This is a genomic window from Actinoalloteichus hoggarensis, assembly GCF_002234535.1.
Taxonomy (GTDB): domain Bacteria; phylum Actinomycetota; class Actinomycetes; order Mycobacteriales; family Pseudonocardiaceae; genus Actinoalloteichus_A; species Actinoalloteichus_A hoggarensis.
Genome location: NZ_CP022521.1, coordinates 3,109,061 through 3,166,731, shown reverse-complemented (window position 1 = coordinate 3,166,731; position 57,671 = coordinate 3,109,061). Strand labels below are relative to the sequence as shown.

Sequence of the window (57,671 nt, the reverse complement as noted above, 5' to 3'; positions counted from 1 at the left end):
ACCGCCCGTGGGGCGGCCGTCGACGGCGGCTCCGCCGAGAAGGACGAGTTCCGATTCGTCCCGCCCCGGCGTTCAGGACGAGGCGGTTCGGAACGGACCGGAGACCCGCATGTCGTGGTGAGCCTCACCGTCCCCACGCCACGCATCGAACACCCGCGGCCCGGTCTTCCGCCATGGCCGCCCGATCAGGACGGTCCCGGCGGGGAATCGGGCCTACGGTCAGGAGTCCTCCAAGGAGTATGTGCCGTAGGCGGGGCGTCCCGCAGGGCGGTAGACGTGCACGGCGACCCCGGAGCCGGTGGTGGCGGAGTCGACCAGCCGCAGGGCGGTGGGCGGGCTGCCCTCGACGAACATCCGTCGCCCGGCGCCGAGGACGACGGGGCAGATCAGCAGTCGGTACTCGTCCACCAGATCCTGATCGAGCAGGCTGAGCACGAGGTCGCCGCTGCCGTGGATCTGCAGTTCGCCGCCGGAGCCGTCGGGATCATCGGCCTTGAGTCGAGCGACCTGTTCGGCGACGTCCCCGACGATCACGGTGGAGTCATACCACGTCGGTGTGGGCATGCCGCGGGAGACGACATGTTTGGGCAGCCGGTTCAGTCGCGTCGCGATCGGGTCGTCCTCATCGGTGATGTGGGGCCAGTACGCCGCGAAGATGTCGAAGGTGCGCCGCCCCAGCAGGAACCCGCTCGCCCGTTCGAACCAGTTCTTCTCCCAGGCCATCAGGTCGGTGTCGGCGTACGGCACCATCCAGCCGCCCTGGTCGAAACCGCCGTCACGGTCCTCGTCGGGGCCGCCGGGTCCCTGCATGACCCCGTCCAACGAGAGGAACATGGTCACCGTCAGTCGTCTCATGGTCCCGCTCCCCTAGTCCGTGCACCCGATCCCCCGACGCTCCCGACCGCTGTCGCGGGTGTCTCCTGCCTACTCGCTGCGCGGTCCGCCGCCACGCCGACACGACGGGCACGATCCCCTTCGAGTGAACTTCGGCATCTCACCCACCGCGTGGAGGAGCCCCGAGCCGTTGGGGCCCGTGTCCGGCCGACGGCGCGATCCGCGACGCAGGGCGGGCGCCGCGCGGACTCACGACCAGCGCGGGAACACCACCTCGGCTGGGCACGGGGACGCGACCCGCCGGCCGGTCGGATCACGCGGCGACGGTGGAGCGGAGTCCGGCGTCAGCCGCCGAGGGGCCGAAGGCAGACGTCCTCCACCGACGGGAAGCGGCGGTGCCCGGGCGGTCCGACGATCACTGCGGGCTCTCCACATAGGTGAGACGACCGGGCACCAGCTCGGCCGCGCCTGCGCTGATCGCCACCGCCCACTCGGTGAACTCCGCCAGTTCACCTTCCGCGACCGCGACCTCGAACCGTGCGCGATCGGTGTAGTCGGCGGCAAGCACCGGGTACGACGAATCACGCAGGGCGTGCTCAAGTCGTCCGGCGTGGGGGAAGTCCACCGCCACGGTGATCACCCTGCACGGACGCAGCTCCACCGTGCCCAGCAGATCAACCGTCTCCGCGACGGCTTGACCGTAAGCGCGGATCAGGCCGCCCGCGCCGAGCTGCACCCCGCCGAACCAGCGGGTCACCACGGCGACCACGTCACTGAGCTCACGACGACGCAGCACCTCCAGCATCGGCACCCCGGCCGTGCCGGCCGGTTCGCCGTCGTCACTGGACTTCTGCTTGTCCGAGGCGGCGCCGAGCACGTAGGCGGTGCAGTTGTGCGTGGCGTTCCAGTGCTCCTTGCGGCGAGCGGCGATCACCGTGCGGGCCCCATCCTCGCCATCGACCCGACTCAGCAGACAACGGAAACGAGAACGGCGGATCTCTATCTCGTGCTCACCGTTCCGGGCGATCGTCCGGTACCCCGTGAGCATGTTCCACCGCTTCCCTCGCGACCAGCATCGACGTACCCGATCCTGCCGGATCCGACGGGCACGCTCGACACCGGCCGACCGGGGAGACGACGAGATCCACGACGTCGGCGGCCACCCGGTGACCCGTACTCCACCCGCGGGTCACCACCAACAGCGGCGCCCGCCCGCTCGGGTCGGGTCGGGTCTGCTCGCCCCACCCCGAGAATCGAAGACCACGACCAGGGGTCCGGGCGAGCGCCGCGGCGCATCAGACAGCCGTCGATCCGTCCTCAGGGCCGTCGACATCGCACAACGCCCCGGCCGTCAACCGCAGCCACCGATTCACCCCGATCTCGGAAAGGAACCGCTCATCGTGGCTGACCACCACGAAAGCCCCCTCATACGTACCGAGTGCGCTCTGCAGCCGCGCCACGCTCACCAGATCGAGATTGTTCGTCGGCTCGTCCAACAGCAACAGCTGCGGCGCCGGTTCGGCGCAGAGGACACAACACAAGGTCGCACGCAGCCGTTCCCCGCCGGAGAGCGCTCCGACCGGCAGTCGAACCCGGTCGCCGCGGAACAGGAACCGCGCCAACAGCGTCAACCGCCTCCCCTCCGTCAGGCTGGGCGCGGCGGCGGCCAGGTTCTCCACCACCGTGCGATCCGGGTCCAGCAGATCCAAGCGCTGCGACAGGTACGCGATCCGCCCCACCGCCCGGGCGACCACACCACCAGAGGGCTCGACATCGCCGTGCACCATGCGCAGCACCGTGGACTTGCCCGCACCGTTGCTCCCGACCAGCGCGATCCGCTCCGGTCCTCGGATCGTCAGGTTCACACCCCGCCCCGCGAACAGCGGCCCGCCCCCGAAATCGGCCTGCATCCCGTCCCCGGCGAACACCGTCCGCCCGGCGGGCACCCGAGTCCCGGGCAGCTCCACCGCGATCGTCGCCTCGTCCCGCACCGCCCGCCCCGCCTCCTCCAAGCGGGCCTTGGCCTCACCGACCCGTGCCGCATGCGTCTCGTTCGCCCGCCCCGCCGACTCCTGCGCGCCCCGTTTCATCGCCCCGGCGACGATTCTCGGCAGGCCCGCGCTCCCGAGAGTGCGCGCGGCGTTGCCCGCTCGACGTGCCGCTCGTTCCCGTGCCTGCTGCATCTCCCGCTTCTCCCGCCGCAACTGCTGCTCGGCGTTGCGGACGTTCTTCTCCGCAACCTCCCGGGCCGCCCGCACCGCCGCCTCGTACTCCGCGTGATTCCCGCCGTAGAAGCGCACGTCGCCACGATGCAGTTCCGCGATGCGATCCATCCGGTCCAACAGTGCCCGGTCGTGACTGACCAGCAGCAGACACCCGTTCCAGTCCTCCAACACGGCGTAGAGCGACCGGCGGGCATCGCGATCCAGATTGTTCGTCGGCTCGTCCAACAACAGCACGTCCGGCCGCTTCAGCAGCTGAGCGGCCAACCCGAGCGAGACGATCTGCCCACCACTGAGCGTGTCGAGACGTCGCGTGAACGGCAGCTCTGCGAGACCGAGCCTGCCGAGCTGGGCACGGGTGCGCTCCTCGACATCCCAATCGCTGCCGACCGTGGTGAAGTGCGCCTCGTCGACGTCACCCGACTCGATCGCCGACAACGCCGCGAGCACCGGGGCGATCCCCAGCACCTCGGCCACCGTCAGATCACCCGACAACGGCAGGTTCTGCGGCAGATACCCCGGCACTCCGTCGACCGACACCGTGCCGCGGCTGGGTATGCGGTCACCCGCGATGAGCCTCAACAGCGTCGTCTTGCCGGCTCCGTTGGGCGCCACCAGGCCGGTGCGACCGGCACCCACGGTGAACGACAGGTCCTCGAACAGCACAGTGCCGTCGGGCCAGGAGAACGAGAGGTTCGAACAGACGATGAACGCATCAGACATGGCGGAGCCCTCAAGGGTGGCGGCGGGCGCACCGGAGCGCCCGGCGGAACGGGTTCACAGGACGACGGCACGGCCGACAGCGGGCACGCCGCGCGCACCTGCCGACGGTCGATCACTTCCGGTATCACCCGGAGATGTCGTCGTCACTCACCACGTCGGTCTCCCTGACTCACCATCACGCGACCGCCACCATAACAGCGCCATGCCCGCCGCCCGCGTCGTCGAACCGACCGCCCGTCGCCGCGGCCCCGTCGTGGACGTCACCGAACACACCGCCCTCCCGCCGCATGCAACGCCTTTCACCTGCGCCGGCCACTGCCCCAGGCCACCAGGGCCGACACGGCCCACCCCCACGCCCACCGGACTCGACCACCCGCCGAAACCGTCGAGGCCGCTCTCCACACCGGACGAACACACCGGCCGGACCCGGCTGAGGGCCGGCACCGCGGCAGGCCCGGACCTTCGCCGCCGAAGGATCGGCGGCCGTCACGTTCCACGACAGCAACCCGTGGTCTCGTTCCCCTTCTGCTTCGGCTCCGCCCCGCGCCGTGGCCTGCTGCGACATTCATGCCAGATCCGGGCGCACCGGCCCCCACGATCGCCGCACCGTCCAGGAACACCGCCTCCTGCCGATCTCCAACCACACGCCATCCACCCAGGTCGCAGTCCTCCGGACGGGACGTCGGCGGTTCGGATTCCACGGCACCCGTACGCATCCGGCGCCGACTCCCGGACCGGCGACCATCGACGGCCTCGCGACCGACACCGCGGTCCGGACCGCACTCTCCTACCGCCCCGACCGGCCCTGCCCTCCGCGGACACCGATCCCACACCGGTAAATCACTCGCCCCCAGACCGACGGTCCGGCACCCTCGACCCATGACACGGACCTTCGAGGGGCTCCTCGCCGAAGCCGAGGCCGCCGACGTCGAGGGCTGGGGCTTCTCCTGGCTCACCGGCCGCGCCACCGAGGAACGCGCTCCGTGGGGATACACCCGCCTGGTCGCCGACCGCGTACGACACGCCACCGCCCTGCTCGACCTGGAGACCGGCGGCGGGGAGGTCCTCGCCGAGATACCCGGGCTCCCCGCGACGACCTGGGCCACCGAATACTGGCCGCCCAACCTCGCCATCGCCCGCCGCAGGCTCGAACCGGCAGGCATCACGGTCGTCGACGGCGACCCGACCCGACTGCCCTTCGACGACAGCAGCTTCGATCTCGTGATCAGCCGCCACCCCGTCGCACCTCCCTGGGCGGAGGCGGCCCGAGTCCTCCGACCCGGTGGCACTCTCCTGTGCCAGGGCATCGGTCCGAACAGCATGATCGAGCTCGCCGAGGTCGTCGCCGGACCCCGCCCGCCCGGCACCAGACCCGACCCCGAGCAGACCGCCGAGATCGTCCGACAGACCGGCCTGATCGTCACTGACCTGCGCACCGCGGCACTACGCGCCGAGTTCTACGACATCGGCGCGGTCGTCTACTTCCTCCGTAAGGTCATCTGGACCGTCCCGGACTTCTCCGTGGCGAAGTACCGCACCGCGCTCGCCGCACTCCACGCCCGCCTCCGTACCGACGGGCCTTTCGTCGCCCACGCACAACGCTTCCTCCTCGAGGCCCGCCGACCCGACTGAGCCGGGCGCACCCCGCCGGGCCGTCCGATCGTGCCCTGGGCATGCTCGACGACGCGGCGGACGGCTCCGGACCAGGCATGAGCGACCGGGAGCGTCGGCGACGCCGAACACCTCCGACCTCGCGGACCAGCGGTGTGACGGCGGGGCTCGGCCGACCCGACGTCGGCCGAGCCTGGCTGCCGCGCGTGACGACGAGCTCACCACGCGCCCGGCGGGCGGTCGACCGGGCCCCGCACCTCTGCGGAACAGGCCGCCGAGACGCGGACGCCGCTCAGGTGCTCAGGAACTCAGGAACTCTTCGAGCAGTGCCGTGAGCGCCCCCGGCGCGTCGAACTGGACGAGATGACCGGCCTGCTCGATCGTCTCCACCCGCGCGTTCGGGATCAGCCCGGCCAGCGTGTGAGCCCGCTCGACGGGAAGCCAGGTGTCCTGCGCTCCCCAACCGACGAGGACCGGCAGATCCAACTCCCGATAGCGGCCCACCAGCTCCTCGGTCAACCGCTCGTCGGCCTGGGCGATCTGCCGATAGAACGCGGCCTGCCCCACCGCGCCGAGCCACGGTGCGGCCAGTTCGTCCACCACCGCGGCGGGCAGCACCCGATGGGCGGCCGAGGCGAGGTACCGACGCACCAGCGCCTCGTGCAACGAGCCGGGCAACTGCCCGAAGACCTCGGAGTTCTCCCGCACCAGCCGGAAGAAGTCGCTTCCCCACGGGCGGACGCACACCGCGTCGAGCAGCGCGAGACGCGCGAAACGGACACCGCTCACCAGCGCCGTCCGCAACGCGACCGCCCCGCCGATGTCATGGGCCACCACGGCGGGCTCGGACAGACCCCACTCTCGAAGCAGGGCGACGAAGACCTCCTGAGCCGCCGCGAAGGAGACGTCCTGACCGGCGCGCATCTCCGAGCGGCCGTAGCCGGGCAGGTCCCACAGGTAGACGGTGTGTCGGCGAGACAGGCCGGTGGCCACGTCATGCCAGACCCGTGAGGAGAACGGCGTCCCGTGCAGCAGCACCACCGGGCTGCCCCGGCCGCCGCGCGCCCAGCGGACGACACCCTGCCTGCTGGTGAAGCTCTCCGTCAGATCCCACATGCCCGACCACACCTCCAGTTACCGTCAAAACCGATTAGATGGTAACACTGGTCGTTACTCCCTGAAGCGATAAGCCGGTAACATGCCCCGGTGACCTACACCCGACCTCCCGCCCCACCACCACTCACCGCGATCGAGACGTTCTGCAACACCGCATGCCTGCTCCGAGACACCGACGACCTCGCAGACCACCCCACCGCCCAGACCTGGCTGCGAGCACACGGACACCACGACCTCGCCGACCACCTCACCGACGACGACCGACACGAACTGGTGCTCGTCCGCGAGGCGATCCGCAGCCACCTCGCCGACGACCACACCGCCGACGAAGCCCGCCACGTCCTCACCGACCGCGCCGCGTCCACCCTGCGACCGCCCCGATGGACCGACCACGGCACCGCCCGCCTCACCATCGCCGCCCGACGACCCACGACACGCCTGATCGGCGAACTACTCGCCGCCCTCGCCACCGAAGAGATCGCCGACCGCCGCACCCGCCTCAAGGCCTGCCGCGCACCAGACTGCCGGTGGATCTACTACGACCGCTCCCCCGGCGACAACAGTGTGTGGTGCAGCATGAACACCTGCGGCGCCCGCCACAAGATGCGCTCCTACCGCAGTCGACGCCCGAACAGCGCACCGCCCCCGCAGCCCTGATCGGGAACGACCGTGCTCGCCCACACCGGGCGAACCCGCACACCACACACCAGAACGAGCCGGCACACACGACCGGACGAACAAGCTCGAACCGAGACAGGGCCGCCCCTGCTCACCGAGGGCGGCCGAGGTCACCGTGCACGAGCTCCCGGTCACACCTGGAAGAGACCCACGCCGACTACGGGCCGGCCCGCGGTGCAGGACACGACCCCCACACCACCAGAGCACACCAGCCGACCGAAGGAAGACGTCGCCGATCGACCTCGTTTCGGCGGCCTTCCCTCCGACGGCCACAGCCCACCGCCTCCTGAACGCCATGCGAGCCCCGCCGATCAAGGCCGCCTCGGGCCGGCAGGCCGCCCCGCCCCCGCCCCCGAAGATCCACAGCCGACCTCAGCAGCTCAGCGACAACACACCGGCGACGGCACGACCTCGCCGATCGCCGTAGCGGCACGACGCCCGGTGACGGCACGACGGCCGACCTGGCAGAGGGCCGTGCCCGGTTCCCACACCAGGCCGGCCACTGCCTACGCCGCGACGAGATGACCGCCCAGTTCGCACCACGCCTGCGGCAACGCCCGATCAGGCCACCGACCCGGCTTCGGCACCGAACCGACCCGCGAACACCACCGACGCCATCCGCGCGCCCTCCGACCACGCGACCGGCCCGACATCGCTGCACCGCACCCGCGTCCCCTCCGGCAACACCCAGAACAACTCCCCGGTGCAGGCAGGCAGCTCGGGCGACCCGGTTCCGATCCAGTACCGCGCCTCGACCAACCGTCCCCGCTCGAAGACCGGGCAGACCACATACCCGTCCCTCACCGCCAGACCCTCGGCCCGACAGCGGTCCAGAGCATCACCCAGTTCGAGGAAGTAACCGTCGGCGTAGTCGGTGATCGAAGTCGCCGTCGCCGACATCACCGTCGGCCTGACCTCGGTCTGCCGGAAAAGCTGAGAGACCGTCTGTTCGACCTCCAACGCGAGTGCCAGTTCCTGGAACCGTTCCAACTCCGGCAGCAGAACCGGATGACCGATCACCAGCCGGTCGAACGCGAGCGTGCACACCGCTCCCGACGCGGCCACCACATGCACGCCGCCGTCGGAGTCGACGTCGCGCAACAGGCCCGCGGAGTCGGCGACCATCGAACCGCGCTCGTCCACTCCGACGACCACCAGCGCCGACAGCGTCTCGCGCCAGGTCTCGTCTTCGAACAGTCGGACCAGCGTCGACACCGGAATGGGCAGCGAACGGACCATCCAGCGCCGCACCGTGTCCCGGCACTCCCGCCGAAAGCGAACGGCCGGATCGTCGACCACCGGAGGCGGAACGACCGACGACAGCGTCGCACCGTCCGAGGCGACCAGCACCAGGTGTCCACGCTCGGCCCGACGCGCGCCACGGCGTCGCGCCCGCCGGTGGGCGGCGGTGATCGCAGTCCGCTGTTCGTCCCTCGTCATGTCCGCCGCCCCCATCTGAAGATCGTTGATCAAGTCGACGCGGACCTTATGGCAGCGCCCCGACAAGACGATCGGCGCCCGTCCGGTCACGCACCGGATTCAGCCGTCATCGTACGGTGGTCGGACGTGAGCCGCGGCGACGTTCATGACATCCCCCCGACTCTCCGTCTCGAGACTGACGTACCCCGCGGTCGTCCTCGTGTACCGGAGGATTTCGAACCGAGTCGGATCACACCGTCCGCCGCGTCTCGATGCCGCTCAAGCGGACGCGCCGCAGATCGCGGATCAGGCCGTCGCGTGCCGAGGTGTCGCCCTGTCCCGCCTGCTGGTGCCGCAGGCGACGACTCGCCACACGCCCGCCGACCGACCCACGCCAGTCGCGGCCACCTGGCCTGCGGCAGACTTCCGGACTCAACAGGACGCCGGGCGCGCAGGTCGACCACAGACCGTTCCATCGAAGACGCCTGTCACGCACGTCCGATCGACATGGGACGCCGAGGTCGACTCGCCGAGGGACCCACTGGACGGCCAGGCTCGCCTCGTCGATGGCGCGGTGACGAGAACCGGCCGACTCGAGGGCGAGGTGCCACGCCCCGTACAGCGCCTGTTCCGTGTTTCCGCGCTCCGAGCGTGGAAGGCGGAAGGCGGCCGACCGGTCGGGGCGAGACCGGCTCGCTTCGGCCACGGTGTGGTCCGATAGCGAGCCGAATCGAGCCGAATCGAGCTGTTCCGGGGGTTCTTGTCCGGGAGGTTGCCTTCTGTGCTTGTTTCGATGATTGAATTTGGTCAGCACTGAAAGGATAGATGTCTTCAATGTCGGGCCGGTCGAACGTCAGGGCCGCGGAACAAGGGCAGGACCAGATCCGCGGTGCGGTCCGGCATAGCGGGAGAACGCAGCCGAGGGACATCCGGCGGGCACCGGTCGCCCTCGAACCCGCCGTCACACCCCTGGCCCGACGCCGCGTCCGGTGACGGGTTCGTCGCCATGCCGTCGCCCACCCCACCGGCACACGGTCGCGACACTCGCCGCGCCTTCTCAGGGCGCCGGGACCGGCCCCGCTCAGGCGGGCCGAGACCAGGAGCCGCGACGGGGACCACGGCAGGTCACCGGCACTCGCCCGCCGGATCGACCGGGATACCCATGACCTCGGGTGACACGGCGTCGAACAGTGGTTCGGCGGGGTCCCGCGGCCCGACCGCACTCGCCCTCGTGAGGATCCCGCCGGAGAAGAGATTCGGTCGGACGGTCCATGTCACCCGCCGACGGGCCAGGACACCGCCCCCTTATAGTCGGAACCGACTAATAGGAAGCGGTGATGATGGCAACCCGACGAAAGATCGCCAACACGGTGGCGCTCGCCGTCCTGGGCCTGTTGCACGAACGGCCGATGCACCCCTACGAGATCGCGAGCACGCTGCGAGAACGCAACAAGGACAACAGTTTCAAGATCAATTCGGGCTCGCTGTACGACACGGTCGAGGCCTTGGCTCGACACGGATGGATCGAGCCGGTGCAGACGGTCCGCGCGGGCAGGCGGCCCGAGCGCACCGTCTACCGGTGCACCGACCTCGGACACGAGGAGTTCGTCGACTGGCTCGACGAACTCCTCCGTGAGCCCGTAGCCGAGTACCCCCGGTTCGTCGCCGCCGTCTCCTACCTTGGTGCCCTCGGCCCGGAGCGAGCCGCGGCGGCCCTGACCGAACGGGCCGGACATCTGATCCGGCGCATCGACGAGACTCGTGCCGCGCACGCCGAGACCATCGACGGCGGCGGGCTGCCCCGCCTCTTCATGATCGAGGTCGAGTTCCTGCTCCACGCCTGGGAGGCCGAGCTCGACTGGATCCGCGCCACCGTCGACGAGATCCGCGCGGGGAGCCTGTCCTGGCCGCCCGCCGTCCCCGGCGCGGACGAGACCACGACGCCGAGCTCCCCTGCAGAACCCGCCGACCCCGCCACCACCGGGTCACGGGTCGGTTCCGATCAGACAGGACCGGATTCATGACCACACCCGTGTTCACCACCGAGACGACGGCCCCTGAGGAGCCGAGCGCCGCACCGCCCCACCGTGCCGAGGTACTGATCGTGGGAGCCGGACCTGCCGGTCTGCTGCTCGCCTGCGAACTGCGACTCGCTGGCGTCGAGACCGTCCTGATCGAACGACACCACACTCGGCCGGACTTCTGCCGCGGCTTCACCCTCAACGCCCGAGCCCTGGATCTGCTCGCACGACGCGGTCTCGCCGAGCGCCTCGTCGCCGAAGGCTGGTCCGTGCCGTACGCGGCCTTCACCGGTCTGCCGGTGCGGCTGGACCTTCCCGGCACCGCCACGGACCATCCGTTCACCCTCGGCATCCCGCAGACCCGGGTCGAAGAGGTCCTCGAGGCGCGGGCCGAGGAACTGGGCACCGATCTCCGACGGGGACACGCGCTGCGCACCCTCGACGCCGACGCCGACGCCGACGCCGTCCTCGCCACCGTCGACACCGACCACGGCAGCTACCGAATCGAGGCGCGATATCTCGTCGGCTGCGACGGCGGACGCAGCATCGTCCGCAAACAGGCAGGCATCGACTTCCCCGGTACTCCCGCGACTCGGCACTGGTTGCTCGGCGACGTCGAACTGGACGAACCCGGCACGGTGGACTTCGGCACGACCAGCGGACCGGGCGGCGAGGTCTTCGTGATCCCCCGCCCCGACCACGTCCGCGTCATCATCGACGACCCGCGTCAGGGGACCGCGCGCGACGCCCCGGTGACGCTGGACCTGTTGAGCACCGCCGTGAGCACCGCGCTGGGCCGCCCCGTCGGTCTCGCTCGGCCACGCGGGCTCACCCGCTTCGGCGACGCCGCCCGCCAGGCCGCCCGCTATGTCGACGGCCGGGTACTCCTGGCAGGCGACGCCGCCCACGTTCATCCGCCCGCCGGGGCACTCGGCGTCAACATCGCCTTGGACGACGCCGTCAACCTCGGATGGAAGCTCGCCGCGACCGTGCGGGGCACCGCGCCCGCGGAGCTGCTCGACACCTATCACGCCGAACGGCACGCCGCGGGGGCGCGAGTGCTCGCGGCCACGCGAGCGCAGGTGCTTCTCGACGAACTCGGGGACGCGGCCAGGGACGCCGAGCGGTACGCGCCGTTGCTGGACCTGTTCACTCGAGTGGCGAGCCACCCGGCGGGCAACCGGGCTCTCACCGAGACCGTTCTCGGGCTGGACACCTCCTACGACATGCCGGGCGACGATGCCGACCCGCATCCCTGGGCGGGCCGCATGGTGCCGGATCTCCGCCTGCGCGGGGACGACGGTGAGCCGTTCCGACCGGCCGCACTGCTGGCCGAGGGACGCGGAGCACTCCTCGATCTGACCGGTGACGGCACGCTCGGGAGCCGAGCGACGGGATTCGCGGATCGGATCGAAACGGCCGCCGCGTCCTGCCCGGATCACCCCGAGCTGCGTGGGCTGCTGCTCCGGCCGGACGGGCACGCCGCGTGGGTGGAGACGACCACCGCCGCCACCGGCGATCTCGACACGGCCTTACGTCGGTGGTTCGGCGCGCCTGCTCACTCTGGCGGCTGAGTCCCGCGGCATCGATGCAGGCGGGCACCGGCGGACACGTCTCCGCCCGCCGCGGTCAGACACGTCCGGTGACAGGGGTGCGGCCGAACACCCACGGGTCGGCCTCGCACTGGGCGAGGAAGTCGGCGGGAAAGCCCCGTTCGAACTCCACGGCCGACTCCAGCGTGCGGAGGGCGTCGTCGGGCAGCACGACATCGACCGCGCCGAGGTTCTCGGTGAGCTGCTCGACGGAGCCCGCGCCGATGATCGGGTGGACGGCGGCATGGCGGGCCCGGATCCAGGCGAGCGCGATCTGCGCGGGGCGGGCACCCAGCCCGTCGGCGACCGTCAGCACCGCGCGGGCCATGGCATGGTCCCTGGCCGTCAGGTCGTCCGCGTCGATCCTGGTCTGGACGCCGGGCACGATCCCGTCGGGCGCGCTGAACTTCCCGGAGAGCACGCCGCCTGCCAACGGTCCCCAGGCGGCGACGCTCAGACCGAGTGTCTCGGCCATCGGCAGCAGTTCTCGTTCCGCATCCCGGCGGAGCAGGTTGTAGGGCACCTGCACCGCGGCGAACGGGGTCCACCCCCGCCATTCCGCGAGAAGGTCGGCCCGGCTGACCAGCCAGGCCGGGGCGTCGGAGATGCCGACGTAGAGGATCTTTCCCGCGCGGACGGCGTCGTCCAGCGCCCGCATCGTCTCCTCGATCGGCGTGTGCCGGTCCCAGAGATGCACCCAGTACAGATCCAGGTAGTCGGTACGCAGCCGCCGGAGACTCTGCTCGAGGGACAGGACGAGATTCTTCCGGTGACTCCCCGCGGCGTTCGGGTCCGCCTGATCACGCGAGATCGTGTACTTGCTCGCGAGCACGAAACGATCCCGACGGCCGATGAGGAGATCACCGAGCACGCTCTCGCTCTCACCGTAGGCCGACGCCGTGTCGATGACGTTGCCGCCCGCCTCCGCGTAGGCGTCGAGCATCGCCCGGTATCGCCGGGTCGCCTCGTCGCCGTGGTGTTCGTAGAACGACATCGCACCGAAGAACAGCTCGGACACTCGCAGTCCGGTTCGGCCCAGTAGTCGGTGACGCACGTGCGTTCCTCTCTCCTCGTGGTGACGTCCGCGGACGGACGCGGGTGTGCTCGCGGTTCGTGGTGAGGCGACGCGCCCTGCCCCGGGAATCAGCCGGGGATCAGTCCGGCGAGTCAGGCCACGGTCCGCGCCGACAGCTCGTCGGGGGTGGAGCAGGATCCGACGGCGTCGAAGGGGAACGGGGCCGCCAGCCTGCCGCCGACCTCGGCGCCGCCCTCGTGGAACGCCGCGGCGTGGCCGCGGATCTCGATGCCGCGCGGAGCCCACGGGTCGACGCCGGCGAGGTCGTCGACGACGAACGCCGCCGCCGGCCTGTGCGTGATGTCGCGGAACTTCTTGCTCTCGGCCATCCCGGAGCCCGCCACGCCGCCGATCGCCAGGCCGTCCGCCGCCGGGTCGTACCGGACGCCCCCCGGCCGCACCGACGGGCGGCCGGGGGAGCCGACCGTGGCGAGGCGACCCAGGGGTTGACTTCGCAGGTAGGCGATCTCGCGATCGGTGAACACGCTCATGGCACCGACCCTGCCCCAGCGGCGTGCGGGCAGAAAGACCGCGCCGAGACTGGTACCGCGAGGGACACGATCACCGCTGCGCGGAGTCGAGGCCGAATAGACTCTCCGCATGGGCGAGAACGAACTCGGCGCGTTCCTCCGGGCCCGGCGGGAGGCCGTCACCCCGGCCGAGGTAGGACTGGTCGGCGGCCCGCGACGCCGGACCCCGGGTCTGCGTCGTGGTGAACTCGCCACGATCGCCGGAATCAGCGTCGAGTACCTCACGCGACTGGAGCAGGGACGCGACCGTCGACCCTCCCCCGAGATCCTCGCCGCGCTCGCCGACTCGCTGCGCCTCACCTCCGACGAGCGTGTTCACGTTCATCGCCTGGTCAAGGCGGTGACCGGGGGCGCATGTCAGGGCAGCGCTCCCCCGGCCGGCGTGGCGCGGCCGACGGTCCTGGCGCTGCTCGATCGCCTCGGCACCACGCCGGCTCTGGTCCGCAACGGGCCGGGTGACCTGCTGGCCTGCACCGCCGGCTACCGGCGGCTGGCAGAGCCGCTCGGACTCCTGGACGCCGAACCCGCCAACCTCGCTCGTTTCGTGTTCACCGACGGCCGGGCACGGTCGGTCTTCCCCGAATGGGAGCGGATCGCCGACGCCCAGGCCGCCGATCTCCGCGCCGCGACCGCGCTGGGCGACTCCCACGCGGGCAGGCTCGCCGAGGAGTTGTCGATCGCCGCGGGTGTGCGGTTCAGCAGCCGGTTCCAGTCCTCGGCCGCGCTGCCCGCGCGGGTCGGGGTCGAACGCTGGGCCCATCCGGCCGTGGGCGAGCTGACGCTGGCCTACGAGAGTCTGGAACTCCCCGACGCCGAGGAGCAACGCCTGCTCGTCTATCTGCCCGCGGACGAGCAGACCACCGCGGCGCTGGAAGTCCTCACCCGGCCGGCGGCCGCGTCGTGACGCTCCCGACACCGTCCCGGCGATGCCACGCCGTCCCAGCGAGACGCCGAAGGACCACCCGTCGACCACGGCACAGCCGGTCACGAAACGGCTGATGTCGCGGCCGAGGCCGTGTCCGTCCTCGACGGTGCCGACGCACGGCGGGGCCGGCGGCCGCACACCCACCGCGAGGACGGACACGGACGGGGCGCGGCGCAGCTCGGCAATCCACTCTCTGTCCTGAACATGCGGGCGGAGGGCGCCGTCAGCGGCCGCCTCGGACTGTTCGTCGACCGGGCCGGCCACGCCGAATCCGGGATCGGCTGGACGCGTGTCCCGCCACACCCGGGGGCGGGGCCGGGCCGCCGTTCCGCCGCCGTGCGCGGCGTCCCTCGAAAGGGCTGCCCACCGGCCGAGGCGGCCCGCACGGTGCTCGACGCGACCGTGAGGACCGGGCGGGCACGGCGTCGGGCGCCCGTACGGACCGGGGCACCGCATCGCCGCGCACGTACCGGGCCGGCTCGGCTTCCGGAGAGACCACACCTCGACCGACGGGAACGGCGAGCCGACCTGGCTCACGCACAGCCCACGTTGAGACCGCCGGGCCCCGGGACACTCGTCGGGCCGCACGGCGGGGCGTCCGCCCGCGCCGCCCCGGTGTGCATCGGTCTCGCTCGGATCACGCGATCGTCGTGGGTGGGGCGGGCCTCGCCGTGACTCGGCGGAACGCCACGACCTGGCCGACACACAGCAGGAGGTTCGTCACCAGGAGCGCCGCCCACAGCCCGGTCAGGCCCGCCGACGCCGCGATAGGCAGGCACAGCAGCACGAGCAGCCCGTGACCGGCCGCCAGCACGATCATGCTCGGCACGGTACGGCGGAGTCCGATCAACGCGAATCCGAGCATCGCCTGCATGCCGTCGGCCGCCACCACCAGCAGAATCCACGGGAGCAGGCCCGCGACCATCGCCGTCACCACCACGTCGGCGCTGAACAACGGGATCAGCAGGTCACGGCAGGCCGCCAGGGCCGATGCCACGACCGTCAACGCCAGGACGCCGACTCGGACTCCCGCCCACGCGATCGGGCGACTCCGCGCCCCGCCTGCGGCGGCGTCTCTGGCGATGAGAGGCACCGTCGCCTGGCCGACGGCCACCGCCATGGTGAAGGCCAGGTTCACCAGGGACACCGCGATCCCGTGTGCGGCGGAGGCAGCGGTGCCGATGCGGGCGGCGGCGAAGGCCAGGACCCCCAGCGACGCGAACTTGATCAGTACCGTCGCCGAGAGCGGGATTCCGACCCGAAGCAGCGTCACCACTCCCCGCAGCGCCGGTCCCGTTCCGGTCGCGCGACTCCCCACGGTGGTCACCGCCCCCCGCAGTCCGACCATCGTCACCAGTGCGTTGCCAATCACCGCGATCAACACGGCCGCCCCTGCTCCGACAGCACCGAGGCCGGGCAGCCCGGCGAACCCGAATACCAGCGCGGGCGACAGCGTCACCGTGATCAGCGCGCCGGCGAGTCCGCCGTACAAGACCGGCCGGGTCCTGCCCAGTCCGACGAGGGCGGCCGAGGCCGACGAACCGACGGCGGTCACCAGCACGGCCACCGCGAGGATCAACGGCAGCGGCCCGAGGCGCGCGATCGTCGCGTCGGGCACGCCGCCCGCCCGCGCCAGCCCTCCGACGGCGGCGGTGGCGGCGGCCCCGAACAGGCCCACCAGCAGCGCCGAGAGCAGGCCGTCCCTGACCACCGTCGCGAGACCGCCCTGATCGGTGCCACGCGCCGCGACGAAGGGCATCACGCCTCGGGTGGCGCCGCTCACCGCGGCGGTGGCCGGCAGATACACCGCCATGGCGACGGTGAACGCGGCCAGCGCCGCGGTGTCGTGACGCCCCAGGACCGCGGTGTTGATCAGCGCCGCCACCGCCGTGACGATCAGCGACAACGACAGTGGCAGCGCGGCACGGACGATCCGGCGGGTGGTGCTCCCGCCGGACCCGGTGGTGGCCACCCGCGAGGCACGTAGGCCGGGTTCCTCGTCGGCGGTCCGCGGTCGCTCGCCGTGGAGGGCGCTCGCCGTCTCCACTCGGTACGGCGTACTCCCGGATCCGGGTGCGGGACCGCCCTCCTCGATGCGGTCAGGGCCGCCGTGGTGCGGGCTCGCCGTGTCGGCGCCCGGCCTGCTCGGAGAATCCATCCCCTCAGCCAACAGCGTCGAGCAGGCGACACGCTGGAACCACGCTCGACGCCGTCGGACGGAGAGCGGTACGAACCGACGGGCCGTCGCGATCCCCGGTGGCCCGAGCCCCGAAAGCCCGCGAGGATCGTCGGCGCCCGCTTCGGCGGGGTGACGCCTCCGCGGTGCTCGGCGGGTCGGCGGTGCTCAGGTCGGCGCCCGAAGCGCGACGTCTCGAGCGGCAGGCGCCGACCAGACTCGGCCGGACGACGGGTCGAGCGCCTGGCACTGTCGGTGGCCTCGGGCAGCATCAGCGGCCGTGTATCGGGAACGACGACCGCCTGCGTCGCTGTCCGGCCTGGTCCGCTGTGTCTGGCACGCTCAGGAGTCCACGACCAGACTGATCGTCCCGGACGGCTGTCTCGACGTCATCGTCACCGCCGATCGGGTCTTCGTGGCGGGCCCGGACACCCGCGCCTGGCGGTCCACGGTGCCGCCGGGCACGGCGATCACCGGGCTGCGGTTCGAGCCGGGCCAGGCCGCGCGGGTGTTGGGGGTGCCCGCCGACGCGCTGCGGAACTCGCGAGTCGATCTCGCCGAGTTGTGGGGGCGAACCGGGACGAGCCTCGCCGAGCGGCTGCGGGCGGAGCCTGCCGCACTGGCCCAGGTGTTCGCGAACCGTCCGATCGCGCCGCGTGATCCGGAGGTGACCGAGGTGGTGGCCAGGATCGACGCGGGCGCGACGCGGATCTCGACCGTGATCGCCGACGTGGCGCTGAGCGAACGGCAGCTCCGTCGTCGGTTCCGTGCCGCCGTCGGTTACGGGCCCGCCACCTACCTTCGCGTCAGCAGGCTCCGGCGGGCCGTCGCCGCGGCCGAGCACGGCGGGACGCTCGCCGAGATCGCGGGCGAGGCCGGTTACGCCGATCAACCGCACCTCTCCCGCGACTGCCGCGAGTTCACCGGTCTGAGCCCGGCGGTGTTCCTGGGTCACGGTTGACCGTTCTGTTCACGACGGCACCGCGGTGCGGGCGCGAGAATTCCGGCATGGCCACACCGACCGACGTCCGTCCCGTGACGCGCCGCGCCCTCGACTTCCTTCACGGCCATGCCCGGCTGGTGGAGCGCAGGTTGGCGCAGGCGTGGTTCGCCGCGCCAGACCCGGCGCACGCCCATGCCGTGCTGCACGCCGTGGAAGCCCACCGCAACGCCGACGGCGGGCTGGGCCACGGTCTGGAGCCCGACGTCCTGGCTCCCGATTCGCAGCCGCTCGCCGCCGACTTCGCCTTGGAGGCCGTGGAACAGGCTGTGCGGTCCCCGTCGGGTCGGCACGAGTCGGTGCGTGAGCACGCCCATGCCCTCGCCGTCGGGCTCGCGGACCATCTCGCGACCGTCGCGTCCGGCGACGGCGGCCTGCCGATCGTCCTGCCCACGATCACCGGGTACCCCCATGCCGAACACTGGGGTGACGGCGTGTTCCCCGCCGGGCTCAACCCGACGGCGAGCATCGTGGCTCGGCTGCGGGCGCTGGGCGTCACCTCGACGTGGACGGCGGCGGCCGAACGGTTCTGTCACCGGCACATCGAGGCGCTGCGCACGGCGGCGTCGGCGGACGCCCACACCGTTCTGACGGCGTTCTGCTTCCTCGACCATGTGGCAGAGCAGGGCGATGTCCGCGAGCAGGAACACGCCCGCGAGGTCACCGCCGAGATCGCCGCGCGCGCGACGACCTGGACGTCCTTCCACCTCTATCCCGGCTCGGGCTACGGCCTGGGCCCGTTGGACTTCGCCCCCACCCCGGACCATCCGCGTCTGGTTCTGTTCCCCGAGGATGCCGTCGCAGCTCAGCTCACCGCGATTCGCCAGAGTCAACTGCCCGACGGCGGCTGGGCGCTGTCCTGGCAGCCGCCCGGACCCGCCGCGGAACTGGCCTGGCGAGGGGTACTGGCGTTGCGCAATGCCCGGCTGCTGCACGACTTCGGCGGGTGAGGGTTCGGCGACCCCGACGTGATCGATCTCGGAGTACGGGCGGGGCGCGGGCGGCCGTCTCGACGACATCCCGCCCATGCCGCGCCGCCCGAGGCCGGTCCGCCGCCGTGTCGCCCTGTGGGCCGCCGGGTTCGGCGGCCTGGCGGGACGGGACGTCGACTTCTCCCGTCACGCTCTCGACGACGACGCGGCCATGATCGTAAAGTCGACTCGGATGACGCCGACGGTCGAGCGCTCGTGCGGGTTCGCCGAGGAGGCGCCGGGGCTCGACACGGCGACCGCCCGCGAGAGGAGCCCGCCGTCACCATGCCCGCGCCGGTGATCCGCCCTTACCGTCCCGCCGACCGCGACGCCGTCTACGACGTCTGCCGTCGCACCGTGTTCCCGCGTGCCGACGCCGTCGAGGTCCATCCCGATCTGATGGCCGACATCTTCGCAGGCCCTTATCTGCACTTACAGCCCGAGCTGGCGTTCGTCCTAGACGACGGCGACCGGGCGGTCGGGTATGTGCTCGGGGCCGCCGACACGGTGTCGTTCGCGGCCGACTTCGCCGACGTGTGGCTGCCGCTGGTCGCCGACCGACATCCCGCCCCGGGACCGCCCCCGCATACCGCCGACGAGGAGATGCGGTCGCTGCTGCACGATCCGGGCCGGATGGTTCATCCGGCGCTCGCCGATCATCCGGCGCACCTGCACATCGACCTACTGCCTCAGGTGCAGCGCTCCGGATACGGGCGGAGGCTCATGTGGACGCTGCTGGCCGCGTTGCGCACGAGGGGGGTGCCTCGCGTGCATCTGGGCATGGTCCCGGAGAACGTGGCGGCTCGTGCCTTCTACGACCGGCTGGGCTTCACCGAGATCACCGTGCCGGGGGCGGTGGCGGGCACGTATCTCGGCCGCTCGACCGAGGTGCCCGCCCCGCTTTCCGAGGTGACTCAGCCGCCGTTACGAGGCTGATAGTCAGGAGTCCGCCGTCTGGCGAGCGGGCTGTGCAGCGCGGTGACGGAGTCCAGGAACGCCCGTCCCATCACCGCCCGAGCCCGCACCGCAGGGTGTGTCGCGCCGAAGTCGTCCGCATCGCGCACTCCGCGCGAGAACAGGGCGAAGGCGGCCACCGGGGCGCCGTCGAGATCGAAGATCACCCCGGCCTCGTTGCGGCCGTCGTTGAACCAGCCTGCCTTCGTCGCCACCCGCAGTCGTTCGTCGGAGGACATCTCCCGGCGGATGCCGTCGGTGAAGGCCACCGGGGCTCGCAGGCAGTTCAACAGGAAGTCGGTGGACTCGGCCGACAGCAACGTGCCCGCGGTCAGCGCAGCCAGCATGTCGTGCGTCTCCCGAGGCGTGGTGGTGCCGAGGAAGAAGCGATTCGGGTTGGCAACCGGCACGACCTGGGTTCGCGGGTAGCCCTTGGTCACGAGGATCTCGTTCAGCTCGGCCGCCGGACACACCAGGCCGCACAGGCGGACCGCCGTGTTGTCCGAGACGGTCAGCAGCAACGCCAGCGCGTGCCCGACGGTCACGTGGCTCGGGTAGGCCCGGTCGAGGTGGAAGACGCCGTCGACGTCGGCGACGACGATGTCCGCAGAGACCTCCACCTGCTGATCCAGCCTGATCAGGCCGCGGTCGACCTTGTCGAGCACCGCCACGGCGACGGCGATCTTGTTGACGCTGTAGGCCTCCACGACCGAGTCGGCCGACTCCTGCACGGAGGGCACCGACGCTCCCGTCGCGTCGACGACCGACACCAGGGAGCTCCAGGTCCCGCCCGCCCGCGCCGTCTGCCTCCGGTAGACCTCCGCGATCACGTCGCAGGCCGCCGAGGCCGTCGTCACATCGCTCTGCCGAAGTCGGGGCTGCTGGGCCGCGGCCGTGCCCGACGTCGCCAGCGCCGTCCCCGCCGCCGCGCCCAGGCCTAACCCCAGCGCGGCCCGACGGTTCACCTTCGATGCCACCGTGGCTCCTCTCATCGTGAAAGAATGATCACAGCGCAACCGATCGCCGAAGAAGATCTTCCCGACCAGGATTCACGCGGACCACACGGGCGGCGCGCGACCACGCCTTCCACCCGGGCGGCCACCGTCCGACGAGGCCCGCCGCGACGCGGGCGGCGCGCGTCGGCTTCCCGCGGCGGACTCGGCGTCATCGACGACCAGCGCGTAGTCGGTGCGGCAGCGAGGCGGGCCGGGCGCAGGCCGAACGGGGGACGCGGACGACCGGCCGGGGCGCCCCTTCCTGACACCGCTCGGCCACGCAATCGGCGACTCGACGCGGTCGCTCGGCTCCAGGCCAGGCACGTCACAACCGCGATCACGTCGCCGGACACCCCGACCCGACGCCCCGTGCGCTCCGTCGTGCTCCGCGGTGACCGGGTCGCCGGCGTCGCCGCACCCGGCTTCCACGAAGCGGTCAGTTCGATGACGGAACGCCCCGGTGGGCCCGCTCCAGTTCGAGCAGCCGCTCCTTGCGGTGCAGGCCGCCGCCGTACCCGGTGAGGGCCCCGCCCGCACCGACCACCCGATGGCAGGGCACGACGATCGAGATCGGGTTGCGGCCGTTGGCCGCTCCGACGGCACGGGAGGCCGTGGGCCTGCCCAGGCGCTCGGCGATCCACCCGTAGCTCACCGTCTCCCCGTACGGGATCTCTCGCAACGCCGACCAGACCTCCTGCTGGAACGGCGTCCCCCGCGCCGCCGTCGGCAGGTCGAACTCGGTGCGCCGCCCCTCGAAGTACTCGGTCAGCTGCCGGACGCACTCGGTGAACACCGAGGCGTCCGCAGGCCCGAAGGTCTCCGACGGGGGCCGATGGCGGTGTTCGGCCATGTACACACCGCACAGCAGGCCGTCGGCGGCCACCAGGGTCATCGGCCCCAGGGGACTCTCCATCACCGTATGTGTGCGCCGCTCGGCCACGCCGACCTCTCCCATCGCTGTCTTCTCTCGTCACTCACGTGATCATCATCGCGGCGCGGCGCCGCCGTGTGGCGCCGGCCGCTGCATACCGACGTCGCGACTGCCCGGGGACGGCCCGGGCCGTCGCCCGTCTGCCGCCCCGGGCGGGTAGGCGGGCGTACGGTCTGTCCGGCAACCGGGACGTGAGCCCGGGCCGACGTCTCGACGCCCAGCATGCCCGGCCCGCGTCCGCCCCGGCCGGCGGGAATCCGACATCACATCGGGAGCCGATCTGGCCGATTCCGACCGCAGGCAGTCGGCCGGGTGGCCGTGTCAGTCGGAGGCCGTCGCGGCCCGCGGCCCTCTCGGCCCGGCAGGCCGCCACTCCGGCGGGCACCAGGCGACCGGCCGGTGCAGGGCCGTCGACTCGGACGGGACGCGCCGCGCGGCGGCTCGCGCTCGGCTGGGCGTGGCGCTCCCCGCCACGGGACAGGCCGCCGTTCCCGCCTGACTCGGCGAGCGGGCGAACGGATCGGCGATGCCGGGGAATACCGGGGCCGCGTGCCTGGTTGAAGGGGGTGGTCGGTGCGGTTGTGTCCCCCGGGCTCAATTTCACACCGTCGCGGAATACCGGTTCGGCCGGAGCCGCGTTCGGCAACTCGCCGTGAGGCGACCTCCGCACCGGCCCCCTACCGTGCCGAGCCCACCCCGACCGGCTCGGCACGGCCCAGACCTCTTGCTCGCCGTCGCTGCGACAGCGGTGAGCCGGCGGCATACGGGCGGCGAGAACCCGCCCGATCGTCACCGACGTCGCGTCGTACACGCCGGTCACCTCCGATAGCGGTACAACGCCGTCTCCTCCGCGCTGAACTGCGAGAACGGGAACGGCTCCGCGGACAGCGCGGTGACCCCGGCGCCGAGGAACTCCCGCACCACCGCGCTGCCGGTCTGCGCGTAGACGATCAACGGCAGTCCGCGTGCCCGGCAGGTGGCGAGCAGCGGATCGAAGGTGTCGTTGCTCAACGTCATTCCCGTGGCCACCACCGCGTCGGCCTCCGCCAGCACCGTCGCCATCGACTCGGCGACCGGATCGCCCCACGCGGTCGTCCGAAGGTTCAGATCGCACGGCAGCGGCACGCCGCCCCGCTCCCGGATCGCGGCGATCAGGGGGTTCACCACGCCGATGAGCGCCACTCGGCCCTCCGGTTCGACGTCGAGCAGGCCCGCCACGGCCGCGTCTCGCGCCGCCGCCCGCTGCTCCGGCGTCCCTGCGGGCAGCGCCACGACCTCCGCCTCGGGCGCCGTCCGATGCGGCCGTACCGCGCTCAGGTACGCGTCGAGAGCCGCCACCCGCACCGCGGGCCGCTCGTCGGCGATCAACTCCGCCAGTGCCCGGCCCGCCGCGCCCTCGCAGAAGTCGGCGGCCACCTCCCCCGACTCGAAGGAGCTGGCGCCGAACACCCCGCCCACCCGTAACACCACGTAGTGATTGAGGTAGGTCGTGGCCGCGCCCGCCAGTCTGGTCGCGTGCCGCAGCCAGAACGCGCTGGTCACCGTCAGTTCCGACGGCGGACGCCCCCGCTCGCCTGCCAGCACCGACTCGGTCAACTCCGCCAGCGCCCTCGCTGTCATCCGCCCGCTCTCCTCGTTCGTGCCGTCCGATGCCATCGCCGCACCCGCGATCCGCTCGCCCGCCCCGGCGGCCGGTCGGCCCGTCATCGCAGGCCCCGCACGGCTCCGGCGGGCTGCGGGGCCGGTCGCCCCGCCCAGTTCATCGCCGACCAGGGTCGCGCCAGTTCCCGCACCGAGGAGACCTCCAGCGGCTCGAGCTTGTCCACGTCGTGTGCCTCGGCGTGTCTGCTGTAGGCGGTCTCCACATAGCGGTGGCCGGTGTCGGCCGCGATGAAGATCTGCCTGCGCGCCTCGTCGAGTCGGTGCTCCCACCGCGCGGCCAGGTACGCGGCCCCGGCGGAGAGTCCGGCGAACACCGCGCTGGAGCGCAGTAGTCCCACGGCCCCCGACATCGCGTAGTCGAAGGACAGCCAGTGAATCCGGTCGTACAGCTCATGACGCACGTTCTCGAACTCGATCGAGCTGCCGATGCCCGCGATGAGGATCTCCGCGTCGGCGAGGTGGTCGCTGCCGAAGGTCACGCTGCCGAACGGCTGCACCCCGACCAGCCGTACGTCGCGCCCGGCCGCGCGCAGCCAGGAGGCGATCGCCCCGGTCGACGCCCCGGTGCCCACCGCGCCGACGATGCTCAGCGGGCCGTCGGGGACCTCCTCGGCGATCTGTCGGGCCACCTCGGCGTACCCGTCGTAGTGCACGGGATCGTGGTACTGCCGCATCCAGTGGTACGACGGGTTCTCACGTAACAGCTCGGCGATGCGTCGTACCCGGAGGTTCTGGTCGAGCCGCAGGCTTGAGGACGGTCGCACCAGCTCCACCGTGGCGCCGAGGATCTCCAGCTGCACCTGGAGCACTCGGTCCACCGTGGTGGAGCCGACGATGTGACAGTGCATCCCGTGGCGGTGACACGCCAGCGCCAGGGCGTACGCATAGATTCCGCTGGAGGAGTCGACCAGCGTGTCGCCGGGGCGCACCCGTCCGGACTCCAGCAGCGCCCGCACCGCGCCCAATGCCGAGTACATCTTCATCGTCTCGAAGCGGACGCAGACGAGGTCCGAGTCCACCGAGATCATCGCGGGCCGTTTGACGGCCTCCGTGACATGGTCGTACATCCGTGCTCCCGCCCCATCGACCTGTTCGTCCATCGCCACTGCCGCGCGGGCGCCTGCCGACGCCATGCGTGCGCCGAGCGGGCACAGCACCGAGCAGGGTCGTCGACCCGTCCCGGGCATTCGGCCGGTCCGCCCCGCGTCGTCGCGGGACAGGCAGGTCGACGGCCGAGCGGGGTGCGACACGACGTCGCCCCGCCCGGTTCGGGCCCGACTCGGCCTCCTGCCGCGGCGACTACCGTCGGCCTCGGCTCAACCGGAACAGGTAGGTCAGCACGGCGTCACCCCAGGTCTGCACGTGCACCGTCTCCACCTGGAGTCCGCGCTCCAGTGCATGGCGCACAGCGCCTCGCAGGTCCGCGGTGTTGGACAGGATCACGTAGGCCGAGCCTTCGGCGGCCAGCAGGCCCCGGTCGACGAGCTGGTCGACGAACCGGTCCACGATCGTGCGGCCCACGCACACGTTGCGCACCACGTCGGGCACCTCGCTGGTGCGCACGCTCACCGCGGGCGGGTTGAAGGTGACGACGTCGAACCGCCTGTCCGGCGCGACCGCGTCGAAGAGGTCCGAGGTCAGCGCCTGGAACACCGAGGAGGACGTCGGGGCCGCCAGCCGGGCGTAATGCTCGGCGGCGACCCGCACGCTGTCAGCGTGCACGTCCAGGACGACGACCTCTCGAGCGCCCCGCAGTCCGGCGATCACCGCTTCGACGCCGAGGCCCGCGCCCATCGCGGCGTACGAACGGTCTGCCACCGGAATCGTGCCGTCGGACAGCCGGTCGTGCATCAGCCTGCTCGTGCCGCCCGGCAGGAACACCCCGGGCGGGACGTCGAAGGTCCAGTCGCCGTACTCGTGCCGTCGCCAGGTGTGCACCTCGCTCTTCGACTGGTTGACCTGGAGGATCTCGGTCCGCGACAGGGTGGGCGGCAGCCGGGCGAGCCATTCTCGATCGCCTGCGGACACCTCGGGCGAGGTGGCGCTGCCTGCCTGTGTCTTCCCGTGCATCGACACTCCTCATTCGCGACTCACCACGTGCGCCGTCGACTCGTGAAAGCGACGCCGCAGCCGGTCGTCGGGACCGGCCATGACGACGAGTGGTCACGCTTCGCGTTCCCTCGACCACGAAACGGCACAGGGGTCGATCATGGCATTATTGAGAATGTTTTTCAATAGATCGCCCGGGGGTCCTCGCCTGCCGGCGATCGCGGCGGACATGGTGGCCGATCTCCTCGACGGCACCGGAGTCCGGGCGGTCGCCGAGGGTGCGGGCTCCGCCGGGATACCGTGCACCCATGTCCGCCGTACTGCTGCTCATCGACGTCCAACGCAACATGCTCGAAGGCCCCGAACCGGTGCCGGAGGCCGCGAAGGTCGCCCCGGTCATCGAGGACCTGCTGATCCGAGGGCGCGCCGAGGGGGCCAGGATCGTCCACGTCCGCAACAACGGGACCGACGACGACCCCGACCTGCCGGGCACGGCGGGCTGGAAGCTCGTTCACCCGCCCCGCGAGGGCGAGCACGTCGTCGACAAGCGGCAGCCCGACGCCTTCGCGGAGACCGAGCTGGCGGAGCTCCTCCCCGAGCCGACCACACTGATCATGGCGGGCATGCAGAGCGACTTCTGCGTTCGGGCCACCGCGCTGGCGGCCGTGCGTCGGGGACACCGCGTGCTGCTCGTCAAGGGCGCGCACGCGACGTACGACGACCCCGACGAGAAGATTCCGGCGCACGCCGTCGCCACCGAGGTCGAGCAGGAGCTGACCGCGGCGGGCGTCCGGATCGTCGCGCCCGCCGAGGTCGACTACGCCTGAGGCCCGGGCGACCCGATGTGAACGGGCCCTGCCCCGAACAGGACCTGAGGCGGGTCCGGCGCCTCGGGCATCGGAGCGGGATCGCCCTCGACAGGGCGATCCCGTCGAGTCGGGTGGAGCGCTACGCGGGCGGGTCGGCGGCCTCGCCGTAGTGATCCTCGACGACACGGGCGATGGCCGCCGCGGCGTTGGTGCGCAGCGACGACACGCTGAAGTAGACGTCGCCGCCGACCTCGGGATGAGCCTGGTTGAGCGTCAGATGCTCGCTGAGTTCGGCGGTGTCCCAGGCGGAGTCGCTGCCCACCTTGTAGGCCGCCTGTCCGATGTAGAGCCGCACGCCGGTGCCCGCCACCACGTCGGCCCACCACGGGACCAGCACGGCGTAGTCGGCGGCGGAATGACCGATCTCCCAGTAGACCTGCGGCGTCAGATAGTCGACCCAACCCTGCTGAACCCACCGGCGAGTGTCGGCGAAGATCGCGCTGTAGGACTCCAGCCCGCTGGTGTCCGAGCCGTTCGGATCGCTGGACCTGTTGCGCCAGATGCCGAAGGGACTGACGCCGAAGTCGACGTCGGGTCGGACGGCCTCGACTCGCTCACCCATCTCCCGCACCAGCTGGTCGATGTTGTCACGCCGCCAGTCGGCGATCGAGGCGAAGTCGCCGCCGAACTCCGCGAAGGTGTCCTGATCGGGAATCGTCTCACCGCTCACCGGATAGGGGTAGAAGTAGTCGTCGAAGTGCACGCCGTCGACGGCGTAGTTCTCGACCGCGTCCATCATCGCGACCTGGACGAACTCCCGGACCTCCGGAATGCCCGGGTCATAGTAGAGCCGGCCGCCGTACTGGAAGATCCACTCCGGATTCACCCGCGCCGGATGGTCGGGGGCCAGTCGACTCGGATCGCTCTGAGTGCTGACCCGGTAAGGGTTGAACCAGGCGTGGAACTCCAGGCCGCGGGCGTGTGCCTGTTCGACGAGGAAGGCGAGCGGGTCGTAACCGGGGTCACCGCCCTGCGTTCCGGTGAGCCACTGCGACCACGGCTCGTGCGGGGAGGGCCAGAAGGCGTCGGCCGTGGGGCGGATCTGGACGAAGACGGCGTTGAGACGGAGGTCCACGACCTCGTCGAGCAGGTCGACGTACTCCTGCCGCTGCGCCGCCGCGCTCAGGCCCGCACTGCTGGGCCAGTCGATGTTGGACACACTGGACACCCAGGCGCCACGCAGCTGCGTCTCCTGGCGGGATTCGTCGCCGGTCCGCGGCAAGGCGACGGCGCCGTCGAGCCTCGAGGCCGAGGCCGAGGCCACCGTGAGCGCCGAGCAGAGCAGGCCGACCGCGGTCGCCAGCGCCACCGCCGACCTGAAACGGAATCGGAATCTGGACACGGGCACCGGGCCTTTCGAGGTCGCGTCCGGTTGGCCTCCCCCGTCGGCGAGCACCACTGACAGTGGGAAATTCTCCTCACTCGACCGAACCAGGCAAGAACTTCACCGAATCCAGGGCGATAATCGCCCGTTCGGACCAGCACACGTCGGGCGAGGCGGGAGCCGACCGGCACAGATCAGCCGAACAGCCGCTTGAGCGGATCGACCGAGGTGCCTCAGGGGCCGCGCCGACTCGACGTCAGCCGCGACGCGAATCAGGGCCGCGCACGGGCTCCTCACAGTCGCCGTTGGCCGAGCGCAGCGTGCGCATCGCCTGCGCCAGCGACTCCGAGGCGGCGGGCCCCAACGGTTCCAGCACCCGCTGCCGCAGGATCTCCGCACACAGCGCCCGCGCGCGTTCGGCCCTGTCCCTGCCGTGCTCGGTGAGCGCGGCGTAGGTGACCCGCCGGTCGGTCGGACAGGGCTCTCGCCGGATCAACTCCGCCGCCACGAGGCGGTCGGCGACCTTGGTGAAGCCGCCACTGGTGAGCGCGGCCTCCCTGGCGAGCCTGGTCATCGGGAGCCGGTACTGCGGGGAACGGATGAGGCGGATCAGGATGTCGAAGGAGGCGGGCGTCAGACCGAAACGGGCGGTGATCTCACCCAGCAGCCTGCTCTGGGTCGCCTGATAGCCCTCGATGACCAGACCCCACCAGGTGACCAGCTCGTCGTCGCCCGGTCCCTGCGACGTCACGGCGACTCCACTCTCCGACTCATCTCGCTCTCCTGTGCGCACGACCACAGTTTAGCGCGAAGAACTCTTCCTCGGAGTTATCTTCCATAGAAGATGTTATCCAGATAGCATCTTCCCGAGACCGCATCACTTCAGGAGACCGACACCCATGAGCGACCCCGTCAAGCTGAGCGTCATCTACTACTCCTCGACCGGCACCGTCGCGGAGATCGCCAAGACCCTCGTCGCCGAGGCGGAGAAGGCAGGCGCCGAGGTTCGCCTCCGCAAGGCCGCCGAACTCGCGCCCGACAGCGCCATCGACTCCAACCCGGCCTGGCGCGCCAACGTCGAGGCCACCGCCGACGTCGCCGTGGCGACCCCGGACGACATCGTGTGGGCCGACGCCGTCCTCTTCGGCTCCCCGACGCGGTACGGGAACATCGCCGCCCAGCTCAAGCAGTTCATCGACACCCTCGGCGGCCAGTGGGCGCAGGGCCTCCTCGCCGACAAGGTCTACAGCGGCTTCACCTCCAGCTCCACCGCTCACGGCGGCCAGGAGTCGACGCTGCTCGCGCTTTACCACACCGTGCACCACTTCGGCGGCATCATCGTCAGCCCCGGCTACACCGACGGCTCCAAGTTCGTCGACGGCAACCCCTACGGCACCAGCCACGTCGACGGCCAGGGCGCCACCCCGGTGGACGACACCACCCGCACCGCCGCCGCCGTCCAGGCTCGACGCGTGGTCACGACCACCGCAGCCCTGAAGGCCGGCCGCGGCGACTGAGCCTCCGGCATACCGAGACGCCTGCCGTCCCGGCGGCGACCCGGCTCGGAGACCCCGCGCCCGCGTCGCCGCCCGGACTGCCCGCACCGCCACCGCACGACCGTCAGGCCCCGCCCCGCAGGCTCGACCACCGATGGCAGGAGATCAGCACCATGGCGATACAGACGAGCGGCCTGCACCACGTCACCGCGATCGGCGGCGACCCGCAGCGCAACGTCGACTTCTACCTGCGCACGCTGGGCCTGCGCATCGTGAAGACCACGGTCAACTTCGACGACGCGGGCACCTACCACCTCTACTACGGCGACGAGTCCGGTCGGCCCGGCTCGCTGATGACCTTCTTCCCCTGGAGGGGAGCGCCGAAGGGCAGACACGGCACCGGCCAGGCCACGGCCACGGCCTTCTCGGTCCCCGAGGGATCCATCGGCTGGTGGCACGCACACCTGACCGCCCACGGCGTCGACGTCGACGAACTCCAGCACCGCGACGAGGAGACCGTCCTCCCCTTCCGCGACCCCGACGGACTCGCCCTGGCCCTCGTCGAGCACACCCGGCCCGACCCCCGCGCTCCGTGGGACGACGGACGGATCCCGGTGGAACACGCCGTCCGAGGCCTGCACTCGGTCACGCTCTCCGTCGCCGACGAGACCGCGACCGCCGCGATGCTCGTCGACGATCTCGGCCTGCGCCTCACCGAGGAACAGGGCCCTCGACTCCGCTTCGCCGCGGGCGACGGCGGCCCCGGCGCCCTGGTCGACGTCCTCGTCACCCCCGCCGCCCCGCGCGGACTCGTCGCGGCGGGCACCGTGCACCATGTCGCCTGGCGCGTTCCCGACGCCGCCACCCAGGTCGACTGGCGCGCCGAGCTCGTCGATCGAGGCGTGTCCGTCACCTCGATCATGGATCGCCAGTACTTCCGCTCGATCTACTTCCGGGAACCCGGCGGCACCCTGCTGGAGGTGGCCACCGACGAGCCCGGCTTCACCGCCGACGAACCGCTGCTCGAACTGGGGCGTGCCCTGCGGCTCCCACCCTGGTTGGAGCCCGACCGCGAACAGATCCAGGCCATGCTGCCTCGGCTGAACCTGCCCGACGAGAACAACCCGGCTCAGCTCGCCGCCGAACAGGAGACGGCCGACACCGGCGCGGCGCCGCAGCAGGCCGGCACGGAGACGCCATGAGCGAGCGAGACAGGCCGCTGCGGCATCGGTTCCATCCCGGCGATGAGGACTCCCCCGTCCTGCTGCTCCTGCACGGCACCGGCGGCGGGCCGGACGACCTCGTCGGCCTGGCCCGCGAGCTGAGCCCGACCGCACCGCTGATCGCGCCCGCCGGCCCGGTCAGCGAGCACGGCGCGGCCCGCTGGTTCCGCAGACTGGCCGAGGGCGTGTTCGACGACGCGGACGTCGTCGCCCGCGCCCACCAGCTCGCCGACTTCGTCGACGACGCCCGTCACCGCCACGGTCTCGCCGATCGTCGGCTGATCGCACTCGGCTTCTCCAACGGCGCCAACATCGCCGCCGCGGTGGTCCTGCTGCGACCCGCGAGCCTGCGGGAGGCGGTGTTGTTCTCCGCCATGATGCCGCTGCCCGACGCCCCGGAGGAGTCGCTGACCGGCAGCAGGGTGCTGCTGTCCAACGGGAAGCGCGACCCGATGGCACCGCTGCCCGCCGCCGACCGGCTGGTCGCGGCGCTGGCGGAGAACTCGGCGCAGGTGACGACCCATCGTCATCCCGGCGGGCACGAGATCACCGTCACCGGTCTCCAGGCGGCCCGCGACTGGCTGGGCGATGGGGACTGGCCGGATCGAGACTGATCACGCGACACCGGGTCGGCCGAGGTACGGGGGCATCTCGGCCGGTGCTCTCCACCCGGGGAGCAGCCGCGGCACGGCCCCTTCGCTACGCCGCCGAGACGGGCGGGGCCGACCGGTCTCGGCCCGAGCTGAAGAGATCCGCCGGCGCGTCTCAGGAAAGGCGTCGATCGGATCGACGAGGTGGGCGGCGGGCAGGCCCCCGCGTCGCCGCCGCCCGCGGCGATCGCCCGGCACGGCCGCGGAGCAGGACAGCCGCCCGTCGACACACGACATCGACCGAAGCAGGCTCGAACACCCGGCCGTACCGAACCGAGGGGCGAGCCACCGCGACGGCGGGAGCGGGGCGCCGTCGGCCAGCGCCGCGGCCGGAACGACGCCCACGGACCGCCGGAGAATGTCGGCAACCGCTCGATCGGAGGACAGGGATGCGCGGCTTCGTGCACAGCTCGACGCCCAGCCGGGTGATCTTCGGCGCGGGTGTCGTCGACGGCCTCGGCGCCGAGGCCGCCCGGCTCGACGCCCGCCGAGTCCTGGTGCTCAGCGGGCCGTCACGGCGATCGGTCGACCGGATTCGCGGCGCCCTCGGCACGCTGTTCGTCGCGGAGTTCACGGGGGCACGGATGCACGCGCCCGTCGCCGTCACCGAACAGGCGCTGGCCGTGGCCCGGGAACACGAGGTCGACTGTCTGGTGGCCGTCGGGGGCGGCACCGCCACCGGGCTGGCCAAGGCGGTGGCCGCCCGCACCGGGCTGCCGCAGCTGATCGTGCCGACGACCTACGCGGGGTCGGAGGTGACCTCGGTGCTCGGGGAGACGGCGAACGGCCGGAAGACGACCCGGTCCTCCCCCGGACTGCTTCCCGAGACCGTGCTCTACGACGTCGACCTGACACTCGGCCTGCCCGTCGACCTCTCGATCGCCAGCGGCGTCAACGCGGTGGCGCACGCGGTGGAGGCCTTGTATTCGCCGCAGGTCAACGCCCTGATCGACGCCGTAGCGCATGCCGCGATCGGCCTCATCGTGCCCGCGCTGGCCGCGGTCGCCGCGCGGCCCGCCGACCGCTCGACGCGCGCGGACCTGCTGGAGGGCGCCTGGCTGGCGGGAACCTGTCTGGCCTCGGCCGACATGGGCCTGCATCACAAGCTCTGCCACGTCCTCGGCGGCTCTTTCGGCCTGCCGCACGCGCCGGCCCACACCGTCGTGCTGCCGCATGTGATCGCGTTCAACGCCCACGCCGTCCCCGACGTGACGGCCGGCATCGCCGCGACGATGGGAGTGCCGGACGCCGCGGCCGGGCTTGCCGAGCTGATCGGCACGCTCGGCGGACCGACCTCCCTGCGGGAGCTCGGGATGGCCGAAGTCGATCTGACCGAGGCCGCCCGGCTGGCGGTCGTCGCCCCGTACCCCAACCCGAGGCCCGTCGACGCCGCGGTGCTGGAGACTCTGCTGCGAGACGCCTGGCACGGGCGGACGCCCGACGCCCGAGTCCCGTCGTCGCCGTCTCCCCGCTGAGGGGACGGGACCCGCCACCACCGGCCGCCGGGGGTGCCCGGCCACGAGTACCCGGGCGTGGGATGACGCGCGGCGGCTCGCTCCGCGACCGTGCGAGGGTTCTCGACGCCTCGGCCGTCCGCGGCGGCTTCCGTCTCCCATCCACTCGTCGATCAGCATGCGCCGCGTCTCCCCTGGTCTCCTGCCGGCGGACACCCACGACCCGCCCGTGAAGGATCGCCTCGCCCGCTTCCCAGAGCACCCGCCTCGGCCGGCAGCGGCGACAGGTCACGGACCGACCTCGCGCAGGCACGACATCTCGAGGGTGTGGACAGGCTTCTCCCGTCGTGCCCGATCCCCCGGGAGCGACGACGGCAGCCGGTCAGCGGATCGGCCGGAACCGCGACCGGCGTGTCGACGGCGTGTGCATGACGTCCGCTTCCACCCTCCGCCGGTTCCGATCCGTGTCGTCATCCCGGAGTTCTGGAGCGGTGCGGACCTCTGGCGATTGATTTCGATCAACACTGAAGCAATGGAGGAAACTGTTCCTATCGAGGATCTCAGGGCCGGGCCTTCCGCGGCGTCCGGCCCGTCGTTCTCCGAGCAGCCGGGAAGGGCTACGTCGGACCTCACCCGCCCGTCGTGCGCAGGCTCACACCGGGGCGGCATGGCGCCACCCGGGTAGACGAGCACCCGCCCGAGTGGTCCGGACGAGTGAAACGAGCGGCCCCGAGTTGCCGGGTCACCAGAAAAACCCAATGCTCCCCAGCGTAGTCGATCGACTACACAAGGTAGGAAACGGAGGTCGAGGTGCACAGACAGGCCGAGGCGACAGGTCGATATCCGTTCGTACCGGCGACGGCAGGCGTGCTCACCGCGACGCCGTCCGGCAGCCGGGCGGACGCGAGTTCGGCGGCGACGGCCTGAACAACAAGGCCTGCTCATCGTGCCTCGTGATCGGACGACCTCCCCGGCGCCCACCCGAGAACGGCGTTCGCATCGCGGAGCGGTATGACCACCGCTCTCCGGCACGAGAGCGTGGCCGCATGTCGACGGTCGGGTCGACTCGACGGCGATGATCGGACCCCCCACCGGTCATCGCCGTCTCCCGGCCGCCGCGATCGGCGACGACCAGGACGTCACGGCACCGGCCGGGCGGCAGCGCCCCTCCTGACCACAGTGCCCCCAGGGTCGACGGGCGCTCAGCGACGCGGATCGACCAGTACCTTGGCGTGTCTGCTCTGTCCCGAGTCGAGTTCGGTGAGCAGCCGCGACAGGTCATCCAGCCCGACCGTCCCGGTGTGCAGCTCCTCGGTCCGCACCGCCCCGCTCGCGATGGAGCGCATCGCCCCGAGGAAGTCCTCGTGGTGATAGGCCAGGGACCCCAGCACGGTCAGCTCACGCGACTGCCAGTCCCCGTAGCTGACCTCGGACGACGTCATCGGATACCCCAACAGCGCCAGCATCCCGCCACGCCGCACGAGCTCGGCGGAGGACTGCAGGAGCCCCGCCACCCCGCTGCACTCGTACACGACATCCGCACCGAGCCCGTCGGTGATCTCCCGCAGCCGGGAGACGAACTCCTCCCCCGGCTCGTACACCTCGGTGAAGCCGAGCGCCTGCGCCGTCGCCCGCCGCCCCGGCGACGGCTCGACCACGAGCACCACTCCGGCGCCGGCGTGCCGGGCATGCTGTGCGGTCAACAGGCCGATGGGGCCCGCTCCCTGCACGACCACGAGCGCACCGAAGGGCTGACGGGCCCGCTTCACCGCGTGAAAGGTGACGGCGGTCGGCTCGACGAGCGCCGCCTGTTCCTCGCTGATGCCGCCGAGTACCGGGACGACTCGGCGGGCGTTCACCGCGAGATCGGTCGCGAATCCGCCGTGCGGCGGAGCGTCGGGGGTGACGCCGTTGGCCTCGGCGAAGACGGTGTCGCAGTTCGCGGTGTGGCCGGCACGGCACTGCGCGCAGCGGCCGCAGGCGGGACCGACCCCAGCGACGACGCGATCCCCCACCGCCAGGCCGGTGACGTCGTCGCCGACCGCGGTCACGGTGCCCGCCCACTCATGTCCGAACACGGCAGGCGGGATGAGCCCGCCCGAGGTGAAGGCGTGGGTGTCGGTTGCGCAGACGCCGCAATACGTGACGGCGACGACCACTCCGTCGGGTGCCGGTTCCGGCGGACTCGTGGACGTCCGGATCTCGAGGGCACCGGGAGCGGTGACGACGGCGTGACGGTAGGGAGCCGAGGTCGACCTGGCAGTCATGTTCGGGAGTCTATGGCGATCCGGCGCATCGGCAGGATGAACGGGCCGAGACGCCGCGCTGGGACCAGGCGCGGGCGGTCACACCGCGCGCTCGCCGACCACCCCGTCGACGACCTCGATGCGCCGAGTGATCCGCACCGCGTCCAGCATGCGCCGATCGTGGGTGACCAGCAGCAGTGTGCCCTGGTAGGAGTCCAACGCCGACTCGAGCTGTTCGATGGCGGGCAGGTCGAGGTGATTGGTCGGCTCGTCCAGCACCAGCAGATTCACTCCCCTGGCCTGCAGCAGGGCCAGCGCGGCGCGGGTCCGCTCCCCCGGCGAGAGCGAGGACGCGGACCGGAAGACGTGCTCGGCGACGAGGCCGAACTTCGCCAGCAGCGTCCGGATCTCGTCGGGCGGCGGGCCCGGGAGCTCGCGGCGGAACGCCTCCAGCAACGGCAGGTCGCCGACGAACAGCGCCCTGGCCTGGTCGACCTCGCCGACGACGACGCCGGAGCCCAGCGCGGCGGCGCCGGACTCGGGTTCGAGCCTGCCGAGCAGCGCGGCCAGCAGTGTCGACTTTCCCGCGCCGTTGGCCCCGGTGATCGCCAGTCGATCCGCCCAGTCGATCTGGAGGTCCACCGGTCCGAGCGTGAAGGATCCGCGTCGGAGCACGGCCGCCCGCAGCGTCGCCACCACCGCGCCCGATCGGGGGGCGGCGGCGATCGACATCTGGAGTTCCCACTCCTTGCGCGGCTCCTCCACGACGTCGAGCCGCTCGATGAGCCGCTCGGTCTGGCGCGCCTTGGCGGCCTGCTTCTCCGTGGCCTCGGAGCGGAACTTGCGGCCGATCTTGTCGTTGTCGGTGGCCTTGCGCCGGGCGTTCTTGACGCCCTTCTCCATCCAGGCCCGCTGGGTACGGGCCCGGGAGAGCAGGGCGTCACGGGTGTCCGCGTACTCCTCGTAGTCCTGCCGGGCGTGCCGCCGGACCCGCTCTCGCTCGGTGAGGTAGGCGTCGTACCCGCCGCCGTAGTGCCGCACCTGCTGCTGAGCGAGGTCGAGTTCCAGGACACTGGTCACGGTCCTGGCCAGGAACTCCCGATCGTGGCTGACCAGCACGGTCGGTGCCCGTAGGCCGCGCACGAACTCCTCGAGACGGTCGAGCCCGTCCAGGTCGAGATCGTTGGTCGGCTCGTCGAGCAGGAAGACGTCGTACCGACTGAGCAGCAGCGAGGTCATTCCCGCCCGCGCGGCCTGGCCGCCGGAGAGCGCGGTCATCGGCAGGTCGAGTCCGACACCGAGTCCGAGCGCGGCGGCGGTCTCCTCGGCGCGTTCCGGCAGGTCGGCGCCGCCGAGGGCCAGCCAACGGTCCAGCGCGGTCTCGTAGGCGTCGTCGGCGCCGGGCACGCCGTCGGTGAGGGCCGCGACGGACGAGTCCAACGCCTCCTGCGCGGCGGCCACTCCGGTCCGGCGGGCCAGGAACCCTCGCACGGTCTCCCCGGCCCGCCGCTCGGGCTCCTGCGGCAGATGACCGACGGTCGCGGTGGGCGGATTCAGGGTGACCGTCCCCTGATCGGGGGTGTCCCGGCCCGCGAGGAGCCGTAGCAGCGTTGACTTGCCCGCACCGTTCACGCCGACCAGCCCGACCACGTCGCCGGGCGCGACGACGAGATCCAGTCCGCTGAACAGTGTGTGATCGCCGAAGCCGGCCGCGAGGTCCTTGGCGACGAGGGTTGCTCCCATGAGGACGCCGAGTCTAATCGGCGTACGGCGCGTCCCGACCACGCCCCGCCGCCGGCGCCCCGGCGGGTCGGGCGTGGTCGAGCCGAGGCAGCCGGCGCGACGCGGGCGGACGACCGCCATCGGGGGACCCACGCGGCAGAGCGGCTCAGCAGGCCCGCGCCCAGGTGCACTCCAGCACGGACTCGTCGATCAGGGTGGCCGGGTCGTCCTCGGGCAGCGTCGACTCGGTCATCGACGACGGGCCGACGTCCCGAACGTGGTCGTCGGCCCCCTCGTATCTGGCGAGCCGCAGCGCGACGGCGTCCTCGACGTCCTTGGGACTGGCGGACAGGTAGTTGTTCACCACCACCGAGAACACCAGCTCCTCGCCGGAGGCGGCGGTGACGTAGCCGGAGAGTCCGGTCACGCCGGTGAGGGAGCCGGTCTTGGCATACACGTTCCCCTGGGCCTCCGTGCCGCCGAGCCGGTTGCGCAGCGTGCCGCCGACCATCCGATCGGGCTCGCCCGCGATCGGCAGCGAGGCTCGCCAGTCGTCGAACCACGGCTCGTCCCGCACCGCCACCAGCAACTCGGCCAGCTGCCCCGCGGTCACCAGGTCCATCCTGGACAAGCCGGAGCCGTCGACCATGCGGTACTCCGACGAGTCGGGTCCGCCCAGCGCCTCGATGTGCTCCGCCAGCACGGCACGCCCGGCCTGCCAGGTGCCCGCGTCGCCGTGCTCCCGGCCCATCGCCTTGACGAGCACCTCGGCGTGGGCGTTGTTGCTCAGCTTCATGAACGGCACCATCAGTTCGATCAACGGCATCGACTCGTGCTCGGCGAGCACCTCGGCGTCCGGGGGAGTCGGGCGGAACTCGACGCCCCCGAGTACCCGCACCCCGTGGTCGGCCAGTGCTCGCCGGAACACGTCGGCGGCGTACCCGGTGGGCTCCCAGACGGTGCTCCAGTCCTGGGTGGTCGCGCCGCCGGCCGGGACGGCGCCCTCGACACGGATGACGTTGCCGCCGCGCAGTCGCTCCACCGAGACGGTCTCCGGGCTCCCCGCCTCACCGGTGACGGCCCGAGCGTCGATGGTGACGTAGTCGGTCGGCGGGTCGACGGTGATCTCCGGCGGCGCGCCCTCCTCGGCGCCGGGTGCGACCCGGACGATGACGGTCCCGGCGTCGTAGTCGGTGTCCGGGGCGACGTTGAGCGCGGAGATCTGCGCCGAGTAGTAGTAGGGCTCGTCGTCCCAGGACCAGCCGGTGCCCAGTCTGGTGTCGTCGAACCAGGTGTCGTCGGCGACGACGTCGCCCCGCACCAGGGTGATCCCGGCATCGGCGACCTGTGCGGCGAGGTCGGCGTAGTCCTGTGCGAGCAGCGTGGGGTCGCCGGTTCCCCGCAGGTACAGGTCGCCGTTGAGCACCCGGCCGAGCACGGGCGCGTCGCTGCGAACCTCGGTGACGAAACGGTAGTCGGGCCCCAGGGAGTCCAACGCGGCCACCGACGACAGCAGCTTGCCGTTGGACGCGGGCAGCAGGTGTTCGTCCGCACCACGTTGGAAGAGGATCTCGCCGTCGGCGGCGCGGCGGACCACCACCCCGGTGGCGGCTCCGGCCAGTCTCGGATCGGCGAGGATCCGGTCGAGGTCCTCGCCGAGCGCCTGCTCGCCCGTCGGTTCCGCGCTTCCCGCGAAGCCGGGCAGGCTCGCCCCGCCGAGCAGCACGGTGCAGGCCAGGGTCACGCCGAGGAGTCTGAATCGCCTGTTCATCGCCGCCTCCGAGGGAGTCGCTCAGGGGGAGATCACACCAGCCGAGCGTAAGGACCGCCGACCGAGCTGGTCAACGGCGCGACCATCGCGAGTCCGCCGGACGTGCCGGGACGCGGTGGATCTCGTGGCGGGCGGTCCGCCGCCGCGGGCCGACGATCCGACCGCGACGGACGATGTGGCGTTGCGGTCCACACGGGTCCGAGAAGGACGGTGCCGCACGCCCTGTCTCTAGTCCGCCGGCCTTGTCGGTGTCGCGACCCTGACCGCGTCCCGAAGACGGGCGCCCCTCCTGCGGTCGGGCGGTCCGGACAAGGCTCTGTGGTCGCGATCGGCACCGGCCCCGGAGGGGCAGTTCCACCCTGACCCTCCAAGCAGGCGGTGCGGTCGGCGGCACGCACGCCACCCTTCGACGACGGCACACCCGCGAGACACTGAGGACCGACCTGGAGCGTCGTTCGACGCCCGCCAGTGTGGGCCGACGACACACCTCGCGCGGGCCGTCCGAGCCGACGCGCGCCGGGATCGCCGGCGCCGGGGAACAGGTCCGAGACCGCTCGGGACTCCGCACCAGGCGCGCGGCTTCGCACGTCGTGCCGCACGTCCACGACGAAAGGCACGAGCGCCCGCCCTGTCGAGTGAAGTCGGGAGGGTTCCCGAGCCGGTCTCGCCGGGTTCTGCGATCTTTGAGACACCGCAGAGATCGCAGCAACAGCGATATTCCGGAACAGTCGCCGCAGTACTACAGCGTGGCACCGGTCGTCCGTCGCCCGTCGCCACATCCCCGCCGCGACGGGCTCGACCGGGCACGTTCGCGCCAGACGAGCAGGCTCGCGCACGACGGGGGTCGACCGGGCGCCGCGACGAGGTCGAAGTCGATCGATCGCAGGTCGTCGGCTGGCGATGCACCGGGGCGGCCGTGTCAGGGTTGCGAGCCGCAGGAACCGCTCGACGAGCACCGCGGGACGTCCGTGGTCACTGTGAGGTCCCGTGTCAGGCAGGCGGGCGCGACCGCCGCGAGTAGTCGGAGGTAGCAGCGGTGGAACGACGAGGACATCGGCCTCCGTCCGCAGGCGCTCCATGCCTGCCGACGACGGCGTCGCGGGTCCGTCTCCGCGGCGGCGCACCGGCCGCCGCGTCCGACGGGCGGCGGCCGCGGCCCGACCGACGGCTCGTCGTCACGCCGCCGAGCAAATCCGGCCGGGTGTCGTCGCCGGGCGGCAGGCCGCCGAGCCGGCCGAGCGAACGAGGACGGGACCGGCCGGACACGATCCCGCCGCCCCGCCGCAGGCCGCGGCGAGGACGGGGACGGCATGCCGGACACATGCCGCTGGGCGCGTCGCGGCATGAGCGGTCGTGTCTCGCCTTCGTGTCCGTCGACCTCGCTCGGCCGCGGTCGTGGGGCGGTCCGCCGTCACCGGGACGGCCGCCGACGCCGGCCGATCGCTTCGCGCCCCGCTCGTCGTCCGGCGCCGCGAAGCGATGTCACAAGGCCGACGGCGGGCGGAGAGGAGCGCGACACGAGGCCGCTTCAGGGCGGCGACCGGTCCGCCCGCCCGCCGCCGGGTCGTGCCGCGAACCTGATCTGTCATGTCCTGGCCGGAGCGCGCCCTGATCCGCGATCCGCCTCCCAGGCGAGGCCGCCGATACCCCGAATCGGCGGCCTCGTCGCGTACTCGGTGGATCGTGACCGCCGCAGCCGTCGGATCGGTCGACGAACACCGACTCGGAGCCGGACCTCACGCAGGGCGGCGCGGTGTCCGGCACCCCGACCGGCCAGGCGGATCGCGGGTCGGACGGGTCTCCGGCGCGTTCCGGTCACGCCCCGACGAGGTCCGCCGCCGACGCGCCGTCTGAGTCAGGAGTTCTCGGGTCGCCGGGGGCCGAGCCCGGTCAGCAGGGTGTCGACGACTCGTTGTGCGCTCTCATCCGGGTCGATCGTCTCGGGCCCGCCCGCGGCAGCCTCGTGGATGAGCGCATAGAACACACGTCGAGCCCAGGTGCGGTCGACGTCCTGCCGGAGCACGCCTGCCTCGGCCGCACGCCGGAACAACCCGTCGCAACGCCGCTCGACCTCGGCATGCACCGCAGCGACCTGGGAGTCAGGATCGGCGGGACGGCTCATCGCGTACGCCCAGTCGATCTTGACGCGCAGCACGTTCGCGGTCACCTGGTACAGGGCGATCAGCGGCGGGGACGACTCGGGGCGAGCCGCGTCCACGGCGTCGGCGAATCGGCTCGCCGCCCACGTGCTCATGGCGGTGACCAGAGCGTCACGGTTGGCGAAGCGTCGATGGACCGTCGTCCTGGCCACCCCGGCGGCGACGGCGATCTGTTCCATCGTCGCGGCCGGGTCCGCGCTGAGGACACGCTCGGCGGCGGCGAGGATCGTCGAGACCGTGCGCTGGGCATCGGCGCGGCGGGCCCGCCCCCCGAACATCGTCTTCTCGGTCGCCTCCACCGTTCTCCCTCGAGTGCCGGGCCCACTCCGATCACGACGCGATGGATTCGTTCGCACCGCGCCGGGTCCGGTGAGCGGACCTCAATCCCCGCCGAGACGGAGTCGCCGCTCCGCAGGGTACCGCGAGGCCATCTCACTCCATGAAGTTGCATCACTGGCGTAGCAACTACTAGTCTACATGCGTCTCTTAAGTTGCATTTCGACTGAGTTGCATTTCGGCGGAAGGGCGCACATGGATCTGAGACTCGACGGGAAGACGGCGATCGTGACGGGCGCGAGCCGCGGGATCGGTCTGGCGATCGTGACGACACTGGTGAGCGAGGGAATGCGGGTGATCACCGGGTCCCGCACGGTGCCGCCGGAACTGACGGCGACCGGCGCCGACACCCTGGCGGTCGACCTCACCGATCCGGCGGGCCCGGCCCGGCTTGTCGAGTACGCGCTCGAGCGGACCGGCGTGATCGATGTGCTGGTGAACAACGTCGGCGGCGGCGATGACCCCGTGGCGGCGCTCGGCGGACTCGCCGACCTCGACGACGACCACTGGCAACGAACCTTCGACCTCAACTTCACCAGCACGGTACGCACGACCAGGGCCGCGCTGCCCGGTCTGCTCGCCTCCCGAGGGGCGGTGATCACCGTCTCCTCGAACAGCGCCCGCACACCTCACGCGGGTCCGATCGCCTATACGACGGCGAAGGCGGCCCTGACCGCGTTCGGCAAGGCACTCGTCGCCGAGGTCGGCCCGCGAGGGGTCCGGGTCAACACCGTCTCCCCCGGCAGCACCCGCACCAGGATGTGGGAGGCGACCGACGGCTACGGAGGGGCTCTCGCGGACGCGGCAGGCGTCCCGTTGGAGTCGCTGCTCGACGGGCTGCCCTCGGCCTCGGGCATGGTCACCGGACGCCTCGTCGAACCGGCGGAGATCGGGGCGCTGGTGGCCTTCCTCGCCTCCCCGATCGCGAGCAGCATCACCGGTGCCGATCACGTGATCGACGGCGGGGCGGTCAAGACCGCGTGACCGGTCGCGCGGGCGGGCCCGATCGTCCTCGGGCCCGCACCGCCGTGGGTCGAGACATGCGATCCCGCGTTCCCGCGCAGGCAGCCTCGCCGCATCGCGGGATTCGTTCGACGAAACGGCCGCGGCGAGACATGACCGGTCCCGCATGACGGCGGGGCCGGCCGGCGGTGGACGCCGTCTCCGGCTCGCCCCGCGCACCCGGTCGTGCGGGACCGGCCGCCGAGCGACGGAGATCCGTTCACCGCCTGCCCGGCCCGCCCTTCCTCCTCGCGTCTCCGCGATCGCGGCACGACGGCCCGCTCGGGACGAGCACGTCACGGCGAGCACCACGGAGCGAACCGCCCCGTTCGTCGGTCAGCGCGGCCGTCGCGGTGAAGCGCCGTTCATCTCGACCTGTCCGGCACCGCGAGGTGGTCTCGCACCGCGTCGCCCCGCCGAGGGTCGCCTTCCGCGTCTCCGGAGCTCGCGGAGACACCCGCCGCGGGGATGTCGTGCGATGCGGTGCACTGCTCCGCACGGCCCGGCTCGAGCGCCGTCGGGCCTGCCGGCGTGCTTGCGGAGCGCGACGGGATCAGCAGCGCCCACACCGTGGCGGCCGCGAGGACACAGCCGATCGCGACCGTCCACAGCGTCAGGTGCCAGACCTCGGTGTACTGCGCCGCACGTGTCGCGTGCTCGGCATCGGAGATGTTGCCCGCGGCGATGCGTGCGGCGGTGTCGGCATCTTCGGTCCTGAGCGTCAGCAGGGTGACCATCGCGGCGCCGATGACCGTGGCGGCCATCGTCGAACTGCTCGCGCGGACGGTGTTGAGGACGCCCGCCGCGACGCCGAGCCGGTCCCGGTCGACGAGGTTCAGGGCCTGGGCGTCGACGGTGCCGATCGCCAGCCCCGCACCGACGCCGACGGTCGCCAGCGGACCGGCCAGCGCCGCCGTGCCGATGCCCGGATGGAGCACCGTGAGCCAGGCGTTGCCCCCCGCGATCAGCAGCAGGCTGGTGACCACGACGGCGCGCGGCGCGACGCCGAACCGGTTCATCAGTGTGGCTCCGACCTGCGGCATCACCAGCAGGGGCATGCTCATCAACAGCATGGTCAATCCGGTGGCCTGTGCCGTGGATCCGTTCACCCCCTGCAACCAGGTCGGCAGGAAGATCGTCACGGTGGCGGGCGCCGCCGCCAGGACCGCGCAGGCCAGGCACCAGCCGACGAATCGCCGATCCCGAAGCACGGCGAAGTCGAGCAGCGGTGCGGGTGTTCGGCTCTCGACCAGTACGAACACGACGAACAGCAGCAGGCCCGCGACGATCGGGACCTGGACGGACGGCGCCGTCCAGGGCGTTCCCGCCGCCTGGTTGACGCCGAACATCGCCGACACCATGGCACCGACGAAGAGCAGGGCGCCGGGGACGTCCACCTTGGCAGGCGTCGCGGAGCGGGACTCGGCCATGAAGCGCGTCCCGAACCAGAGCAGCAGGCCGACGGCGGCGAAGGCGCCGAAGGTCCCCCGCCAGCCCAGCGTGCCGACCAGCCAGCCCGCGAGCGACGGACCCAGCGCCATCCCCAACCCCGCCGTGGTGCCCATCACGGCGAAGACCCTGGTGCGGGCGGCACCGGTGAACGTCGCTCCGAGGATCGCACCGCCGCAGGCCATCACCCCGGCGGCGCCGAGACCGGACAGCGTGCGCGCCGCGTCCAGCACCAGGATGCCGGGCGCCAGGGCACTGGTCAGCGCGCCCGCCGCGTACACGGCGGCTCCGGCGGCGAACACCCGTCGCCTGCCGAATCGATCGCCGAGGGAACCGGCCACCAGCATCAGCGACGCCGCGCCGAGGAAGTAGCCGACGACCACCCACTGCAGTGCCGCACCGGAGGCGTCCAGGTCGAGGCCGATGCCGGGCAGCGCCACGGTCGTCCCGGACATGAGCATCGGCAGGGTCAGAAAGCCGAGCAGCACGGCCAGCAGGGTCACGGTGGATCGGCCGCGGGACACGGCGGCCTGAGATGCGGGGTCGGTCACCCGAGTGACAGTACAACGATGATGGCAACAGGTAAAACGGTTGATGCAAAAGTCGGTCCGGCGGCGCGCCGGACAGAACGCCTCGACGGTCCCACCGCGGAGACGGAGTCCGCCCGAGGCACGACGTCCCTTCCGGAGACCGTGTCCACTCCTACGAGTTCCGTCCCCACACGACGAAGACGGTCCGGGAGACGGCACACGGCCTGATCAGTCACCAATCGGTGCCCGACGCCGGACGACGGCCCGTGATCGCCCTCGACCGGCGCGTGACGCGGTCCCGCACCTGGCGTCTGGTCGGCGGGCGGTGCGCGGGCCGGACGCTCCGGTCGCTCGATCCGACAGGTCCCGGCACGTCGACGACGGCACGCGACGCGATCGGAGCCGGACCGCGACATCGCGGCGAGTCCCGCCGACGCCGACCACGGGCGGGGCACACGGGCGGACATCCAGACCCGCATCTCGTCCACACACCCCCTCGGCACGGCACGGGATCGGGTGCGCGACTCGGAGGCGACGCAGGACCGTGCGGGCGCGGGCGCCCCGGCCGAACAGGTCGTCGCCGGGCTCGCGTTCCTCGCAGGGCGCCGGGCGCGGGCGCCCCGTGCACGAAAGGACCGGATCGGACGCCGTCTCGTCCGTCGCGACGGTCGGCGCTCTCCGGCGCGGCCGACGGACCGGCCGTTCACCACAGGCACATCCCGCAGGTACGCACGTCGGGTTCGCGACGCATCGACACGCCGGTCTCTGACGCACGCCGCCACGACCGCGAGAACGCCCGATCGCCCGACGGCGACGCGAGTGCGGCGCCCCTCAGCCCGCGCAGCCGTGCAGGAAGAGCCGAACGCCCGCGGCCACCATCTCGGCCTGCGACGTCATGGTGTCGGCGAGTTCCGGCCTCGCCGCCTTGTCGATCGAGATCAGCTGGAGGAGCTGCACCGCGGTGGTCTGCGGATCGTCCACTCGCAGCAGGCCGCGTTCGGCGAGCCGTGTCAGGCGCCCGGCGAGCTCTCGCCTGACCCGTATCGGCCCCACCCGCTGCCACGCTTCGAGGGCGGCGGCGGGCAGGTGACCCGCGTCGGCGTTGATCTGCCGGACCAGGGCGGAGTGCTCGGTGAAGTCCACCGCCCAGGAGTCGGCCATGGCGACACCGAACTCGACGAGGTCGGTCTCCAGGTCCGTCACCCTGGTCAAGTAGCGGTCGATGATCCCGACGTGCGCGTCGGCCACCCTGGCCGCGCTCTCCCGGATGACCGTCTCGAACAGATCGGCCTTGTCCTGGAAATGGTTGTAGACCGTCCGGGTCGACACCCCTGCCTCACCGGAGATGGCGTCCACGCTCGCCCGTGTGTAGCCGTCCCTGGCGAACACCGCGTGGGCGCCGGCGATGATCGCTCTGCGCTTGTCAGGCAGTCCGCCGCGCGGACGTGTTCCGCGCCCCTCGCGCCCGGTCATGATCCGATCCTCTGCTTCGTTCCGGCGCCCCGCCGGACTGCCACGAGCGTCGCACCTTACTCCGGCTCCGTCGCCGACGGGGTGGCGACGATCGCGGACGATCCCGGGAATGCGGGGGTAGTGCGGATCACAGTCCTCGCGCGCGGCCTCCGTGGACGTCGGTGGCGGTCGGGACCTGACGAGGTCGGCACCGTCCGGCGTCCGAGAAGGGCGGACTCGTCGCCTCGCCGTCGCAGGCGGACGGCGGGCGTGTCGCGGAGGAGGAACGTCCGAGTCCTTGTCCCCCGGCGATCATCGCGGGACGATCCTCGATGACATGTCCCCCGGGGAAGGAACACGGGCCGCGATGACCTCGACCGGCGACACGAACGACCGCTGGGTGCGGCGCTTCCATCCGGCACCGACGGCGACCGCCCGGCTGCTCTGCCTGCCGCACGCGGGCGGCTCGGCCAGCTACTTCTTCCCCGTCTCCCGCCGACTGTCACCGGGCGTCGAGGCGCTCGCGGTGCAGTACCCGGGCAGGCAGGATCGACTGGCCGAGAAGCCGCTCGAATCGGTCGAAGAGCTGGCCGACCGACTGGTGGACGTCGTGCTGCCGTTCCGCGACAAGCCGCTCGGCCTGTTCGGTCACAGCCTCGGCGCGCTGCTCGCCTTCGAGCTCGCCCTGCGTCTGGAGGACCGCGGTGTACGGCCCGTCGGGCTCTTCGCCTCCGGTCGTCGCGCACCGATCACCACGCGGGAGGACGAGTACACCCACCTCGGGGACGATGCCGCACTGATCGCGGCCGTCACCAGGCTGGGGGGCACCAGCCCCGGCCTGTTCGACGACGAGGAGATGGCGGCGATGGTGCTGCCGTCGATCCGCGCCGACTACCGCGCGGCCGAGACCTACCGGTATCGCCCAGGGCCGCGACTGGCCACCCCCGTGCATGCCTTCGTCGGCGACGCCGATCCAAAGGCGACGGTCGAGGAGGTGCGGCGTTGGGCCGAGCACACCGACGGCGGCTTCGACCTCACCATCCACCCCGGCGGTCACTTCTACTTGAACGCCCATGCGGACGCCGTGATCGACCGGATCGCCGCGCTGCTCACCGGCACGGTGTCCGCAAGGGGTTGACCTCGGGGCCGATGTGGCCGGCCCGAGGCGGGTCGGCCGACTGAGCCGCCCACGCCGACGAAGCGCGGTCGAGCCGCGCCCTGCCGAGAGGGAACCCGTGATCGAGAAGATCCTGCCGCCCGAGGTCGTCGCCGTGGAGCGGCGGGACGATCCGCCGGAGGCGACGCTGTTTCCGGCGGAGGAGGCGCTGATCGCCGCCGCGGTGGACAAGCGGCGGCGGGAGTTCCGCACCGTCCGGCATTGTGCGCGGCTGGCGATGGCGGAGCTGGGCCTCGGGCCTGCTCCGCTGCTACCCGGCGAGCGCGGCGCGCCGGTATGGCCGGAGGCGGTCGTGGGAAGCATGACGCACTGCGCCGGATACCGGGCGGCGGCCGTGGCCCGAGCGTCGGCGGTGGTGTCGATCGGCATCGACGCCGAGCCCCACGACACGCTGCCGGACGGCGTCCTCACCGCGATCGCCCTGCCCGCGGAGCGCGATCGCCATGCCGCGCTGACCCGCGTCGTGCCGGACCTGCACTGGGATCGCATCCTGTTCAGCGCCAAGGAGAGCGTCTACAAGACGTGGTTTCCGCTGACCGGCCGCTGGTTGGGCTTCGAGGAGGCCGACATCACCATCGAACCGGACGGCGGCGTCTTCCGGGCCCGACTGCTGGTTCCCGGCCCCGTCGTCGACGGCGTCGAGCTGGCGGGTTTCACCGGCCGCTGGCTGGTGGACGACGGCATGGTGATCACCGCGATCGTCCTCCCTCGGTCCGAGTAGGCGAGCCGAGGACGCGGGCCGCGACGGCAGCGGGCGGGCGGGCGGGTTCTCGTCGGAGCGGTCGTCCAAGGCCACGCCGCGATCGACTCCGTACCGGTCGGCGGGGCGCCAGGAGATCGGCGTCGTCGGCCCGTCGTGTCTCGGGCCGTCGTGTCTCGGCCCGTCGTGTCTCGGCCCGTCGAGTCTCGGCCCGTCGAGTCTCGGCCCGTCGAGTCTCGGCCCGTCGAGTCTCGGCCCGTCGAGTCTCAGCCCGGGAGTGTGGGCATCCTCGCGTCCGGGGTCGTCGCGACGGCGTGGTGTCGGCGCCGTGGCTGGCGGAGAACATGCGGGCGCGGCGCTCCCGTGGTGACCGGTGGGCGGAGCCGGCTCGCCGACCGGCTCCCGGCGACGTCCGCGCCGTCGTCGAGTGTCGCCCCGCTCGAGTGACACGCCGCGTCGCCCCGGTCCGTCGGACGCGCGGCGGCGTCAGACCGAGAGGCCGTGCCGTGCGCTTCTCCGGCGGCGTGCCGCGCGCGACGCGCTCCCCTCCACGCCGCGGAGTGCCCGGCCTTCCCGGTGTCGGCACCTGCACGGACGGAAGGCGCCGGGGTGGTGCTTCAGGCCGGCGGCACCGGATCGGCGTGATCCGCGCGGCGACGGAGCGCACCGCACCTGGGGGGACTGCCCGTCGCGCGAGTCCGAGCCGGTCATTCGTGACGTGCCCGACTCGGACGGTCCGCCTCGCCAGGACGGTGCGGTCGGCGGCGCAGGTGACTCAGGCCACCGAAGATCCCATCGAAGAGAACCAGCAGGTTAGGTTAGTCTAACCTTCATCAACTACGCAGGCGGTGCGGCGGCCCGCATCCGAGGCCGAGTGCCGCACCGCATTGTGCACCGCGGGCCTCGCCCGCCGTGCACCACCTACTGGGACGAGAACGAGGAACCATCGATGAACTCCGTGCTGGGTCGACGTCGGACCGCGGGTGCCCTGATCGCGGCGGCGGTCATCGCGCTGGCGGGCTGCTCGACCGGAACCGACGACCACGGCGACACCACGACGAGCACGGGTGACGAGACCTTCCCGATCGTGATCGAGAGCGCCTTGGGCGAGGCGGAGATCACCGAGAGCCCCGAGCGGGTCGTCACCCTCGGGCAGGGTTCCACGGAGACCGCGATCGCGCTGGGCCGGCCCCCCGTGGGCGTCGAGCGCTACGACTGGGGCAGCGACGAGACCGGCTATCTGCCCTGGGTGCACGAGGCGGTCACCGAGGCAGGCGACGAGCTGCCGGAGCAGTTCACCGGCGGTGAGGACATCGACTTCCCCGCGATCGTCGAGCTGGCCCCCGACGTGATCCTGGCGCCCTGGTCGGGCATCACCCAGGAGCAGTTCGACATCCTGAACGACATCGCCCCCACCGTGGCCTACCCGGATCTGGCCTGGAGCACCGACTGGGACGAGCAGATCGAACTCATCGGTCGGGCACTGGGCATGCCCGACGAGGCGGCCGCGTTGATCACCGACATCGAGGATCAGTTCTCCGAGGCCGCGGCCTCGCGCCCCGAGTACGCCGACATCACGTTCTCCTACATCTACACCTCGGGCCCGGGCACGCTCGGCGTCTTCCTGCCCGACGAACAGCGGGTCGCGATGGTGAGCGGACTGGGCCTGACCGTGGACCCTGTGGTCGAGACGTTCCCCGAGACCGAGGGAACCGACTCGGCGTTGATCGGTCTGGAACAGGCCGACCAGCTCGCCGACAGCGATCTCGTGTTCACCTTCTACTCCGATCCCGAGTCCCGAGCCGAGACGGAAGAGCAGCCGTTGTACGCGGCGATCCCCGCCGTCTCCCGCGATTCGCTGGTGGCCAGCGACGAGAACCCCTTCGTCACGGCCTCGTCGATGATCAACCCGCTGACCGTCCCGTGGACGATCGACCGCTACCTGCCGATGATCGACGACGCGATCTCCCGAATCGGCTGACCGACCCCGATCCGACGCGACCTCCGGGTTCCCGATGACGACTGAATCACCGCTGCCCGCCGGTTCCGCCGGGGCGTCCCCTCCCCCGGCGGCAGGCCCCGCGCCGAGCTCCCCGGCGAGTCCGACGGCGGGAGCGCCCGGCCCGTCGCCACGCCACGATCGACGGCGTGGCGCGGGCACGCGCCGGTACGTGCTGCTGCTCGGCGTCGGCCTGGCGCTGCTGGCCTGCACGGTCCTGGCCAGCCTGGTCCTCGGTTCCAAGGTGACCACCCCGGCCGACGTGATGGCGGTGTTCGGCGGCACCGCGGATCCGTTCCTCACCACGGTGATCGAGAGCCGGTATCCGCGCACGCTGTTGGGCGTCCTGGCCGGAGCCGGGCTCGCCGTCGCCGGGACCCTGCTCCAGGCGGTCACGCGGAACCCGCTCGCCGAGCCGGGACTGCTGGGCATCAACATGGGCGCGGCGGCGGGGATCGTGACCGCGACGATGCTGCTCGGCGCCGGTGCGGCGGCGGCCGCGGTCTGGTGGGCGCTGCCCGGAGCGATCCTCGCCGGCCTGCTCGTCTACGTGATCGGGGCGGCCGGCCCAGCGTCGGGGCTGGTCCGGCTGGTGCTGGCGGGCGCGGTGGTCTCGGCGGTGCTGACCGCCTACATTCAGGCGATCACGCTCAGCATGCCGGAGGTGTTCGACGGCTACCGCCACTGGGTGGTCGGGTCGCTCGCCGGTCGAGACTTCGACGTGGTGCTGGCCGTCCTGCCGTTCGCGGTGGTGGGAATGGCGACGGCCCTGCTGCTGACGCCCGCGTTGAACGCGCTGGCGCTCGGCGACGAGACCGCCTCGTCGCTGGGGATCAACGCGACGCTGGTCCGTTCGGCGGGCCTTGCCTCGGCGGTGCTGCTCAGCGCGGCGGCCACGGCGGCCGCGGGCCCGATCGCGTTCATCGGCCTCGCCGTCCCGCACATCGTGCGCGCGCTGGTGGGCGTCGACTTCCGTAGGCAGCTGCCCTGTGCCCTGGTTCTCGGACCGATCATGCTGCTGGCGGCCGACGTGGTGGGACGGGTGCTGCTGCGTCCTCAGGAACTTCTGGTCGGCGTCGTCGCGGCCTTCGCGGGGGCGCCGTTCCTGCTGCTGGCGGTGCGTCGGATGAAGGGAACCGCCTCATGACGCCGCCTCCGACGGACACCGCCTCCGCCGTGCGGGCTCGGCCGACGCGGATCGAACGCAGGACGGTACTGCGGCTCGGCTCGGCGGTGGCGTTGCCGGTACGGCCGAGATCGCTGGTCGTGGCGCTGCTGCTCGTGCTCGCGACGCTCGTCGCCTCGGTGGCGACGCTGTCACTGGGACGGCTCGGTGTCCCGCTGTCCGACCTCTTCGCCGCGTTCACCGGTGCGATCGACCCGCGGACCGCGTTCGCACTCGAGCGGCTGCGCGGCCCCCGGCTGGTCGTGGCGATCGGCACCGGGATCGCCCTCGGGCTGGCGGGCGCGCTGTTCCAGTCCGTCGCCCGCAACCCACTGGGCAGCCCGGACGTGATCGGGGTCGGCGCGGGGGCGGGCGCGGGCGTGGCGTTCTTCGCCCTGCTGGTTCCCGGCCTGCTGCCCGTGTCGATCGGCGCGGTCGTGGGAGGCGCGGCGGCGGTGCTGCTGGTGTACGTGTCGACGGGCACGGGATTCCGCGAGCCCGGCAGACTGATCATCGCCGGGGTCGCGGTGGCCGCGATGGCGACCGCCTTCACTCACTACGTCGTTTTCGTGGTGGCCCGCGATCGAGCGTCGATGGTGGCGGCCTACGTCAACGGGAGCCTGGCGGCGCGGTCGTGGGAGCACGCCGCGACGATCGGCGTCGCCCTCGTGCTGACGATCCCGTTCGTCCTCGTCCTGGCGAATCGGGTCGCGGTGACCGAGATGGGCGACGAGCTGGCGAACGGCTTCGGCGCCCGACCACAGTCGACGAGGGTGTGGGCGGTGGTGCTCTCCGTGGCCTTGTCCGCGGCGGCGGTCAGCGTCGCGGGACCCGTCGCGTTCATCGCGCTCACCGCACCCAACATCGCCAGGCGGCTCTCGCGGACACCGGGCCCCAATCTGGCCCTGGCCGGCTTGACCGGCGCGCTGCTGCTCGTGCTGGCCGATCTGGGCGCGCAGCACTCGCCGCTGGGCGACGGCCTGCCGGTGGGCATCTACACCATGGGGATCGGCGGGCTGTACCTGGGTCTGCTGCTGATCCGCGAATGGAGGAAGGGCACGCTATGACCAGCCTGCACGGCGACCGCATCCGGCAGACGCCGGTGGACGCGCTCGACACCGCCGCGATCGGACACGACGAGGACGTCTGGTCGTTGCGTGCCGAAGGCGTCACGCTGGCCTACGGCGGCGAGGCTCCCGTGGTGCGGCGGCTGAGTCTGGACGTCCCGCGCGCCGGACTGACCGTGGTGGTCGGGCCGAACGGCTGCGGCAAGTCCACCGTGCTCAAGGCCCTCGGCCGGATCGTCACGCCCGCAGAGGGCGACGTCATCCTGCACGGCAGAAGCCTGCGTCGCTATCGCGGCAAGGCCGTCGCCCGCAGATTGGCGCTGCTGCCGCAGACGCCGATCGCGCCGGAACGGATCACGGTCCGCGATCTCGTGGGACGCAGCCGCTATCCGCATCACTCGCTGCTGCGCCAGTGGAGCGACGCCGACGACGCGGCGGTGGCCGGAGCGTTGGAGAGCACCGGCCTCACCGACAGCGCGGACCGTCAGGTGGGCGAACTGTCCGGCGGGCAGCGCCAACGCGCCTGGTTCGCGATGGTACTCGCGCAGGAGACCGACATCGTCCTGCTCGACGAGCCGACGACCTTCCTCGACATCTCCCACCAGTACGAGCTGCTGGAGCTGTGCGCCCGGCTGCACCTGGCCGGGCGCACCATCGTCGCGGTGCTGCACGACCTGAACCAGGCGGCGCGCTACGCCACCCATCTCGTCGTGATGGCCGCGGGCCGGATCGTGGCGCAGGGGGCGCCGTCCCAGATCCTGACGGCCGAGCTCGTCACCGAGGTCTTCGGGCTGGCCTGTGACGTCATCGTGGACCCGCATGCCGGGACCCCGCTGATCATTCCGCTGCCCACGGCGCGAGACCGATCGCAGGCGTAGCCGAGGGACGGGTCCGACCCGCCGGGCCTCGCGGTCTCGAACTCGCCGCGGCCGAGTCGACATGGCGGCGAGGACACCGGCGTCGAGACTCGTCCTCGGATTACTCGAACCGACTCGGGTCCCCCGCGCCGCGCCGGACGATCACGGGCTCGTCGTCGGAGAAGTCGATCACGGTGGTCGGCTCCGTGCCGCAGTCGCCGGAGTCGATGACCGCGTCGACGACGTGATCGAGCTCCTCCTTGATCTCCCAGCCCTGGGTCAGCGGCTCCTCATGATCGGGCAGCAGCAGCGTGCTGGACAGCAGCGGCTCGCCGAGTTCGCTCAGCAACGCCTGGGTCACGACGTGGTCGGGAATCCGCACGCCGACGGTCTTCTTCTTGGGATGCAGCAGTCTGCGCGGGACCTCCTTGGTGGCGGGCAGGATGAAGGTGTAGCCGCCGGGAGTCGAGGCCTTGACCGCGCGGAAGACGGCGTTGCCGACGTGGACGAACTGTCCGAGCTGCGCGAAATCCCGACACACCAGCGTGAAGTGATGCCGGTCGTCGAGCCGCCGGATCGACCTGATGCGATCGAGGCCGTCGCGGTTGCCGAGCTGGACGCCGAGCGCGAAGCAGGAGTCGGTGGGATAGGCGATCAGGCCGTCGGAGCGCACGATGTCGACCACCTGGCCGATGGTGCGCCGTTGCGGGTTCGCCGGGTGCACGTCGAAGTACTTCGCCATCTGCCGGAGTCTAGGCCCGCCACGCTGCCCTGGGTCGACGGCACGGGATCATGCTCTGAGGAGGGTGTCATCAGTCCTGAGTCAGCCGGTCCGGGGCGGTCTCGTGCCGAGTCGGCGCGGCGGCGGGCGCCGTCGGCCGGTAGATGGCCAGGTACCGGGCTCGTGCCGCGGCATTGGCCTCCGCATGGGCCGCCTCTCGGGTGCTGCGGGCGATCCCATAGGCGTAGCCGTGTTTGGATGCGCGCAGTTCGCAGCTCTCCTCCACGTAGGAGAAGTAGAAGTAGTAGCCGACGATGGAGGCCAGGCCGCCCATGCAGAGCCGGATCTCCAGGGGGGCGGGTATGAGCAGGCACAGGATCGTGACCGGACCCAGCAGCACGGTTCCACGAGCGGCATGCCGCCACACCCAGGTCTTGCAGGTGACGTCGTGCAGCACCCACGGCCGGAGGCGCTCGGGCAGTCGTCCACCGAGGGCGTACCAGAGCCACTGGATCGGGTTAGGTCGACTCATGAACTGCGCCCCTCCACGTCCTACCATCCGAAGCACCCTAACATTTAGCACCCTAACTACCTGGCGAGGTTGCGTATGAAGGAGATCGATCTCGGGGACGACCCCCTCGCGTTGGACCGGCAGGTCTGCTTCGCGCTGTCGGTCGCCTCACGGGCGGTGATCGGTGTCTACCGACCGCTGTTGGAGCCGCTGGGGCTCACCCATCCGCAGTACCTCGTCATGCTGGCGTTGTGGGATCGGTCGCCGCGTTCGGTGCGTGACCTCGGCCGGACCCTGCACGCCGAGCCCGCGACCCTGTCGCCGATGTTGAAGCGGCTGGAGGCCGTCGGCTATCTCTCCCGACAGCGCAATCGAGCCGACGAACGTGAGCTGCTGGTGCAGTTGACCGACGCGGGCACCCGGCTGCGCGAGGAGGCGGAGAAGATCCCCTACCGGGTCGTCGACATCCTGGGGGCCGACGTCGCCGAGCTCCAGCAGCTCCACACCGCGCTGAACTGGATCATCGCCGCCGCCTCACCCGCCGAGCCGCCCGCCGAGTCGGACTGAACGACGGCTCGGCCGACGGGGCGGCCCCGCCGCGAGGCGAGTCGACGCTCGGCGAGTCGACACGAGGGAGGTCGACACGGCCCGGCCCCGGTCGTCGGCTGACCGGCGTGGGGCCCGCAGGCTCGACGTGGTCGACGAGACTCATGTCGCGGTCTCCGACCGCGCTCGGCGGCCCGCCCGGCCTCCACGCCGTGGCCGCCACGGCGCCGTGGCACTCCGCTCGGAGATCGGCGGCCGCAGGGCAGGCAGGCGGATACGCGGGTACGGCGACAGCGCTTCCTCACCGGATGCGGGCCGCCGCCATGCGGAGCGCCCGGTCGACCTCGTCTGGCGAGTTATGAGCGACTCGATCCACCCGCCGCCGCCCGCCGCACGGCCGTGCGGGCAGGGCCTCGGCAGGCGTCATACCCGCCCGCCCGCGGGGACCGCGCGTCGGTGGTGATCCGATCGACCGGCGACGGCCGCAGGAGCCTCGGACCGATACCGACGGATCGTTCGCTGCTCGCGATCGGCCCGTCAGGCGCCTTCGCCGTCACGACGCCGTGGGACCACCGGCTTCAGGTGAGGCCGATCCGTCCGTCTTCCCGCTCGGCTCCCCCGCGTGAGAGGCCGCCAGCGCCTCGGCCACCCGCGCCTCCACGCGAGCCTCGGTCCTGGCGTGGCCGCGTCGCCGGGCCGTCCGCCACCAGAGCACGACGCCTGCCAGGACGAGTAGGAGCAGCAGTTGCGCGAAGGGCAGCCCCCAGACGGTGCTCGAAGCGGACGCCGCCGTGAGGTCGGCGTCGACGACGTCCTCGCCGACCACGAGCGGAGTGGCCTCGATGTCCGAGGTCAGCCTGCCCAGCGGCCATGTTCCGTCGACGACGACGCTGCTCCGCACCGACTGACCGGGCAGGATCTCCCGGATCGCCTCGGCGTCGCCGTCGAGGGCGCCCCAGCCGAAGGGACCGCGGACCGTGACGGCCTGCTCGGCTCCGATTCGGACGTTGCCCTCGTTACGGATCGTGTAGTCCAGGCGCGTGCTGCCCGGCGCGAACGGGTTCCAGGACGGCGTGTAGGCGACCTGGACGTCGTGAACGGCGAGACCGGGCACCACCTCGCCCGCGACACGCAGATGTATCCGGGCCCCGACCCTGGTCGTGAAGGCCATCACGTCGCCGTCGGTGCGCAGTGTGGCGGTGATGCCCGCCGGGTGGTCCCCCGGCGTCGCGTCGGCGGGCGGGGCGATGACGAACGGGACGGTCGCCGAGGAGTCCGCGTCGATCTCCACCGTCACCGATTCGCCGGGGGCGCTGCCGTCCAGTGAGATCCAGGAGGCGGGGCCGGTCGCCGCCGGGTCACCCTCCTCCGCACCTGCCGCCCCGCTGTCGGCGTCCTCCGCGAGCAGGTCGAATCGGCCGTCGGAGGTCACGACGCCGTCGCCCGCGTGCACCTCGAACGTCGCCGGGTGCGGGCTGAAGTTGGTGATCACGACGTGGTCGGCGGCCTCAGCACCGGGCTCGACCTCGTGCCGGAAGGAGACCCGGCCGTCGGGAGCCTCGCCGTCGGAGGGTTCGACCGCCCAGGTCGTCCTTCCCACACCGTCGGACTGAGCGGCGGGCGCGGGAGCGGCCGGCCGGGCCGCGGCGCCGGCGGGCGCCGCCGACATCGTGATGACGAGCAGGCCGGCGGTCAGGATGCGCCGCAGGCCCGCCTTCGGCGAGCGTCGCGTGGCTCGACTGTCGACGGCCGACGGTGCCTGCGACACCGGATCGGCGGCGGCACGGCGGGGCAGGCGGAGTCTGCGGTGCACGGCGGTCATCAGGGCGTGTCCTTGTCCGAGAGGCGACCTGCGGAGCGGGCGAGCCGCACAGCGGGCGGGGTGGTGTCGGGACGCCTCCGGCCGCCGACGGCATGGTCTGCCGCCGACGGCCGGAGACGCATCGGTGTGACTACGTGCGTGCCGACGGGATCGGCCGGGCGTGTGCCGTCCTGGTCAGTCGACCGGGAAGAGCGACACGGTGAGGCTGCCCTCGTAGTCGCCGGGGCGGGTGTCGACCGCGACCTCCAGCGCGAGGTCCGCGCTGATCTCGGTGGTGCCGAAGCGAGCGTCGGCGACCGCCGAGGCCAGGGTCGCGGACTCGGCGAGGCCGGGTCCGCCGTCGAGCACGGTGGAGACCGGGGAGCCGACGGTCACACCCGGCTTGTCGGAGACCAGGCCGGGCGTCCAGCCGACGTGCCCGGCGCGGATCACCTGCGGGCCCGCCGTGAGGGCCGCCGAACGGCCGGTGACGGTCCAGCCGCCGTCGCCCACCTGGTCGGTGGACCGCGAGTCGGTCACGGACACGGTCGGCAGGGTGCCGGTGGAGCGGAGCCGGTCGCCCGCGTTGCGGGCCTCGCCGAGCTGGATCGCGTCGCCGTAGTCGGCGACCGACAGGGTCAGTCGGCCCGGTTCCTGGGAGTCCTCACCCGGCACGGTCGCGCGCATCGGAATGCCGTCCTCGTCAGGTCCGTCGGCGTAACCCCAGGCGTCGAACATCATGGCGGCGACGTCGACGTTGTCCAGATAGGCGCCGCGCACCGGGTCGACCCCGGTGGCCCAGGCGGCGAGGTCGTCCGCGCCCGCGCCCTTGGCGAACAGCGGAACCAGCTGGTTGGTGTGGTCACCGGAGAACCACTTCTGATCGGGGAGCTGCCCCTTGGCGCCGGTGATGGGCGTCCAGTTCGGGTTGGAGCGGCTGCCGTCGAGGTACCCGGTCTCGTGGTCGGCGGTGACGATGACGAGGGTCTCGTCCCAGCTGCTCTCGGTCTCCACCCAGTCCACGACGGTCTCGACCGCGCGGTTGAAGTCGACGGTCTCCTCGATGTTGCGGGTGGTCTCGTTGGCGTGACCGGTCCAGTCGATCGCGCCGCCCTCGACCATCAGGAAGAGGCCGTCCTCGTTCTGCGACAGGACGTTGAGCGCGCCCTGGGTCAGCGTCGGCAGGTCCGGGACGTCGTTGGCCGGGACCTCGAACGGCAGCACGCCGTCGACGTCACCCGACCGAGCCTGCTGGAGGGTGGAGGCGACCTGCGTCAGGCCGAGGTACTTCTCCGGCAGCCGCTCGCCCGACGCGACCGCCTCGAAGTCGGCCTTGTCCTCGATCAGCTCGAAGGCGGTCTGGCCGTCCTGCAGACGGTTCCAGCTGCGCTCGCTGAGGTAGTCGTAGCGCGGTGTGTCCAGCAACTGATGGTCGTCGTCGTAGAGCGGGTGGCCCGCGCCGACGATCACGTCCAGCGGACCCGCCAGCATCTCGTCGGAGATCTCGTGCAGGGCGTTTCGGCTGCCGTTGTGCGCTCCCCAGGACGCCGGAGTGGCGTGGGAGAACTGCACCGAGGTGACGACGCCGGTGGCCTTGCCGATCTCGGCCGCCCGCTCCGCGACGTTCTTGACGGCGGTGCCGTCGGGGTCGATCCCCAGGGCACCGTTGTTCGTCTTCACGCCCGTGGCCAGCGCTGTGCCCGCCGCGGCCGAGTCGGTCGCCCCCGAGGCGACCCAGTCGAAGTCCGACCAGGCGGCCACGGGGTCGTACTCCGCGCGCCCGTTGGCGGAGTGCGTGGACATCGCGACCTGGACGGGGAACGACTCGAACACCTGCGACGCGGTGCCGGGCAGGTGTTCGACGGAGCCCGTCGCCGGGTCCACAACCACCTGATGGTTGCTCGTGCCGTGCTCGTAGAGGCTCGCGGCATCGACATGGTTGTAACCCATGCCGTCACCG

At 71.9% G+C, this 57,671-nt stretch carries 47 protein-coding genes (1 of these 47 cut by a window edge); 21 read left to right on the top strand and 26 right to left on the bottom strand.

Annotated elements, in window-relative coordinates:
• Window positions 1-219: 219 nt before the first annotated feature.
• The 3 genes from AHOG_RS13905 to AHOG_RS13895 all read right to left on the bottom strand — a co-directional run bounded on the left by AHOG_RS13905 (window position 220) and on the right by AHOG_RS13895 (window position 3,779).
• Window positions 220-855: a dihydrofolate reductase family protein gene (locus AHOG_RS13905; protein WP_093941736.1), complete on the bottom strand. Its 636-nt coding sequence runs from the start codon at window positions 853-855 to the stop codon at window positions 220-222.
• 394 nt (window positions 856-1,249) lie between these two features.
• A complete protein-coding gene (locus tag AHOG_RS13900) occupies window positions 1,250-1,882 on the bottom strand; it encodes a YigZ family protein (RefSeq protein WP_093941735.1) in 633 nt (210 codons plus the stop codon).
• 247 nt (window positions 1,883-2,129) lie between these two features.
• On the bottom strand, window positions 2,130-3,779 hold the full coding sequence (locus AHOG_RS13895) for an ABC-F family ATP-binding cassette domain-containing protein (protein ID WP_093941734.1): 1,650 nt from the start codon (window positions 3,777-3,779) through the stop codon (window positions 2,130-2,132).
• Window positions 3,780-4,658: 879 nt separating this feature from the next.
• Here AHOG_RS13895 and AHOG_RS13885 point away from each other — a divergent pair.
• Window positions 4,659-5,411 (top strand): class I SAM-dependent methyltransferase, encoded by a 753-nt coding sequence (locus tag AHOG_RS13885; RefSeq protein ID WP_093941732.1) that lies wholly within the window; start codon window positions 4,659-4,661, stop codon window positions 5,409-5,411.
• A 279-nt stretch (window positions 5,412-5,690) separates the two neighbouring features.
• On the opposite strand, the gene AHOG_RS13880 is transcribed toward AHOG_RS13885, so the two are convergent.
• Window positions 5,691-6,506, bottom strand: a complete 816-nt coding sequence (locus AHOG_RS13880) for an alpha/beta fold hydrolase (RefSeq protein ID WP_093941731.1) — start codon at window positions 6,504-6,506, stop codon at window positions 5,691-5,693.
• 90 nt (window positions 6,507-6,596) lie between these two features.
• On the opposite strand from AHOG_RS13880, the gene AHOG_RS13875 reads away from it, so the two are divergent.
• Window positions 6,597-7,163, top strand: a complete 567-nt coding sequence (locus AHOG_RS13875) for a CGNR zinc finger domain-containing protein (protein WP_093941730.1) — start codon at window positions 6,597-6,599, stop codon at window positions 7,161-7,163.
• A gap of 582 nt (window positions 7,164-7,745) precedes the next feature.
• On the opposite strand, the gene AHOG_RS13870 is transcribed toward AHOG_RS13875, so the two are convergent.
• Entirely contained in the window at window positions 7,746-8,714 is a 969-nt protein-coding gene (locus AHOG_RS13870) for a DUF4132 domain-containing protein (RefSeq protein ID WP_093941729.1), read from the bottom strand.
• A 139-nt stretch (window positions 8,715-8,853) separates the two neighbouring features.
• Window positions 8,854-8,976, bottom strand: coding sequence for a hypothetical protein (locus AHOG_RS30250; RefSeq protein ID WP_260404477.1), 123 nt, complete (start codon window positions 8,974-8,976; stop codon window positions 8,854-8,856).
• Between the two features lie 964 nt (window positions 8,977-9,940).
• On the opposite strand from AHOG_RS30250, the gene AHOG_RS13860 reads away from it, so the two are divergent.
• Together AHOG_RS13860 and AHOG_RS13855 are read left to right on the top strand one after the other, a co-directional pair.
• The gene (locus AHOG_RS13860) at window positions 9,941-10,627 is read left to right on the top strand and encodes a PadR family transcriptional regulator (RefSeq protein WP_093941727.1); all 687 of its coding nucleotides are present in this window, start codon (window positions 9,941-9,943) and stop codon (window positions 10,625-10,627) included.
• Window positions 10,624-12,198: an FAD-dependent monooxygenase gene (locus AHOG_RS13855; RefSeq protein WP_093941726.1), complete on the top strand. Its 1,575-nt coding sequence runs from the start codon at window positions 10,624-10,626 to the stop codon at window positions 12,196-12,198. Before AHOG_RS13860 ends, AHOG_RS13855 begins: the two co-directional genes overlap by 4 nt.
• A gap of 55 nt (window positions 12,199-12,253) precedes the next feature.
• Here AHOG_RS13855 and AHOG_RS13850 read toward each other — a convergent pair whose 3' ends face one another.
• Both AHOG_RS13850 and AHOG_RS13845 read right to left on the bottom strand, forming a co-directional pair.
• Window positions 12,254-13,270, bottom strand: coding sequence for an aldo/keto reductase (locus AHOG_RS13850; protein ID WP_093941725.1), 1,017 nt, complete (start codon window positions 13,268-13,270; stop codon window positions 12,254-12,256).
• A 113-nt stretch (window positions 13,271-13,383) separates the two neighbouring features.
• Entirely contained in the window at window positions 13,384-13,782 is a 399-nt protein-coding gene (locus AHOG_RS13845; RefSeq protein WP_157736807.1) for a PPOX class F420-dependent oxidoreductase, read from the bottom strand.
• A gap of 109 nt (window positions 13,783-13,891) precedes the next feature.
• Here AHOG_RS13845 and AHOG_RS13840 point away from each other — a divergent pair, with 109 nt between their 5' ends.
• Entirely contained in the window at window positions 13,892-14,725 is an 834-nt protein-coding gene (locus AHOG_RS13840) for a helix-turn-helix domain-containing protein (protein ID WP_093941723.1), read from the top strand.
• A 658-nt stretch (window positions 14,726-15,383) separates the two neighbouring features.
• On the opposite strand, the gene AHOG_RS13830 is transcribed toward AHOG_RS13840, so the two are convergent.
• Window positions 15,384-16,904 carry an MATE family efflux transporter gene (locus AHOG_RS13830; protein ID WP_093941721.1) on the bottom strand — a complete coding sequence of 507 codons (1,521 nt, stop codon included), beginning with the start codon at window positions 16,902-16,904 and terminating at the stop codon, window positions 15,384-15,386.
• A 298-nt stretch (window positions 16,905-17,202) separates the two neighbouring features.
• On the opposite strand from AHOG_RS13830, the gene AHOG_RS13825 reads away from it, so the two are divergent.
• From AHOG_RS13825 to AHOG_RS13810, 3 genes are all read left to right on the top strand, one after another.
• The gene (locus AHOG_RS13825) at window positions 17,203-17,883 is read left to right on the top strand and encodes a helix-turn-helix transcriptional regulator (RefSeq protein WP_245856761.1); all 681 of its coding nucleotides are present in this window, start codon (window positions 17,203-17,205) and stop codon (window positions 17,881-17,883) included.
• Window positions 17,884-17,930: 47 nt separating this feature from the next.
• Entirely contained in the window at window positions 17,931-18,872 is a 942-nt protein-coding gene (locus AHOG_RS13820; RefSeq protein WP_093941720.1) for a hypothetical protein, read from the top strand.
• Window positions 18,873-19,178: 306 nt separating this feature from the next.
• A complete protein-coding gene (locus AHOG_RS13810; protein WP_093941718.1) occupies window positions 19,179-19,829 on the top strand; it encodes a GNAT family N-acetyltransferase in 651 nt (216 codons plus the stop codon).
• Here the strand turns inward: AHOG_RS13810 and AHOG_RS13805 are convergent.
• From AHOG_RS13805 to AHOG_RS13785, 5 genes are all read right to left on the bottom strand, one after another.
• The gene (locus AHOG_RS13805; RefSeq protein WP_245856759.1) at window positions 19,808-20,824 is read right to left on the bottom strand and encodes a serine hydrolase; all 1,017 of its coding nucleotides are present in this window, start codon (window positions 20,822-20,824) and stop codon (window positions 19,808-19,810) included. The genes AHOG_RS13810 and AHOG_RS13805 overlap by 22 nt on opposite strands.
• Before the next feature lie 454 nt (window positions 20,825-21,278).
• Complete coding sequence (locus tag AHOG_RS13800; RefSeq protein ID WP_169725860.1) at window positions 21,279-21,755, bottom strand: methylated-DNA--[protein]-cysteine S-methyltransferase; 477 nt, start codon at window positions 21,753-21,755, stop codon at window positions 21,279-21,281.
• Window positions 21,756-22,589: 834 nt separating this feature from the next.
• Window positions 22,590-23,480, bottom strand: a complete 891-nt coding sequence (locus AHOG_RS13795) for a Rossmann-like domain-containing protein (protein ID WP_245856756.1) — start codon at window positions 23,478-23,480, stop codon at window positions 22,590-22,592.
• Window positions 23,477-24,502: a pyridoxal-phosphate dependent enzyme gene (locus tag AHOG_RS13790; protein WP_093944444.1), complete on the bottom strand. Its 1,026-nt coding sequence runs from the start codon at window positions 24,500-24,502 to the stop codon at window positions 23,477-23,479. The genes AHOG_RS13795 and AHOG_RS13790 overlap by 4 nt, the downstream gene beginning before the upstream one ends.
• Window positions 24,503-24,734: 232 nt before the next feature.
• The gene (locus AHOG_RS13785; protein WP_093944443.1) at window positions 24,735-25,505 is read right to left on the bottom strand and encodes a methyltransferase; all 771 of its coding nucleotides are present in this window, start codon (window positions 25,503-25,505) and stop codon (window positions 24,735-24,737) included.
• Window positions 25,506-25,792: 287 nt separating this feature from the next.
• Here AHOG_RS13785 and AHOG_RS13780 point away from each other — a divergent pair, with 287 nt between their 5' ends.
• Complete coding sequence (locus tag AHOG_RS13780; protein ID WP_093941715.1) at window positions 25,793-26,311, top strand: isochorismatase family protein; 519 nt, start codon at window positions 25,793-25,795, stop codon at window positions 26,309-26,311.
• 121 nt (window positions 26,312-26,432) lie between these two features.
• Here the strand turns inward: AHOG_RS13780 and AHOG_RS13775 are convergent, their stop codons facing one another.
• Window positions 26,433-27,695 (bottom strand): glycoside hydrolase family 10-like protein, encoded by a 1,263-nt coding sequence (locus AHOG_RS13775; RefSeq protein WP_245856754.1) that lies wholly within the window; start codon window positions 27,693-27,695, stop codon window positions 26,433-26,435.
• A gap of 238 nt (window positions 27,696-27,933) precedes the next feature.
• Window positions 27,934-28,428 (bottom strand): MarR family winged helix-turn-helix transcriptional regulator, encoded by a 495-nt coding sequence (locus AHOG_RS13770; RefSeq protein WP_093941714.1) that lies wholly within the window; start codon window positions 28,426-28,428, stop codon window positions 27,934-27,936.
• Between the two features lie 148 nt (window positions 28,429-28,576).
• Here AHOG_RS13770 and wrbA point away from each other — a divergent pair, with 148 nt between their 5' ends.
• From wrbA to AHOG_RS13750, 4 genes are all read left to right on the top strand, one after another.
• Complete coding sequence (gene wrbA / locus AHOG_RS13765; RefSeq protein WP_093941713.1) at window positions 28,577-29,194, top strand: NAD(P)H:quinone oxidoreductase; 618 nt, start codon at window positions 28,577-28,579, stop codon at window positions 29,192-29,194.
• Between the two features lie 152 nt (window positions 29,195-29,346).
• A complete protein-coding gene (locus tag AHOG_RS13760) occupies window positions 29,347-30,375 on the top strand; it encodes a ring-cleaving dioxygenase (protein WP_093941712.1) in 1,029 nt (342 codons plus the stop codon).
• A complete protein-coding gene (locus AHOG_RS13755) occupies window positions 30,372-31,010 on the top strand; it encodes an alpha/beta hydrolase (protein ID WP_093941711.1) in 639 nt (212 codons plus the stop codon). Before AHOG_RS13760 ends, AHOG_RS13755 begins: the two co-directional genes overlap by 4 nt.
• Window positions 31,011-31,435: 425 nt before the next feature.
• Window positions 31,436-32,521, top strand: a complete 1,086-nt coding sequence (locus AHOG_RS13750) for a maleylacetate reductase (RefSeq protein WP_093941710.1) — start codon at window positions 31,436-31,438, stop codon at window positions 32,519-32,521.
• Between the two features lie 1,181 nt (window positions 32,522-33,702).
• Here AHOG_RS13750 and AHOG_RS13745 read toward each other — a convergent pair.
• The 4 genes from AHOG_RS13745 to AHOG_RS13725 form a co-directional block, all read right to left on the bottom strand.
• Window positions 33,703-34,767: a zinc-dependent alcohol dehydrogenase gene (locus AHOG_RS13745; protein WP_093941709.1), complete on the bottom strand. Its 1,065-nt coding sequence runs from the start codon at window positions 34,765-34,767 to the stop codon at window positions 33,703-33,705.
• Window positions 34,768-34,845: 78 nt separating this feature from the next.
• The gene (locus AHOG_RS13740) at window positions 34,846-36,489 is read right to left on the bottom strand and encodes an ABC-F family ATP-binding cassette domain-containing protein (RefSeq protein ID WP_093941708.1); all 1,644 of its coding nucleotides are present in this window, start codon (window positions 36,487-36,489) and stop codon (window positions 34,846-34,848) included.
• 145 nt (window positions 36,490-36,634) lie between these two features.
• Window positions 36,635-38,239, bottom strand: a complete 1,605-nt coding sequence (dacB, locus tag AHOG_RS13735) for a D-alanyl-D-alanine carboxypeptidase/D-alanyl-D-alanine endopeptidase (protein WP_093941707.1) — start codon at window positions 38,237-38,239, stop codon at window positions 36,635-36,637.
• A gap of 1,855 nt (window positions 38,240-40,094) precedes the next feature.
• A complete protein-coding gene (locus tag AHOG_RS13725) occupies window positions 40,095-40,697 on the bottom strand; it encodes a TetR/AcrR family transcriptional regulator (RefSeq protein ID WP_245856751.1) in 603 nt (200 codons plus the stop codon).
• Window positions 40,698-40,929: 232 nt separating this feature from the next.
• Between AHOG_RS13725 and AHOG_RS13720 the strand changes: the two genes are divergently transcribed.
• Window positions 40,930-41,718, top strand: a complete 789-nt coding sequence (locus tag AHOG_RS13720; protein WP_093941705.1) for an SDR family oxidoreductase — start codon at window positions 40,930-40,932, stop codon at window positions 41,716-41,718.
• Window positions 41,719-42,101: 383 nt separating this feature from the next.
• Here the strand turns inward: AHOG_RS13720 and AHOG_RS13715 are convergent, their stop codons facing one another.
• On the bottom strand, window positions 42,102-43,736 hold the full coding sequence (locus AHOG_RS13715) for an MFS transporter (RefSeq protein ID WP_093941704.1): 1,635 nt from the start codon (window positions 43,734-43,736) through the stop codon (window positions 42,102-42,104).
• Window positions 43,737-44,546: 810 nt separating this feature from the next.
• The gene (locus AHOG_RS13710) at window positions 44,547-45,188 is read right to left on the bottom strand and encodes a TetR/AcrR family transcriptional regulator (RefSeq protein ID WP_093941703.1); all 642 of its coding nucleotides are present in this window, start codon (window positions 45,186-45,188) and stop codon (window positions 44,547-44,549) included.
• Between the two features lie 346 nt (window positions 45,189-45,534).
• On the opposite strand from AHOG_RS13710, the gene AHOG_RS13705 reads away from it, so the two are divergent.
• The 6 genes from AHOG_RS13705 to AHOG_RS13680 all read left to right on the top strand — a co-directional run bounded on the left by AHOG_RS13705 (window position 45,535) and on the right by AHOG_RS13680 (window position 52,153).
• Entirely contained in the window at window positions 45,535-46,305 is a 771-nt protein-coding gene (locus AHOG_RS13705; protein WP_093941702.1) for a thioesterase II family protein, read from the top strand.
• 97 nt (window positions 46,306-46,402) lie between these two features.
• Window positions 46,403-47,065, top strand: coding sequence for a 4'-phosphopantetheinyl transferase family protein (locus AHOG_RS13700; RefSeq protein WP_093941701.1), 663 nt, complete (start codon window positions 46,403-46,405; stop codon window positions 47,063-47,065).
• 928 nt (window positions 47,066-47,993) lie between these two features.
• Window positions 47,994-49,025, top strand: a complete 1,032-nt coding sequence (locus AHOG_RS13695; RefSeq protein ID WP_093941700.1) for an iron-siderophore ABC transporter substrate-binding protein — start codon at window positions 47,994-47,996, stop codon at window positions 49,023-49,025.
• Between the two features lie 34 nt (window positions 49,026-49,059).
• Window positions 49,060-50,190 carry a FecCD family ABC transporter permease gene (locus AHOG_RS13690; protein ID WP_093941699.1) on the top strand — a complete coding sequence of 377 codons (1,131 nt, stop codon included), beginning with the start codon at window positions 49,060-49,062 and terminating at the stop codon, window positions 50,188-50,190.
• Window positions 50,187-51,275, top strand: a complete 1,089-nt coding sequence (locus AHOG_RS13685) for a FecCD family ABC transporter permease (RefSeq protein ID WP_093941698.1) — start codon at window positions 50,187-50,189, stop codon at window positions 51,273-51,275. Before AHOG_RS13690 ends, AHOG_RS13685 begins: the two co-directional genes overlap by 4 nt.
• Window positions 51,272-52,153: an ABC transporter ATP-binding protein gene (locus AHOG_RS13680; protein ID WP_093941697.1), complete on the top strand. Its 882-nt coding sequence runs from the start codon at window positions 51,272-51,274 to the stop codon at window positions 52,151-52,153. The genes AHOG_RS13685 and AHOG_RS13680 overlap by 4 nt, the downstream gene beginning before the upstream one ends.
• Before the next feature lie 100 nt (window positions 52,154-52,253).
• Here the strand turns inward: AHOG_RS13680 and AHOG_RS13675 are convergent, their stop codons facing one another.
• Together AHOG_RS13675 and AHOG_RS13670 are read right to left on the bottom strand one after the other, a co-directional pair.
• On the bottom strand, window positions 52,254-52,874 hold the full coding sequence (locus AHOG_RS13675; protein ID WP_093941696.1) for an L-threonylcarbamoyladenylate synthase: 621 nt from the start codon (window positions 52,872-52,874) through the stop codon (window positions 52,254-52,256).
• A gap of 70 nt (window positions 52,875-52,944) precedes the next feature.
• Window positions 52,945-53,385: a DUF5313 family protein gene (locus AHOG_RS13670; protein WP_093941695.1), complete on the bottom strand. Its 441-nt coding sequence runs from the start codon at window positions 53,383-53,385 to the stop codon at window positions 52,945-52,947.
• Window positions 53,386-53,460: 75 nt separating this feature from the next.
• Between AHOG_RS13670 and AHOG_RS13665 the strand changes: the two genes are divergently transcribed.
• On the top strand, window positions 53,461-53,931 hold the full coding sequence (locus AHOG_RS13665; RefSeq protein ID WP_093941694.1) for a MarR family winged helix-turn-helix transcriptional regulator: 471 nt from the start codon (window positions 53,461-53,463) through the stop codon (window positions 53,929-53,931).
• A 532-nt stretch (window positions 53,932-54,463) separates the two neighbouring features.
• Here AHOG_RS13665 and AHOG_RS13660 read toward each other — a convergent pair.
• Both AHOG_RS13660 and AHOG_RS13655 read right to left on the bottom strand, forming a co-directional pair.
• Window positions 54,464-55,732 carry a COG1470 family protein gene (locus tag AHOG_RS13660; RefSeq protein ID WP_093941693.1) on the bottom strand — a complete coding sequence of 423 codons (1,269 nt, stop codon included), beginning with the start codon at window positions 55,730-55,732 and terminating at the stop codon, window positions 54,464-54,466.
• A 174-nt stretch (window positions 55,733-55,906) separates the two neighbouring features.
• Window positions 55,907-57,671, bottom strand: the 3' portion of a protein-coding gene (locus AHOG_RS13655) for an alkaline phosphatase (protein WP_093941692.1). Its footprint extends 131 nt past the window's final position; 1,765 of the gene's 1,896 nt are visible here — the last part of the coding sequence; its start codon lies off the right edge, out of view; it ends in the stop codon at window positions 55,907-55,909.

Coding starts and splice junctions, on each gene's coding strand:
- AHOG_RS13905 (WP_093941736.1), bottom strand. CDS start 855: ATGAGACGACTGACGGTGACCATGTTCCTCTCGTTGGACGGGGTCATG.
- AHOG_RS13900 (WP_093941735.1), bottom strand. CDS start 1,882: ATGCTCACGGGGTACCGGACGATCGCCCGGAACGGTGAGCACGAGATA.
- AHOG_RS13895 (WP_093941734.1), bottom strand. CDS start 3,779: ATGTCTGATGCGTTCATCGTCTGTTCGAACCTCTCGTTCTCCTGGCCC.
- AHOG_RS13885 (WP_093941732.1), top strand. CDS start 4,659: ATGACACGGACCTTCGAGGGGCTCCTCGCCGAAGCCGAGGCCGCCGAC.
- AHOG_RS13880 (WP_093941731.1), bottom strand. CDS start 6,506: ATGTGGGATCTGACGGAGAGCTTCACCAGCAGGCAGGGTGTCGTCCGC.
- AHOG_RS13860 (WP_093941727.1), top strand. CDS start 9,941: ATGATGGCAACCCGACGAAAGATCGCCAACACGGTGGCGCTCGCCGTC.
- AHOG_RS13855 (WP_093941726.1), top strand. CDS start 10,624: ATGACCACACCCGTGTTCACCACCGAGACGACGGCCCCTGAGGAGCCG.
- AHOG_RS13845 (WP_157736807.1), bottom strand. CDS start 13,782: ATGAGCGTGTTCACCGATCGCGAGATCGCCTACCTGCGAAGTCAACCC.
- AHOG_RS13840 (WP_093941723.1), top strand. CDS start 13,892: ATGGGCGAGAACGAACTCGGCGCGTTCCTCCGGGCCCGGCGGGAGGCC.
- AHOG_RS13830 (WP_093941721.1), bottom strand. CDS start 16,904: ATGGATTCTCCGAGCAGGCCGGGCGCCGACACGGCGAGCCCGCACCAC.
- AHOG_RS13820 (WP_093941720.1), top strand. CDS start 17,931: ATGGCCACACCGACCGACGTCCGTCCCGTGACGCGCCGCGCCCTCGAC.
- AHOG_RS13810 (WP_093941718.1), top strand. CDS start 19,179: ATGCCCGCGCCGGTGATCCGCCCTTACCGTCCCGCCGACCGCGACGCC.
- AHOG_RS13800 (WP_169725860.1), bottom strand. CDS start 21,755: ATGGAGAGTCCCCTGGGGCCGATGACCCTGGTGGCCGCCGACGGCCTG.
- AHOG_RS13795 (WP_245856756.1), bottom strand. CDS start 23,480: ATGACGGGCCGACCGGCCGCCGGGGCGGGCGAGCGGATCGCGGGTGCG.
- AHOG_RS13790 (WP_093944444.1), bottom strand. CDS start 24,502: ATGTACGACCATGTCACGGAGGCCGTCAAACGGCCCGCGATGATCTCG.
- AHOG_RS13785 (WP_093944443.1), bottom strand. CDS start 25,505: ATGCACGGGAAGACACAGGCAGGCAGCGCCACCTCGCCCGAGGTGTCC.
- AHOG_RS13780 (WP_093941715.1), top strand. CDS start 25,793: ATGTCCGCCGTACTGCTGCTCATCGACGTCCAACGCAACATGCTCGAA.
- wrbA (WP_093941713.1), top strand. CDS start 28,577: ATGAGCGACCCCGTCAAGCTGAGCGTCATCTACTACTCCTCGACCGGC.
- AHOG_RS13760 (WP_093941712.1), top strand. CDS start 29,347: ATGGCGATACAGACGAGCGGCCTGCACCACGTCACCGCGATCGGCGGC.
- AHOG_RS13755 (WP_093941711.1), top strand. CDS start 30,372: ATGAGCGAGCGAGACAGGCCGCTGCGGCATCGGTTCCATCCCGGCGAT.
- AHOG_RS13750 (WP_093941710.1), top strand. CDS start 31,436: ATGCGCGGCTTCGTGCACAGCTCGACGCCCAGCCGGGTGATCTTCGGC.
- AHOG_RS13745 (WP_093941709.1), bottom strand. CDS start 34,767: ATGACTGCCAGGTCGACCTCGGCTCCCTACCGTCACGCCGTCGTCACC.
- AHOG_RS13740 (WP_093941708.1), bottom strand. CDS start 36,489: ATGGGAGCAACCCTCGTCGCCAAGGACCTCGCGGCCGGCTTCGGCGAT.
- dacB (WP_093941707.1), bottom strand. CDS start 38,239: ATGAACAGGCGATTCAGACTCCTCGGCGTGACCCTGGCCTGCACCGTG.
- AHOG_RS13720 (WP_093941705.1), top strand. CDS start 40,930: ATGGATCTGAGACTCGACGGGAAGACGGCGATCGTGACGGGCGCGAGC.
- AHOG_RS13710 (WP_093941703.1), bottom strand. CDS start 45,188: ATGACCGGGCGCGAGGGGCGCGGAACACGTCCGCGCGGCGGACTGCCT.
- AHOG_RS13705 (WP_093941702.1), top strand. CDS start 45,535: ATGACCTCGACCGGCGACACGAACGACCGCTGGGTGCGGCGCTTCCAT.
- AHOG_RS13695 (WP_093941700.1), top strand. CDS start 47,994: ATGAACTCCGTGCTGGGTCGACGTCGGACCGCGGGTGCCCTGATCGCG.
- AHOG_RS13690 (WP_093941699.1), top strand. CDS start 49,060: ATGACGACTGAATCACCGCTGCCCGCCGGTTCCGCCGGGGCGTCCCCT.
- AHOG_RS13685 (WP_093941698.1), top strand. CDS start 50,187: ATGACGCCGCCTCCGACGGACACCGCCTCCGCCGTGCGGGCTCGGCCG.
- AHOG_RS13680 (WP_093941697.1), top strand. CDS start 51,272: ATGACCAGCCTGCACGGCGACCGCATCCGGCAGACGCCGGTGGACGCG.
- AHOG_RS13675 (WP_093941696.1), bottom strand. CDS start 52,874: ATGGCGAAGTACTTCGACGTGCACCCGGCGAACCCGCAACGGCGCACC.
- AHOG_RS13670 (WP_093941695.1), bottom strand. CDS start 53,385: ATGAGTCGACCTAACCCGATCCAGTGGCTCTGGTACGCCCTCGGTGGA.
- AHOG_RS13665 (WP_093941694.1), top strand. CDS start 53,461: ATGAAGGAGATCGATCTCGGGGACGACCCCCTCGCGTTGGACCGGCAG.
- AHOG_RS13660 (WP_093941693.1), bottom strand. CDS start 55,732: ATGACCGCCGTGCACCGCAGACTCCGCCTGCCCCGCCGTGCCGCCGCC.